Annotated in this window: 55 protein-coding genes; 26 read left to right on the forward strand and 29 right to left on the reverse strand. The window is 47.4% G+C overall.

All coding sequences use genetic code 11. The annotated features are described in order from the left end of the window. Positions 1-37: 37 nt before the first annotated feature. From BP71_RS35325 to kdsA, 3 genes are read right to left on the reverse strand one after another with little or no spacing between them, the layout of a single operon-like run. On the reverse strand, positions 38-496 hold the full coding sequence (locus tag BP71_RS35325; RefSeq protein ID WP_496386391.1) for a GyrI-like domain-containing protein: 459 nt from the start codon (positions 494-496) through the stop codon (positions 38-40). Between the two features lie 59 nt (positions 497-555). After that, positions 556-1,242 (reverse strand): phosphatase PAP2 family protein, encoded by a 687-nt coding sequence (locus BP71_RS35330; RefSeq protein WP_496386392.1) that lies wholly within the window; start codon positions 1,240-1,242, stop codon positions 556-558. After that, complete coding sequence (gene kdsA / locus BP71_RS35335) at positions 1,239-2,051, reverse strand: 3-deoxy-8-phosphooctulonate synthase (RefSeq protein ID WP_496386393.1); 813 nt, start codon at positions 2,049-2,051, stop codon at positions 1,239-1,241. Before kdsA ends, BP71_RS35330 begins: the two co-directional genes overlap by 4 nt. A gap of 233 nt (positions 2,052-2,284) precedes the next feature. On the opposite strand from kdsA, the gene BP71_RS35340 reads away from it, so the two are divergent. From BP71_RS35340 to BP71_RS35360, 5 genes are all read left to right on the forward strand, one after another. Continuing rightward, positions 2,285-2,521 (forward strand): acyl carrier protein, encoded by a 237-nt coding sequence (locus BP71_RS35340; protein WP_015813362.1) that lies wholly within the window; start codon positions 2,285-2,287, stop codon positions 2,519-2,521. A 43-nt stretch (positions 2,522-2,564) separates the two neighbouring features. Further along, entirely contained in the window at positions 2,565-3,818 is a 1,254-nt protein-coding gene (gene fabF / locus BP71_RS35345; protein WP_496386394.1) for a beta-ketoacyl-ACP synthase II, read from the forward strand. Between the two features lie 14 nt (positions 3,819-3,832). Next, positions 3,833-4,579, forward strand: a complete 747-nt coding sequence (rnc, locus tag BP71_RS35350; RefSeq protein WP_223406370.1) for a ribonuclease III — start codon at positions 3,833-3,835, stop codon at positions 4,577-4,579. Positions 4,580-4,817: 238 nt separating this feature from the next. Next, positions 4,818-5,249 (forward strand): Hsp20/alpha crystallin family protein, encoded by a 432-nt coding sequence (locus tag BP71_RS35355; RefSeq protein WP_496386395.1) that lies wholly within the window; start codon positions 4,818-4,820, stop codon positions 5,247-5,249. A gap of 203 nt (positions 5,250-5,452) precedes the next feature. Then, positions 5,453-6,982 (forward strand): Do family serine endopeptidase, encoded by a 1,530-nt coding sequence (locus BP71_RS35360; RefSeq protein ID WP_496386396.1) that lies wholly within the window; start codon positions 5,453-5,455, stop codon positions 6,980-6,982. Positions 6,983-7,053: 71 nt separating this feature from the next. Here the strand turns inward: BP71_RS35360 and BP71_RS35365 are convergent, their stop codons facing one another. Next, positions 7,054-8,778, reverse strand: coding sequence for a pseudouridine synthase (locus BP71_RS35365; RefSeq protein WP_496386397.1), 1,725 nt, complete (start codon positions 8,776-8,778; stop codon positions 7,054-7,056). A gap of 295 nt (positions 8,779-9,073) precedes the next feature. Here BP71_RS35365 and BP71_RS35370 point away from each other — a divergent pair, with 295 nt between their 5' ends. The 4 genes from BP71_RS35370 (at position 9,074) to BP71_RS35385 (ending at position 14,974) form a co-directional block, all read left to right on the forward strand. Further along, on the forward strand, positions 9,074-11,023 hold the full coding sequence (locus BP71_RS35370; protein WP_496386398.1) for an acetoacetate--CoA ligase: 1,950 nt from the start codon (positions 9,074-9,076) through the stop codon (positions 11,021-11,023). Positions 11,024-11,162: 139 nt separating this feature from the next. Further along, positions 11,163-12,866: a S41 family peptidase gene (locus tag BP71_RS35375; RefSeq protein WP_496386399.1), complete on the forward strand. Its 1,704-nt coding sequence runs from the start codon at positions 11,163-11,165 to the stop codon at positions 12,864-12,866. Between the two features lie 36 nt (positions 12,867-12,902). Beyond that, positions 12,903-13,655 carry an SDR family NAD(P)-dependent oxidoreductase gene (locus BP71_RS35380; protein ID WP_496386400.1) on the forward strand — a complete coding sequence of 251 codons (753 nt, stop codon included), beginning with the start codon at positions 12,903-12,905 and terminating at the stop codon, positions 13,653-13,655. Positions 13,656-13,762: 107 nt separating this feature from the next. Then, entirely contained in the window at positions 13,763-14,974 is a 1,212-nt protein-coding gene (locus tag BP71_RS35385; RefSeq protein WP_496386401.1) for an MFS transporter, read from the forward strand. Positions 14,975-14,991: 17 nt separating this feature from the next. Here the strand turns inward: BP71_RS35385 and BP71_RS35390 are convergent, their stop codons facing one another. The 3 genes from BP71_RS35390 to BP71_RS35400 are packed head-to-tail and all read right to left on the reverse strand — an operon-like array spanning position 14,992 to position 19,301. Then, positions 14,992-15,672, reverse strand: a complete 681-nt coding sequence (locus tag BP71_RS35390; RefSeq protein ID WP_496386402.1) for a peptidoglycan DD-metalloendopeptidase family protein — start codon at positions 15,670-15,672, stop codon at positions 14,992-14,994. A gap of 57 nt (positions 15,673-15,729) precedes the next feature. Continuing rightward, positions 15,730-18,309: a zinc-dependent metalloprotease gene (locus tag BP71_RS35395; RefSeq protein WP_496386403.1), complete on the reverse strand. Its 2,580-nt coding sequence runs from the start codon at positions 18,307-18,309 to the stop codon at positions 15,730-15,732. Between the two features lie 56 nt (positions 18,310-18,365). After that, complete coding sequence (locus tag BP71_RS35400; protein ID WP_496386404.1) at positions 18,366-19,301, reverse strand: Ppx/GppA phosphatase family protein; 936 nt, start codon at positions 19,299-19,301, stop codon at positions 18,366-18,368. A 157-nt stretch (positions 19,302-19,458) separates the two neighbouring features. Between BP71_RS35400 and rpsU the strand changes: the two genes are divergently transcribed. From rpsU to BP71_RS35415, 3 genes are all read left to right on the forward strand, one after another. After that, entirely contained in the window at positions 19,459-19,653 is a 195-nt protein-coding gene (gene rpsU, locus BP71_RS35405; protein ID WP_090154901.1) for a 30S ribosomal protein S21, read from the forward strand. 107 nt (positions 19,654-19,760) lie between these two features. Then, positions 19,761-20,633, forward strand: coding sequence for a tyrosine-type recombinase/integrase (locus tag BP71_RS35410; RefSeq protein ID WP_496386405.1), 873 nt, complete (start codon positions 19,761-19,763; stop codon positions 20,631-20,633). A gap of 66 nt (positions 20,634-20,699) precedes the next feature. Beyond that, entirely contained in the window at positions 20,700-23,282 is a 2,583-nt protein-coding gene (locus tag BP71_RS35415; RefSeq protein ID WP_496386406.1) for a phosphoenolpyruvate carboxylase, read from the forward strand. 55 nt (positions 23,283-23,337) lie between these two features. Here the strand turns inward: BP71_RS35415 and BP71_RS35420 are convergent, their stop codons facing one another. The 4 genes from BP71_RS35420 to BP71_RS35435 form a co-directional block, all read right to left on the reverse strand. Continuing rightward, positions 23,338-24,789 (reverse strand): lipopolysaccharide biosynthesis protein, encoded by a 1,452-nt coding sequence (locus BP71_RS35420; protein ID WP_496386407.1) that lies wholly within the window; start codon positions 24,787-24,789, stop codon positions 23,338-23,340. A gap of 18 nt (positions 24,790-24,807) precedes the next feature. Then, on the reverse strand, positions 24,808-25,341 hold the full coding sequence (locus BP71_RS35425; RefSeq protein WP_496386408.1) for a cupin domain-containing protein: 534 nt from the start codon (positions 25,339-25,341) through the stop codon (positions 24,808-24,810). A gap of 23 nt (positions 25,342-25,364) precedes the next feature. Further along, a complete protein-coding gene (locus tag BP71_RS35430; protein WP_496386409.1) occupies positions 25,365-26,273 on the reverse strand; it encodes a glycosyltransferase family 2 protein in 909 nt (302 codons plus the stop codon). A 768-nt stretch (positions 26,274-27,041) separates the two neighbouring features. After that, positions 27,042-27,215: a hypothetical protein gene (locus BP71_RS35435; RefSeq protein WP_496386410.1), complete on the reverse strand. Its 174-nt coding sequence runs from the start codon at positions 27,213-27,215 to the stop codon at positions 27,042-27,044. A gap of 293 nt (positions 27,216-27,508) precedes the next feature. Here BP71_RS35435 and BP71_RS35440 point away from each other — a divergent pair, with 293 nt between their 5' ends. From BP71_RS35440 to BP71_RS35450, 3 genes are all read left to right on the forward strand, one after another. Next, complete coding sequence (locus BP71_RS35440) at positions 27,509-27,943, forward strand: MarR family winged helix-turn-helix transcriptional regulator (RefSeq protein WP_496386411.1); 435 nt, start codon at positions 27,509-27,511, stop codon at positions 27,941-27,943. Positions 27,944-28,170: 227 nt separating this feature from the next. After that, a complete protein-coding gene (locus BP71_RS35445) occupies positions 28,171-28,902 on the forward strand; it encodes an SIMPL domain-containing protein (RefSeq protein ID WP_496386412.1) in 732 nt (243 codons plus the stop codon). 159 nt (positions 28,903-29,061) lie between these two features. Continuing rightward, the gene (locus tag BP71_RS35450) at positions 29,062-29,385 is read left to right on the forward strand and encodes a YtxH domain-containing protein (RefSeq protein WP_496386413.1); all 324 of its coding nucleotides are present in this window, start codon (positions 29,062-29,064) and stop codon (positions 29,383-29,385) included. 51 nt (positions 29,386-29,436) lie between these two features. Here BP71_RS35450 and nudK read toward each other — a convergent pair whose 3' ends face one another. Further along, complete coding sequence (nudK, locus tag BP71_RS35455; protein WP_496386414.1) at positions 29,437-30,024, reverse strand: GDP-mannose pyrophosphatase NudK; 588 nt, start codon at positions 30,022-30,024, stop codon at positions 29,437-29,439. Positions 30,025-30,167: 143 nt separating this feature from the next. Between nudK and BP71_RS35460 the strand changes: the two genes are divergently transcribed. Next, on the forward strand, positions 30,168-30,674 hold the full coding sequence (locus BP71_RS35460) for a cupin domain-containing protein (RefSeq protein ID WP_496386415.1): 507 nt from the start codon (positions 30,168-30,170) through the stop codon (positions 30,672-30,674). 16 nt (positions 30,675-30,690) lie between these two features. On the opposite strand, the gene ggt is transcribed toward BP71_RS35460, so the two are convergent. Further along, positions 30,691-32,457 carry a gamma-glutamyltransferase gene (gene ggt, locus BP71_RS35465; protein WP_496386416.1) on the reverse strand — a complete coding sequence of 589 codons (1,767 nt, stop codon included), beginning with the start codon at positions 32,455-32,457 and terminating at the stop codon, positions 30,691-30,693. A 128-nt stretch (positions 32,458-32,585) separates the two neighbouring features. Between ggt and BP71_RS35470 the strand changes: the two genes are divergently transcribed. Both BP71_RS35470 and BP71_RS35475 read left to right on the forward strand, forming a co-directional pair. Next, positions 32,586-33,827 carry an ABC transporter permease gene (locus tag BP71_RS35470; protein WP_496386446.1) on the forward strand — a complete coding sequence of 414 codons (1,242 nt, stop codon included), beginning with the start codon at positions 32,586-32,588 and terminating at the stop codon, positions 33,825-33,827. 63 nt (positions 33,828-33,890) lie between these two features. After that, a complete protein-coding gene (locus BP71_RS35475) occupies positions 33,891-34,331 on the forward strand; it encodes a DUF8785 domain-containing protein (RefSeq protein ID WP_496386417.1) in 441 nt (146 codons plus the stop codon). 12 nt (positions 34,332-34,343) lie between these two features. On the opposite strand, the gene BP71_RS35480 is transcribed toward BP71_RS35475, so the two are convergent. Both BP71_RS35480 and BP71_RS35485 read right to left on the reverse strand, forming a co-directional pair. Next, positions 34,344-34,676, reverse strand: coding sequence for a translation initiation factor (locus BP71_RS35480; protein WP_496386418.1), 333 nt, complete (start codon positions 34,674-34,676; stop codon positions 34,344-34,346). Positions 34,677-34,715: 39 nt separating this feature from the next. Then, the gene (locus BP71_RS35485; protein ID WP_496386419.1) at positions 34,716-35,591 is read right to left on the reverse strand and encodes a diacylglycerol/lipid kinase family protein; all 876 of its coding nucleotides are present in this window, start codon (positions 35,589-35,591) and stop codon (positions 34,716-34,718) included. Between the two features lie 226 nt (positions 35,592-35,817). Here BP71_RS35485 and BP71_RS35490 point away from each other — a divergent pair, with 226 nt between their 5' ends. Further along, the gene (locus BP71_RS35490; RefSeq protein WP_496386420.1) at positions 35,818-36,252 is read left to right on the forward strand and encodes a YybH family protein; all 435 of its coding nucleotides are present in this window, start codon (positions 35,818-35,820) and stop codon (positions 36,250-36,252) included. A 60-nt stretch (positions 36,253-36,312) separates the two neighbouring features. Here BP71_RS35490 and BP71_RS35495 read toward each other — a convergent pair whose 3' ends face one another. Next, positions 36,313-36,792, reverse strand: coding sequence for a lipocalin-like domain-containing protein (locus BP71_RS35495; RefSeq protein WP_496386421.1), 480 nt, complete (start codon positions 36,790-36,792; stop codon positions 36,313-36,315). Between the two features lie 98 nt (positions 36,793-36,890). Then, on the reverse strand, positions 36,891-37,883 hold the full coding sequence (meaB, locus tag BP71_RS35500) for a methylmalonyl Co-A mutase-associated GTPase MeaB (protein ID WP_496386422.1): 993 nt from the start codon (positions 37,881-37,883) through the stop codon (positions 36,891-36,893). Between the two features lie 132 nt (positions 37,884-38,015). Here meaB and BP71_RS35505 point away from each other — a divergent pair, with 132 nt between their 5' ends. Beyond that, positions 38,016-40,013 (forward strand): M1 family metallopeptidase, encoded by a 1,998-nt coding sequence (locus BP71_RS35505; RefSeq protein WP_496386423.1) that lies wholly within the window; start codon positions 38,016-38,018, stop codon positions 40,011-40,013. Between the two features lie 81 nt (positions 40,014-40,094). Here the strand turns inward: BP71_RS35505 and BP71_RS35510 are convergent, their stop codons facing one another. From BP71_RS35510 to yihA, 5 genes are all read right to left on the reverse strand, one after another. Continuing rightward, a complete protein-coding gene (locus BP71_RS35510; protein ID WP_496386424.1) occupies positions 40,095-41,039 on the reverse strand; it encodes a 3-oxoacyl-ACP synthase III family protein in 945 nt (314 codons plus the stop codon). A 141-nt stretch (positions 41,040-41,180) separates the two neighbouring features. Continuing rightward, positions 41,181-42,221 (reverse strand): glycosyltransferase, encoded by a 1,041-nt coding sequence (locus BP71_RS35515; RefSeq protein WP_496386425.1) that lies wholly within the window; start codon positions 42,219-42,221, stop codon positions 41,181-41,183. Positions 42,222-42,292: 71 nt separating this feature from the next. Next, entirely contained in the window at positions 42,293-42,952 is a 660-nt protein-coding gene (deoC, locus tag BP71_RS35520) for a deoxyribose-phosphate aldolase (RefSeq protein WP_496386426.1), read from the reverse strand. A 68-nt stretch (positions 42,953-43,020) separates the two neighbouring features. Then, on the reverse strand, positions 43,021-43,551 hold the full coding sequence (locus BP71_RS35525; protein WP_496386427.1) for a DUF5606 family protein: 531 nt from the start codon (positions 43,549-43,551) through the stop codon (positions 43,021-43,023). Positions 43,552-43,660: 109 nt separating this feature from the next. Continuing rightward, positions 43,661-44,269 carry a ribosome biogenesis GTP-binding protein YihA/YsxC gene (gene yihA, locus BP71_RS35530; RefSeq protein WP_496386428.1) on the reverse strand — a complete coding sequence of 203 codons (609 nt, stop codon included), beginning with the start codon at positions 44,267-44,269 and terminating at the stop codon, positions 43,661-43,663. 153 nt (positions 44,270-44,422) lie between these two features. Between yihA and BP71_RS35535 the strand changes: the two genes are divergently transcribed. After that, positions 44,423-44,887 carry a thioredoxin family protein gene (locus tag BP71_RS35535; RefSeq protein ID WP_496386429.1) on the forward strand — a complete coding sequence of 155 codons (465 nt, stop codon included), beginning with the start codon at positions 44,423-44,425 and terminating at the stop codon, positions 44,885-44,887. 72 nt (positions 44,888-44,959) lie between these two features. Here the strand turns inward: BP71_RS35535 and gmd are convergent, their stop codons facing one another. Then, the gene (gene gmd, locus BP71_RS35540; RefSeq protein ID WP_496386430.1) at positions 44,960-46,072 is read right to left on the reverse strand and encodes a GDP-mannose 4,6-dehydratase; all 1,113 of its coding nucleotides are present in this window, start codon (positions 46,070-46,072) and stop codon (positions 44,960-44,962) included. 72 nt (positions 46,073-46,144) lie between these two features. Next, entirely contained in the window at positions 46,145-46,771 is a 627-nt protein-coding gene (locus tag BP71_RS35545) for an SPOR domain-containing protein (protein ID WP_496386431.1), read from the reverse strand. Positions 46,772-46,825: 54 nt separating this feature from the next. On the opposite strand from BP71_RS35545, the gene murB reads away from it, so the two are divergent. The 3 genes from murB to BP71_RS35560 all read left to right on the forward strand — a co-directional run bounded on the left by murB (position 46,826) and on the right by BP71_RS35560 (position 51,200). Continuing rightward, on the forward strand, positions 46,826-47,842 hold the full coding sequence (murB, locus tag BP71_RS35550) for a UDP-N-acetylmuramate dehydrogenase (RefSeq protein WP_496386432.1): 1,017 nt from the start codon (positions 46,826-46,828) through the stop codon (positions 47,840-47,842). 6 nt (positions 47,843-47,848) lie between these two features. Then, on the forward strand, positions 47,849-49,081 hold the full coding sequence (locus tag BP71_RS35555; protein ID WP_496386433.1) for a hypothetical protein: 1,233 nt from the start codon (positions 47,849-47,851) through the stop codon (positions 49,079-49,081). 79 nt (positions 49,082-49,160) lie between these two features. Further along, complete coding sequence (locus BP71_RS35560; protein WP_496386434.1) at positions 49,161-51,200, forward strand: T9SS type A sorting domain-containing protein; 2,040 nt, start codon at positions 49,161-49,163, stop codon at positions 51,198-51,200. A 47-nt stretch (positions 51,201-51,247) separates the two neighbouring features. Here the strand turns inward: BP71_RS35560 and BP71_RS35565 are convergent, their stop codons facing one another. The 3 genes from BP71_RS35565 to BP71_RS35575 all read right to left on the reverse strand — a co-directional run bounded on the left by BP71_RS35565 (position 51,248) and on the right by BP71_RS35575 (position 53,711). After that, complete coding sequence (locus BP71_RS35565) at positions 51,248-51,958, reverse strand: glycosyltransferase family 2 protein (protein WP_496386435.1); 711 nt, start codon at positions 51,956-51,958, stop codon at positions 51,248-51,250. Between the two features lie 59 nt (positions 51,959-52,017). Next, positions 52,018-52,926, reverse strand: a complete 909-nt coding sequence (locus BP71_RS35570) for an ROK family protein (RefSeq protein ID WP_496386436.1) — start codon at positions 52,924-52,926, stop codon at positions 52,018-52,020. A gap of 74 nt (positions 52,927-53,000) precedes the next feature. Then, positions 53,001-53,711: an SDR family oxidoreductase gene (locus BP71_RS35575; RefSeq protein WP_496386437.1), complete on the reverse strand. Its 711-nt coding sequence runs from the start codon at positions 53,709-53,711 to the stop codon at positions 53,001-53,003. Between the two features lie 62 nt (positions 53,712-53,773). Here BP71_RS35575 and BP71_RS35580 point away from each other — a divergent pair, with 62 nt between their 5' ends. Beyond that, on the forward strand, positions 53,774-54,502 hold the full coding sequence (locus BP71_RS35580) for an MlaE family ABC transporter permease (protein ID WP_496386438.1): 729 nt from the start codon (positions 53,774-53,776) through the stop codon (positions 54,500-54,502). 42 nt (positions 54,503-54,544) lie between these two features. Beyond that, complete coding sequence (locus BP71_RS35585; protein ID WP_496386439.1) at positions 54,545-55,291, forward strand: ABC transporter ATP-binding protein; 747 nt, start codon at positions 54,545-54,547, stop codon at positions 55,289-55,291. A 4-nt stretch (positions 55,292-55,295) separates the two neighbouring features. Here BP71_RS35585 and BP71_RS35590 read toward each other — a convergent pair whose 3' ends face one another. Further along, entirely contained in the window at positions 55,296-56,804 is a 1,509-nt protein-coding gene (locus BP71_RS35590) for a lipopolysaccharide biosynthesis protein (protein WP_496386440.1), read from the reverse strand. A 108-nt stretch (positions 56,805-56,912) separates the two neighbouring features. After that, a complete protein-coding gene (locus BP71_RS35595; RefSeq protein ID WP_496386441.1) occupies positions 56,913-57,518 on the reverse strand; it encodes a TetR/AcrR family transcriptional regulator in 606 nt (201 codons plus the stop codon). Positions 57,519-57,671 lie beyond the last annotated feature (153 nt).

The raw sequence follows: 57,671 nt of genomic DNA on the forward strand, positions 1-57,671 counted from the left end.
GCGGTACTAATTAATGTGAAAGCTATCCGAAAGTAGCCTATTTTAAGATTCCGATCTGGACCTCGGTAATATTTCGCTCAGGGTTTTCGAAATCCATATTCAGATAAATCTCCCGGTTTTGCCCGGACATAGTCAGGTTTTGGGACATAATATCTCCGAAAAGAGTGCCATAGGTATTAATAAGGCCATTCCAATTCCCGTATAGCTGCCGGGTCACGCATTCGAACGTGTCGAGCTGTTTCATTTGATACGATGAATCGATCGCTTTCAGGGGGGGCGTAACGGGCAGGGCGATGGTTAGTGAAAATATCGTTTCCGGCCGGCCATCGGCCCCGTCGTATATCCAGTAAACGGGACCGGTAATTTCCAGATCATTGCGGATTGCGTCCTGGTACAGTTTGCGGGCCTCGACGCGGACGTATTGGAAGATTTCCTGAAATGAAGTCCGCGTTTCAAAATACAAAATATGAAAGGGCTGGATGGTTTTTTGTTGCATGGCTAACGATGTTTTTGCAAAAGACAAACCTGCTTGTGACAACCCTATGTCAGGAGGATTCAGTTTTTTTCTTTTTTATTCCTATGCTTCATATTCCGTACCGTTTTTTGCAGCCAGGGATAGCTGATGTACACAATTTTGGTGGCCCCAATACCTATACCGGCGCCCATGAGTACGTCCGCGAGCCAGTGATGGTTATTTAAAATTCGCAAGGTTCCTACGGCGGTAGCAGTGCCATAACCGCCTATGCTGTAAAAAACACTTCGCTGGCCGTATTCCTCATGAAGGATCGTAGCGTTGGTGAAAGCGGTGGTGCTGTGGCCGGAGGGGAATGAGTGATTATCTTCCCCATTAGGCCTTGGATAGCGTACAATGCGTTTCAGGCTTTGTGTAACGCCTTGTGCTATAATATTGGATAACAATGCGAGAATAACCTGATCGCCCAGGCTGTGTTTGCCTTTCACACCCGCTGAGGCAAGCCCGAGGCTCACGACACCGGGCGCGTAGGGGAGGTAGTCGTCCACGCGTGTGTGAAAGTTGGGGTACTTTGAAACAACATCTTCTTGCAAATGGCGGCTGATCCGGCCTTGTACGATGAGGCTGGCCAAACCGAGTGAAACCGGGGGGATCACATCGCCGGGCCGGACTTTCCAAAGCGTAGAATCAGGTTGAGCGAATGCAGGCGTTAGAAAGTTAAGGCAAAGGAAAAGGCATATCAGATATGCCTTTCGGATTTTCACGGTCATAATATCGCCTCTCTTACACGTATCAGTTTTTGTAAAAGACCTTCCAGTTGGTCGAGCGGGAGCATATTGGCTCCGTCGGATTTGGCTTCGGCCGGGTTAAAATGTGTTTCGATGAACAGGCCGTCCGCTCCCACGGCAATGGCCGCTTTGGCAATCGTTTCGATCAATTTCGGCTTACCGCCCGTTACGCCCGAAGTTTGATTGGGTTGTTGCAGCGAATGCGTGCAGTCCATCACCACCGGCACTCCAAATGCAGCCATTTCGGGTAGATTACGGTAGTCGACCACCAGGTCGCTGTATCCGAAACTGTTGCCGCGATCTGTCAGAATAACCTGGCATTCCGGATTGACCTCCTGAATTTTTTCGGCGGCGAACTTCATCGAAGCGCCGGAGAGGAACTGGCCTTTTTTCACATTTACGGCTTTGCCGGTGTGCGCGGCGGCAGCGAGAAGTTCGGTTTGACGGCAAAGAAATGCCGGGATTTGTAATACATCTACGTATTCCGCGGCGAATGCAGCTTCGTGTGATTCGTGGATATCGGTCACAGTAGGAATACCGAAAGTCTGGCTTACTTCCTGTAATATTCGCAATGCCTTTTCGTCACCAATGCCTGTAAATGAGTTTGCTTTGGTACGATTGGCCTTTCGGTACGAGCCTTTAAATATATAGGGAATGCGTAGGCGGTCGGTTACCGACACAATGTGTTCCGCGATTTTCAATGCCATATCCCTTCCTTCGATCGCGCAAGGGCCCGCCATCAGGAAAAAGGAAGGGGAGTCGGTATTTTTCAGTTTGGCTATGGATATCATGCTGAATGTGAATGTAAGTGGTCCTAAAAGTTTTGCGAATGTACGGTTATCCGCTATGTTCTCCCTGCCATGAAATGATTTCTTGAAATGCCAGGCCGTTAAAAGGCTGATTTCCTGCTTTTTTTTATTTTAAATAAGCAGGATACAATAAAATGACTGGTCTAAAAAAATTTTGAAAAAGTGAACTGAAATATCTTTCTTTGTGGCGATTTTAACCAAAAAGTGATTATAAAATGTCAGCAATTGCAGAAAGAGTTAAGCAAATTATCGTCGAAAAACTCGGCGTTGAAGAGTCGGAGGTTACACCGGAAGCAAACTTCCAGAACGACTTGGGAGCAGACTCTCTTGACACCGTGGAGTTGATTATGGAATTTGAAAAAGAATTCAATCTTTCTATCCCTGACGATCAGGCAGAGAACATTGGTACAGTAGGCCAAGCTGTTGCATATCTGGAAGAAAACGTGAAGTAATCCCGGTTTTTACCAGTATCATCTTCAATTCTGTCCCTATTTTATGAGTTTTAAGAGAGTTGTAATTACAGGAATGGGTGCATTGACGCCCATTGGCAACGATGTTCCTACCTTTTGGTCAAATTTAGTTGCAGGCGTAAGCGGCGCAGCTCCTATCACCCGGTTCGATGCTGAAAAGTTTCGTACCCGCTTTGCCTGTGAGGTAAAAGGCCTGGACATTCATAGTTACATTCCTCGGCAAGAAGCCCGTAAAATGGACCCGTTTGCACAATACGCCGTCATTGCTGCAGATGAAGCGATGAAGGACGCCGGCTTTGACGCAGATACGCTTGATCTCGACAAAGCCGGTGTAATTTGGGGTACCGGTATCGGTGGCCTCAAAACCTTCGAGGAAGAAGTGATGAACTTCTCTGAGAACGGCAAAACCCCCCGTTTCAACCCTTTCTTTATTCCGAAAATGATTGTCGACAGCGCCTCCGGTGTTTTGTCGATCCGTTACGGTTTCCGGGGGCCCAACTTTATCACCGTTTCGGCCTGCGCATCCGCGACCAACGCCCTGATCGACGCATTCAACTATATCAAACTCGGTATGATGAATGTGTGTATCTCGGGAGGCTCGGAGGCGGCAGTGACCATTGCCGGTGTGGGCGGGTTTAATGCATTAAAAGCATTATCGGAAAGAAACGATTCTCCCGAAACAGCATCCCGCCCTTATGATAAAGACCGTGACGGGTTTGTGCTGGGTGAGGGCGGTGCTGCCATTATCCTGGAAGAACTCGAACACGCGAAGGCGCGTGGGGCCAAAATTTACGCCGAAATGATCGGTGCAGGCATGTCGTCTGATGCCTACCATATCACTGCGCCGCATCCGGAAGGCTTGGGAGCATACATTGTGATGAAAAATGCAGTCGAAAATGCAGGCATTAAGGCTGAGGATATCGACTACATCAATACTCACGGAACTTCTACGCCAATCGGTGATCCCCAGGAGATCAAAGCGATTGAAAAATTCTTCGGCGAGCATGCATATGAACTGAGTATCAGTTCTACGAAATCGATGACGGGGCACTTGTTGGGAGGGGCTGGTGCGATCGAGGCTGCTGCCTGCATCATGGCGATCAGAGATCAGGTGATCCCGCCTACCATTAACCACTTTACCGATGATCCGGAAATAAATCCCCGGTTGAAGCTCACGTTCAATAAGGCTGAGAAACGTCAGGTGAACATTGCTTTGAGCAATACTTTCGGTTTCGGAGGTCACAATGCATCAGTCATTTTCAAAAAGTATGAAGACTGATTAACTCTCTACCATTGGCAAAGCGAATTCTTATACCGATACTTTCCCTTTTCAGGACCGGAAGTGCTGAGGATAAAAAATTTAAGGAGTCGATTGCGCATGTTATTGGCGACAAGCCTTCTAACCTGGGGGTCTATCAGTTAGCTTTCCGCCACACTTCTGCGTCCAGGGAAACCGCCATCAAAGGTTTCAGGGAGTCAAATGAACGCCTGGAATACCTGGGCGACGCGGTACTTGGGATGGTAGTTGCCGAATTCCTTTTTACCAAGTATCCCTATAAAGACGAAGGTTTCCTGACCGAAATCCGTTCCCGGATCGTAAACAGGGAGTCTTTGAACCAGATTTCCCGTAAACTGGGCCTCGATCGTCTCATTGAATATGACGGGAACCGCAGGGGAATGTCGCCGAGATCATCCATGTACGGCGACGCGCTGGAGGCATTTGTAGGTGCTATCTACCTGGACAAGGGTTTTCGCTTTACTCGGACCTTCATCATCAGTAAACTTATCACGCATTATGATCTGGACAGTATTATCCAGAACAATGTGAACTTCAAAAGTCTCATCATCGAATGGGCGCAGCGCGAAGGCAAGGAAATCCGCTTCGAAATTCTCGAAGAGCGGGGTACACGCCATCACCGCGAATTCATCTCTCAAATACTCGTCAACGACGAGCCTTTCGCAACTGGCAACGGCTTCACCAAAAAGAAAGCTGAGCAATCCGCATCGGAGCAGGCCTGTGCTATTCTTGAATTGAAGTAATCGGAATTTAAGGAAAACAGTTGCGCATTGGCTTGTCAATGCGCTTGTTGTTGTTTTGGTGTTTTCCGGAACAAAATTCAGTCATTTTGTCATAAGTCACTAGCGTAATTCGTAAATATCAGCCATTTTGTCTGATATTTTTATTTTTTTCGAGCTCGGAATGGAAGTTGTTATTTAAACCGGCATAACCGCGAGGTTAGAAAAGCTGAAAACTAAAAAACAATAAAACCTTATAACAATGAGCACATTAGTCAAAACACAATTCGCAGGTCCATCTTATTTGAACGGATTTTTTGGTAAGGATCTATTCCACGAGTTTAACACTCCTGCATTCGCAGGCACTGTACCAGCTGTGAATGTGATTGAGAGTAAAGAAGGATTCCGTATTGAAGTTGCGGCTCCGGGTCTTCAAAAATCTGATTTCAAACTGAACCTCGAAAAGAATCAGCTGACTATTTCGGCTGAAAAAGAGCAGAAGGAAGAAGAGCAAAATGAGAAGTATACCAGGAAAGAATTCAAATACACATCTTTCCAAAGGACCTTCACATTGCCTAACACCGTGGACGGCGACAAAATCGAAGCCAACTATGCCGACGGCATTCTGAGTATCGCATTGCCCAAACGCGAGGAGGCAAAAGAAAAGCCAGCACGCCTGATTGACATCGCTTAATCGGCTGGAATGTAAGAATGGCGTTATTTGCAAGAATAACGCCATTTTTTATGAGTCTGCATTTAATTCATCCGGCAGGATATTTTAGTAAATTCCCAAATAAGATATCTTTGTTAAAAGATGTTAAAGGATTCTGCGATGGGAATAATTTGTTGTTCGATTTACGTTATTTGTTAGTTAAAATATAACCCCAACATATATTTATGAAAACAAATTGGAGAGGTTTGGTGTTGGTTGGGTTGATTTCGAGTGCGTCGACCCTGGCTGGCCTTAAACTCATAAGTTCTGATAATGATAGAGATGTAATTTTTAAAGAAGCCCCTTCCGAGTCCATTGCCCGTTTCACATCGGCAGGAGCTCCGGCAGGTGCCCCCGGAGATTTCGTTTACGCTGCGGAAGCAACTACTCCTACGGTCGTCCATATCAAATCCACCGTCACGCGTCAGCAGTCGCGGGGTCAACAGATTCCTGATATATTCAGGGACTTTTTCGGGGATGATTTTGGTGGCGGTTCCCGTGGTCCGCAGCAATCAGAGGCAACAGGTTCGGGTGTGATCATTTCAAATGATGGCTACATTGTTACCAATAATCACGTCGTGGAAGGTGCTCAGGAGCTGGAAGTTACTTTGCACAACAAGAGTAAATTCAGAGCAAAGGTGATCGGTACCGATCCTTCTACGGATATCGCAGTGATCAAGGTTGAAGCAAAAGACCTTCCCGCTGTTACGCTGGGTAATTCGGATGCGGTGAAAGTAGGGGAATGGGTGGTTGCAGTTGGTAATCCCTTTAATCTGGAATCAACAGTTACAGCAGGTATCGTCAGTGCGAAGGGTCGTGGGTTAGGAATCATCGGGCAGTCGAGCCGTCGTAATAATATGACCCCGACTTCTGCCACAGCAGGTGATTCTCCTTTGGAATCGTTCATTCAAACCGACGCAGTTGTCAATCCCGGCAATAGCGGCGGTGCGTTGGTGAATCTGAAAGGCGAATTGATCGGTATCAATACAGCAATCGCCAGCCCTACAGGTAGTTTCGCAGGGTATGCATTTGCGGTTCCTTCCAGCATTGTAAAAAAAGTATCCAGTGATCTGATCAAGTTTGGTAACGTACAACGCGGCTATCTTGGAATTTCACTCGACGATCTGGACAGCAGAAAAGCAGAAGAGTACGGCGTGAAAGTCAATGACGGAGTATATGTCCGCGACTTCACCGAAAATAGCGCTGCAAAAGCGGGAGGAGTTAGTAAGGGCGACGTGATCGTAAAAGTGGATGGCGTGAATATCCATTCTGTTCCCGAACTGCAACAGTCGATCGGTTTGCATAAGCCTGGTGATAAAGTTAACCTGACCGTTAACCGTGAAGGAAAAGAAAAAGACTTGACGATCACCTTGCGTAACCGCACCGGTGGCTCAGAAATCATCAAACGTGATGAAACTGCCGCTATTATGAATGCTTTGGGTGCTCAGTTCGGAAACCTGAACGATCAGGAGAAGCAAAGATTGTCGCGTTACAAGATTGACGGCGGTGTTAAAGTTTTGTCGATCGAAGGTGGAAAATTCGCACGGTCGCAGGTGGAGGAAGGGTTTATCATAACCAAGGTGAATGGCAAAGCGGTTAAAACTGTGAAGGATTTCGAAGCGGCCATTGCAGGAAAGGAGGAATCGATGGTTCAGTTTGAAGGACTTTATCCCGACGCACCATACGATATCTACTCGTTCGGCTTCCGTTTGTAAAACAGAACAGAAACGAATAAAGAAAGGGCTGCGATTTTTCGCAGCCCTTTCTTTGTTTTTATGAAGTTCGCTTAAAGCAGGAATTTCAGTTTGATAACTTCTTTTTCCGTCAGAAAGCGCCATTTGCCGCGGGGCAGGTCTTTTTTGTTCAAACCTGCAAATACGGTACGGTCGAGTTTCTGAACTTCGTAACCCATGTGCTCGAACATCCTTCTCACGATGCGGTTGCGTCCGCTGTGGATTTCTAATCCTACTACCTGCGCATCGGGGGTGACAATACCTACTTCATCCGGGCGAATAAAACCATCTTCCAGTTCCACGCCGTGTTGCAGGGCTTCGAAATCCTCCGTTGTGATTGGTTTATCCAATTCGGCCTGGTAGATCTTCTTAATGCCACTTGAAGGGTGCGTCAGCTTTTCTGCCAATTCGCCATCGTTGGTCAGTAGTAACAAGCCGGTCGTGTTGCGATCCAGGCGTCCTACGGGGTATACGCGTTCCGAGCAGGCTCCCTGGATCAGATCGAGCACGGTTTTCCGCTCTTCCGGATCATCTGTAGTAGTAATGTAATCCTTGGGTTTGTTGATCAGGATATACACCATCTTTTCCGGATTGAGGGCTTTTTTACCGTATTTCACCACATCCGTGGGCATGACCTTATAGCCCATTTCGGTAATGATCTTGCCATTAACAGAAATCTGGCCGGAAGATATCAGCTCGTCGGCTTCCCGGCGCGAGCAGATGCCTGCGTTCGCAATATATCGGTTAAGCCTGATCTCGCCGTTTTCCTTCTCTTCTTTGCGCCGGGAAGTCTTCTTGTTTTCGTAATGATCCAGATTGTACCGCGGAGCCGTTTCGTAGCGACCTACACGTCTGTCCAGTCCACTGCGGTCCTCTGTGATGTCTTCCTGGAACCTTGAACGATATGGTTTTTCGCTACGATCGTCTCTGTCCTCTTTTTTTTTAAATGATGACCTGTCTCCCTCGTTACGGTCGAATGGACGGGCAGGGCGCTCACCTCTCGGTTTGAATTCCCGCTGGCTATGGTCTCTATCAGACCGTGGTTGGGACTCGCGCTGACTGCTATCTCTATCAGACCGGGGTCTGAATTCGCGGTCGTTATTATCTCTTTCGGGCCTGGGTTTAAACTCACGTTCGTTATCGCCTCTTTCAGACCGGGGTTTAAACTCGCGTTCGTTGTTACCTCTGTCTGACCTAGGCTTGAATTCGCGTTCCCCATTATCTCTTTCGGGCCTTGGTCTGAACTCACGCTCGTCATTATCTCTGTCAAACCGGGGTTTGAACTCCCGGTTGCGGTCGCCTCCTTCGGACCGGGGTCTTTCAGAGCGGTCACCAAAAGGTTTTCTGTCGCCTGGGCGGGAATCGTTACGAGGCCTCGACGGACGGAAACTACGCTCCGAGTCGGATTTACCAAATTCTTTTTTGAAACGGGGCTCGGATGAATCGCCCTCACGACGGAATGGATTCCGATTGTCACCCTTGTCGGAGCCGTATTTCTTGAAATCCGGTTTGTCGAAACGCGGTTTATCGAAGCGTGGCTTGTCGAAGCCCGGGCGATCTTCCCTTGGCTTTTCATGACCGAAGCTCGGACGTGCTTTTTGTCCTTTGTTATCGGCAGACCCGGAAAACTTCAGACTGGATTTTTTAATGCTTGGTTTGCTGAACCGGCTCTCAGTTTCCGGTTTTGTGCGTTTGAAGAAGCCGCCTCCGGCACTTTTGGAGCCTCCGGCTGATGGGCGTGAGCTGTTGCCGCCCCTTGTGTTATTTCTGTTTCTCATCAGGAATGCAGTATCACTACTGGATTTATTTCCTCTTACAAATTTACCTTGTAACCGATTAGTGCTGTTGTTCGCAAAAAATGGTTTGAATTGCCACTAAAACGGGTTAGCCAACGTATCTGATGGTCAGAGTACTATTGTTATAAAAAAATTAGCCTGCAAAGATACGGGAATTTATTGAGTAAATATTTTTGAATGTGTTTATGTCAAAAATGATATGAAAACGTTTATAAGTACTATCAGAGAAGGGGTGTGTGGTGACACCCTTTCGCTAAACCTTCTTGAATGAATAATTATGTCAGCTGAGGCGCAGGCTCAACCCTTGTGGAAGCCAGGGAGAACCTTATTGGAGCAGTCCAATCTGAAAAGGTATATGGACTGGCTTTTTGTAAAAAAAGGGCTTTATTTCCGCTCTTATCATGATCTGTGGGAATGGTCGGTCACGGACCTGGAAGATTTCTGGGAAAGTCTCTGGCATTACTTCAATATCAAATCCCATGATTTATATCTGGAAGTACTCCAAAAGCCAATTAGCGGATTGATAGGGACCCGCTGGTTTACCCGCTCCAAACTGAACTATGCGGAGCACATTTTCAGAAACAAAACGAAAGACCGTCCCGCGATTTTATTTCAATCCGAAAGGGCAGAACTGTCAGAAATTTCATGGGATCAGCTGGAAAGTAATGTGGCTGCGGTGTCGACATGGCTCAGGCAACGTGGTGTGAAGCCGGGCGACAGAGTGGCGGCGGTTCTGCCCAATATACCGGAAGCGGTAGTAGCTTTTCTCGCAACGAACGCCGTGGGGGCGGTCTGGTCATCCTGTTCCCCGGATTTTGGAAAGCCAGCCATTACAGAACGCTTCTCGCAAATAGAGCCAAAGGTCCTTTTTACAGTGGATGGGTATGCCTATAGCGGCAAAACTTATGATATCACCTCCTTTGCAGGCGAGCTTTCCGCATCGCTGCCTTCTGTGAACGATACTGTTCTGATCCAGAACATCTTTTCAGAAACACGGCCGGAACGCTTCACATCATGGGACGATATCCTGCACGTGGAGCATTTCGGAGTGGATTTTGAACCGGTTCCTTTCAACCACCCGATCTGGATCCTGTATTCTTCGGGTACGACAGCCAAGCCTAAGGCCATAACGCACGGTGCCGGTGGCTGCTTACTGGAACATATGAAAGCCCTGGCGCTCCACCAGAATGTCAAGCCCGGTGACCGGTATTTTTGGTATTCCACGACTGGTTGGATGATGTGGAACTACGCGCTGGGATCCATGTTATGCGGTGCAACACTGGTTATTTACGACGGAGCGCCGGCCTTCCCATCCTCTCAGGTACTCTGGACACTGGCCGAACGCGCCAGGATCACACATTTCGGTAGTGGCGCTGCCTACTTTATAGCGTCCATGAAAAGCGGGGTGAGCATCACCTCGGAGCGGCTCAATCATCTGGAAACAATCGGATCTACCGGCTCGCCTTTGCCGCCGGAAGCATTTGAATGGATTTATAAACAGGTCAAAAAAGATGTCTGGCTGATTTCCCTGAGCGGTGGCACAGACGTATGCAGCGCATTCGTAGGCGGATGTCCGTTGTTACCGGTTTACGCGGGAGAAATTCAATGCAGGATGCTGGGGGCCAGAATAGAAGCATTTGATGAAGACGGAAAACCGGTTTTGAACGAATTGGGAGAAATGGTCATTACACAACCCATGCCGTCCATGCCCATTTATTTCTGGGGCGACGATCACGACGAGAAATACCTGTCGAGCTATTTCGAAATGTACCCGAATGTGTGGCGCCATGGAGACTGGATCAGAATTACTGACCGAAAGTCGGTGATTATTCAGGGGCGTTCCGATGCCACACTGAACCGTGGTGGGGTGCGGATCGGTACTGCGGAAATCTACCGGGCTGTGGAGAGTATTCCGGAAATCAAAGATAGTCTTGCGGTTTACCTAGAAAAATCAAACGGAGAAGGTACGATTTCTCTTTTCGTAGTGCTGGCAAAGGATAAGCAGTTGACGGAAGACCTCAAACAGCAGATTCGGGATACATTGCGGACGCAGTACAGTCCTCGCCATGTCCCCGACACCATAGAGCAGGTAGGAGATATTCCGTACACGATCAACGGCAAGAAAATGGAAGCACCGATGAAGCGGATATTAATGGGACAGGATCCTGCAAAATGTATCAATATCGATACCATGCGCAATCCGGAATCGCTGAAAGCTTTTATCTGACCCAAACGACATTATGAATGGCCGGGTTTGATCGCCGAGGGACCGCAGTACTTGCATTCCGCAACCAAAATTGTTTAATTCACGTTAGCGAAAATATACCTCAGGCAACGCACATTCCATACTCCTAATTTGAACAGGTATGAACTCAGAAAACCCCCAGACCCCTATACAGAATTCAAGATCCGTAGTGCGCCTGCCTATTATTATTGCGATCACGCTGGCGGCGGGTGTTCTGCTGGGAAGCACCTTTTTCAGTGGTGGACGGAAGCTCTCGGATGTCGCAAAAGGATATGGCAAATTCCGGGAGGTGCTGATGCTTGTGGAAAACAACTATGTGGACTCGGTCAATACCGATGAACTGGTGGATTTTTCAATCTCCAAAATGCTGGAAAAACTCGATCCGCATACTGCGTACTTCAATGCGGAAGAGGCTACGGCGGCTCGGTCGCAGCTGGAATCTGGCTTCGATGGGATTGGCGTCGAGTTCAATATTTATAATGATACGGTTTACGTAGTTACGCCGCTGAGTGGAGGGCCTTCGGAGGCAGCCGGTATTCAGAGCGGTGACCGTATTATCTCTGTCAATAAAGAGAATCTTTCGGGCCCTGGGGTTACCAATGCGCAGGTTTATAAACTTCTAAGAGGTAAAAGAGGTACAAAAGTCGATTTGGCTATTGAGCGGGTGGGATTGAAGGACAAGATGAATTTCGCAGTAGTTCGTGACCGTATTCCGACCTATTCGGTGGACGCCGCCTACATGGTCGACCAGGAAATCGGGTATATCAAAGTAAGTCGTTTTTCCGAAACTACCTTTGACGAGTTTAAATCAGCATTGAAAACATTGAAAGCGGGCGGGCTTAAAAACCTGATCCTTGACTTACGCGGCAACCCCGGAGGCTACATGGAGCGAGCCACCAGTATGGCCGACGAATTCATTTCAGGAGATAAATTGCTGGTCTATACCGAAGGGAAAGACAGCCGTTTCGACCGTAAGACACGTTCTCACGTCGACGGCCTTTTTGAGCAGGGACCGCTGATCGTCCTGGTGGACGAAGGCAGCGCTTCCGCTTCCGAAATCCTTGCAGGTGCATTGCAGGATCACGACCGGGCACTAGTGGTAGGCAGAAGATCCTACGGAAAGGGTTTGGTACAAATGCCGATCAAACTGTCGGATGGCTCCGAGTTACGCTTAACGATTTCGAGATATTACACACCAAGCGGCCGGAGCATTCAGAAACCTTACGAAATGGGTAAGGGCGAAGATTACAGCCAGGACCTTAGCCATCGCTATGAAAGCGGAGAGCTGTTCAATGCGGATAGTATCAAGTTTGATAAGAGCAAGGTGTACAAGACGGACGGCGGTCGTATTGTGTATGGCGGCGGCGGCATCACACCTGATATCTTTGTTGCCAAAGACACATTGATGAACAGTAAGTACTTGTTTGAGCTATATTCGAAGAACATTATCCGTGAATATGCATTGCGGTATGCAAACGAGAACCAGAAAAAGCTGGAAAAACAGCCTTTCAGCGAGTTTCTGAAGTCTTTCCAAATATCTGATGCCATGTTGGCCGAGCTGGTCAAAGACGCGTCGAAATCGGGAATAAAGCCCAATGAAAAGGAATTGAACCTTTCGAAATCAATCATTACTTCACAAACCAAAGCCATCATTGGCCGTTATGTATGGGGAAGGAAGCAGAAGAGCGGTCTGAATAATGAGGTCTTCCAGGTGCTTAACCCGACCGATAATGTCTACCAGCAGGCGGTACAACTTTTTAGCCAGGCAGCACAGCTGGAGAAAGGTAAATTCAGCAGCTTGAACATTCCCAAAGAAAGAAAATAGTATCACTCCACAATTCAGTAACGAATCCATATCTCAATGTCCCGTATTGCATTTATTACCGGAGCTACGTCCGGTATAGGAAAGGCCACGGCAGAAGCGTTTGCCGGAGCCGGAATAGACCTCATTTTGTGTGGCCGCCGCAAAGATCGGCTTGATGAGGTGGCCGCGGAGCTTTCTGCCCGTGTGAAAGTAACGACGTTGATTTTTGATGTCCGTAACAACGGAGAGGTGTCCGCCATGGTAAATTCTCTCCCGGATGAGTGGAAAAATATCGATATCCTGGTCAACAATGCAGGCAATGCGCACGGCCTGGGGACCCTGGATCAGGGTGATACGGAAGATTGGGACGCGATGATCGACGGCAATGTAAAAGGGCTTCTTTATGTTTCCAAAGCCATTATCCCATTGCTTCTGGAACGTGGCAAGGGCCATATTGTCAACATCAGTTCCATTGCCGGTAAACAGACTTATGCAAATGGAGCCGTTTATTGTGCCTCCAAAGCGGCGGTTGAGGTTATCAGCGAAGGAATGCGACTCGAACTGACACAACACGGTGTGAAAGTTACCAACGTGGCTCCCGGAGCTGTCGAAACCGAGTTTTCACTTGTAAGGTTCAAGGGAGATGAGGACAGAGCGGACAAGGTGTATCAAGGTTTTGAGCCGCTGCAAGCCGGTGATATAGCTGATGCAATCCTGTATGCAGTTAATGCGCCTGGCCGCGTTACGATTGCCGATATTACGATCCTCGCCGGAGCACAATCCGCCGCAACTACCATTCATCGAAAATAGAATTTTATTTGGCTTTTTATCCTCATCCGGAGTGGAATTGATACCTTTGTCATTCTTTTTTGACTTCTAACTTCCACTTTATGGAAGTCAGAAGTAATCGAATGTTTATGAAAAGTGTCAACCAAAGTTCCGCTACCACGGTTTCTTCCTCTGAAACTGTATTTCCCATTCTGCTGGCCCTGAGCTTCTCGCATTTGCTGAACGATACGATGCAGTCCCTTATCCCATCCATTTACCCGATGGTGAAAGAGTCGTTCCAGCTCAATTTTTCTCAGATCGGCCTGATTACATTCACATTTCAGGTGAGCGCATCGGTTTTTCAACCACTGGTAGGTTCATTCACCGACAAACGGCCACAGCCTTACGCATTGGCGGTCGGCATGTGTTTTACATTACTGGGGCTGATCTCACTTTCGCTGGCCGACAGTTTCAACATCGTGTTGTTGTCCGTGGGGTTGATCGGAATAGGGTCCGCCGTTTTTCATCCGGAAGCTTCCCGTGTTGCACGCATGGCGTCTGGGGGTAAGCATGGGATGGCGCAGTCCCTCTTTCAGGTGGGTGGTAATGCAGGTAGCTCGCTGGGGCCTTTGCTCGCGGCACTGATTCTGTTGCCTTATGGTCGTTTTCAGGTGATCTGGTTTTCTCTGGTGGCGCTCCTCGCCATTGTCATTCTTTCATGGGTAGGCGGTTGGTACAAACAAAACCTGGGTGGCGTCGTAAAAAAAGCTTCCGGGGCAGTGAGACAGGAGCGGCATATTTCTAAAAGCAAGGTAGTGGTATCGATCGCGATTCTGTTGCTCCTGATTTTCTCGAAGTACATTTATATGGCCAGTATTTCGAGCTATTTCACTTTTTATCTGATCCATAAATTCGGAGTGTCTATCCAGAGTTCACAGATCTATTTGTTTGCTTTCCTTTTTGCCGTGGCGGCTGGCACCTTCGTGGGCGGGCCGGTAGGGGACAGAATCGGCCGGAAGTATGTGATCTGGATTTCGATCCTGGGTGCAGCGCCGTTCGCATTGCTACTGCCTTACGTCGATTTGTTTTGGACGGGTGTACTGAGCTGTATTATTGGATTGATCCTTTCTTCTGCGTTCTCGGCGATACTCGTATATGCACAGGAGCTGATTCCCGGAAAGGTCGGGATGATCGCGGGCCTATTCTTCGGATTTGCATTTGGCATTGCCGGTATCGGTTCGGCTATCCTGGGAACACTTGCCGATAAAACCAGCATCGAATACGTGTTCTGGATCTGTTCTTTCCTGCCGTTGATCGGTTTGTTGACGGGATTTTTGCCTAATTTGGAAAAACGGTCTTAGTATACAAATGAGTACGCTTACAGATTGCTGTTAATCCTCAAAATTAAATCAGGATCAGGACACAGTGCCAGGTAGTAATTCCGGTCCTGAACGCTGCTGACACCAGGAAAATCGCCCAGATAATCGCCTATTTCGCTGATGATCTGAAAATGGAGATGTGGCGGCCAATCGCCATTTTCCGGGTAAGGTCCGACGGAAGCAAAGCGTTCGCCTCCCTTGATAGGCTTGCCAGTGTAAAGGTTCTCGAGAGAGCCAAGCGATAAATGCCCGTAAAGGGTGAAAAACGAAACTCCGGACAGTTCATGGGAGAGGATAATCGTAGGCCCGTAATCACCGTAGTGATCGTTGAATGCGAAGCTATGCACGGTACCGTCGAGCGGTGAGTACAATGGCTCTCCGGCATCAGTCCAGATGTCGACTCCCAGGTGGATGCTTCTGGGTTTTTCTGAATGTTGGGTGAAATGCTTCCTATGCCTGTAAATGACCCGGTCTTCTCCATATCCACCAATTCCGTTGAATGTATTTCCGGCCAGCAGCTCATTGAAAACGTAGTCGGAGAAAATGCTTGTTTCTGAAAGGTCGCGAGCCATTAGATCTTCATTGCCTGCTGTAAAATCAAGCTTTTTGTACGGTTTGTTGTTCCGGATAATCTCGTGGAATGTCGGGTACCGGCGAAGAATTTGAATCAACTCGGACATATGAATTTGTCTTAAGCAAACCTGGCAAGCCACTACGACTTGCCAGATTCAGAAACATTATTTCGGATCCAGGGCCTGTTTAATGCGCTGTGATACGTCTTGCAAATGGTAACGTGTGTTTTTGTCCGTGCTTCTGGCTGCTGCACTAGCCAGGGTGCTTTTCAAACTTTCCAAATGTGCTCTTGCTACGGACGGCAGGTCGGTCTTTTCAAGTTCTACGCTCCTCGACGAAAATCCATAGGTAATACCAACCGGAATGGACAGGACGTTGGCTCTTCCCGGTTTCAAAAGCGAGATCAGTTTTTCAGCATATACTTTTTGAAGATTTCTGCGATAAAGATCGATTGGCTTGCCAGCTTTGGCTTCTGACCAGATTCCCGTTTCAAGATCCGTGAACAGGTCGTCCAATGTATAGTTTTTAGCGGAGAGACCGGTTTCCATCAATCTTACTGCCCGGTCACCGGCGAAAAGGGAGGTTAATGCAAACTCCTGCAGTGCCTTAATCGCCTCTACTCCGGTTTCAGGTTTGACCTTATTGAGAATATTCTGGTCGAGCAGCCACGTTGGGGTTTTGAACAGCTGGTTGTTCAAAAACTCGACGGCCTCCTTTTGCGTAGCTTTGGGTACTGTTGCAAAAGTCGGCCCCTCCATGTCGTAGGTCGTCGGCGTATCGTAAATTCCTCCCACATTTTTGATGACATGGCCCAGGTAGCGGCGGTATTGGGTCACTACATTGCCATAGATCTCATCCAGCTCTTTATAGCTCTCGCCATCTTCCTTGCTCCATTCGATCAGATTCGGAGTAATACGTTTCAGGTTTTTGATACCATATTCGGACGCTTTCATGGCATTGTCACCCAGGTCTTCGGTCTGGTAACGTGGGTCGTATGGGCTGATTTCCGTACCAAAATGTAGTCGTGAATCTTTGTAAGCAGTTTTCGTCATGTTGTTTAGCATTACTTTCTCAGCATCGGTATCCTTGGCATCTGAGAAATTGCTGTAACCCCACTGAATAGCCCATTTATCATAGTCGCCAATTCTCGGGAACAGGTTGGTTACGCCGTCTTCCGGCTGTGCCACATAGTTGAACCGCGCGTAGTCCATAATAGACGAGGTGTGTCCGTGTTCTTCCACCCATGCTTTGTCACGTAGCTTTTCAACCGGTGTAGCGGAGCTGGCACCCATGTTATGGCGGAGGCCCAGTGTGTGCCCGATCTCGTGAGATGATACAAAGCGAACCAGCTGACCCATCAGTTCATCGTCAAATTTTTTGCCGCGTGCTTTGGGGTCGACGGCACCGGCCTGGATAATGTACCAGTTGCGGAGTAACCGCATTACATTGTGATACCAGCCAATGTGGCTTTCCAGGATTTCACCGCTGCGGGGGTCGTGTACATTCGGTCCGTACGCGTTCTGAATGTCGGCTGCAAAGTACCGGATCACGGAATAACGCGCATCTTCCAGGCTCATTGTTGTGTCTTTCTCCGGCCAGTATTCTCCCCGGATTGCATTCTTCCACCCCGCTTTTTCAAAGGCGACCTGCCAGTCGTCCACACCTGCTTTCAGGTATTTGCGCCATTTTTCCGGAGTGGCAGGATCAATGTAATAGACGATAGGTTTCTTGGGTTCTATCAGCTCTCCATTTTTCTGCCTGCGGGCATCTTCCGCATTCTTCGGCTCCAGGCGCCATCTAACTGCGAAAACTTCGGTGTCGGAGCGCTGTGATTCTTCACTGAAAGTAGCATACTGATTGGCAAAAAAGCCCACACGGCTATCAAAAATCCGCTTTCTCATGGGAGATTTCGGAAGGAGGATCAGTGATGTGTTCATTTCAAAAGTCACTACGCCTGCGTCGAGGCCGGATGGCAGATATTGCCCGACAGATGGTACGGGCGTGGGTGTAAGCAACTGTGGCGTGACGGCGAAAGTTTTCACCGACCGGATTTCCGTATTGATGGGAAAGCTGCTGATTTTTTCGATAAAAGAGGCTTCTTTCTTAAATGCAGCCAGTTTGAGGAGCTGTTTGCTGATTGAGCTGAGGGAGAATACCTGGTTATCGGAGTTGAAGAACTCGGTCACGTCTATCACCGAGGATTTAGCCCCGAGATCTTTTTTCAAAGCCTTAATGTCAAAAACGCCGATGATGGGATCGGAGTTGGAGTTTTTCACAGCCTGGAATATCGGCTTGGTGCTGTCCGGACTGGTAACGACAATCGTGACCGACCGGAGCAGCAAGTTATTATCCATGCCTTTTTCCCAGCGGATCATCTGGCGGTTCACCTCCTCACCTCCGAAAATCCCGCCACCCGCCGCGGTTTTGGAATAGCGGGTAACAGCCATAATGTCCCGATTTAATAGCGAATCGGGTATTTCGAAGTACCATTTGTCGTCCAGCTTATGGACAGAAATCATTCCCTGCTGGCTTATGGCGCTGGTGTCGATCAGGTCTTTAAAGGCTTTTGGCCCTTTTTTTTTGTCTTCTTTTAGTTTGTCTTTGACAGCGGTGGCAACGGCATCCACGGCTTTGTCAATCTTAACGTCTTCCTGCTTGTCTTTCTTTTTCTTTCGTTGGGCTTGGGCATCGTTTACGTAAAGTAGCGCCAGCACCGAGAGGAGAAGGTAGCGTATTAATCGCATAGAGTTGGTTTGGTTTTGGAAAAAGTATATTTTAACTAAAAGAGGGTCCATGAGGTTTACCGGGCCATTAGTTCAGCAAGTACACCTTCCTTGAGCGCATATTTGGAAACCTGCATGGCGCGGATTCCGTAAGTTTTTAGTATATAATCAATGAGGCAAACGGCCACGACGATCATATCCACGCGTAATTCGATCATCCCGGGAATGAGTAAACGCTCGTCATGGTTTGCAGAAAGGATCAGGGCATATGCCCGGTAAAATTCTTCAAGAGGAATGTTAAAGTCGGTTTGGGAAGCGGGCGGCCAGTTGTTCGTACGGTAATGGAAATCGATGTCGACGAGGGTGTCGAACGTTCCTGAAGACCCTACCAGCTTCATGGGCGCATACTGATGAACGGCGTTTGCCAGTGGAATCAGATTTTCTTCGAAGTGGTTGTAAAGGCTCTTGCGGTCGGCCTGGGAAAGAGGGTCATTGCGCATGAACTTTTCCATGAGCCGTTGCCCACCGATTTCGAAGCTCTGCTTCCAGAATATTTGCGAACGGTTGCCAATGATAAATTCGACGCTGCCACCGCCGATGTCCATAATCAGGGAAGGTTGATCGCCGATATCGGCTCCATGCCTTACGCCATAATAAATGTACTCCGCCTCCCGGTTGCCGTCGATTACTGTGACGGTAATGTTGGTTTTATGGAGAATCTCTGAGCAGAATTCATGTTTATTGTCTGCATTACGGATGGCGCTGGTACCAAATGCGAATGTATTATCCGGTAAAACTTCAAAGGAATCGAGTTTTTCCCGGAAATAGGTGAGTACGTTCAATGCGCGGTCGAGCGCTTCCGGGGTGATAATCCGCCTGTTGATACCCCCCATACCAATACGCGCGGGCCGGCTTTCGTGGAAAACGGTCTTGAAGCGGCCGCTGTTTTGTTCCGCGATAAGCAGGTGAAAAGTGTTCGTGCCTAAATCAATTATTCCCAGTCTCGAACTCATATCGGGCTGTTTCAGTTGTTAATGACTTTCTTCTCAATGCAATGAATACAAAAATAACCGAATTTTAACGACTTATTTCTTGATTTTCTGTTGGATATAGTTTTTCTTTGCAGTCCGATTTCAGAAACCAATTCAAAGAACATTACAATTCGCAAGCATGCTTATTATTAACATCAAAGACAACGAATCGATTGACCGCGCTCTTAAGCGTTACAAGAAGAAATTTGAAAGAACTGGTACAATGCGCCAGCTTCGTGCCCGTACAGCTTTCGAAAAGCCATCTGTAAAGCGTCGTTTCGAAGTTTTGCGTGCAGTTTACAAAGAGAAAACGTACGGTCATTTAGAAGACTAGTTCCTGACGGAATGGTTCTCTGAAAGGCTTCTATAGGATTATTGTATCCATATCATACGGAAAAGAGCTGTCTTGAATAAGACGGCTCTTTTCCGTATGTTAGGACTATGATAACTCCGTTTCTGGAATTCCTGCAATTCGAAAAGCGCTCCAGTGAGCATACGATCAAATCATATCGCACTGATCTCGAACAGTTTCAGAAATATCTCCTATACCAATATGAATGTGCCGAGCCCGAAGCTGCCCGGTCTCCTATGCTACGCTCATGGATTGTGAGCCTGATGGAAGAAGGGCTCAATCCATCTTCGATTAACAGAAAAATAGCCTCCCTCCGGACATATTATAGCTTTTTAAGGAAGAAAAAACACATTCAAAGCGATCCTACCAAAATTCTTGCGGCACTGAAAACACGAAAGAAGCTTCCTGCATTTGTCGAAGAAAAATCGATGGAGCTTTTGTTTACGGAAGTGGGGTTCTCTGAAGATTTTGAGGGGCTCCGGGATAGGGTCATTATGGAGCTGCTTTACGGTAGTGGGATTCGGCTTGCAGAGCTTGTCGGTCTGGAGTTGAAGGACCTCAACCTGCCTGCGAGGACGATCCGGGTGTTTGGAAAGCGTGCCAAGGAACGGATTGTTCCGGTTTCAACGTCACTGGCGGAACTGCTGGCAAAGTATATCGGACTGAGAGCGCCTGCTGAGCCCACGGATGTACTTCTTTTAACCGACTCGCTCAAAGAAATTTACCCTGTGTTTGTCCAAAGGAAGGTGAAACAATATCTTTCCGCGGTGACGACACTGTCACAGAAAAGCCCGCACGTGCTGCGTCACACTTACGCTACGCATTTACTCAACCGCGGCGCAGATCTGAATGCGATCAAGGAACTGCTGGGCCATGCCAACCTGGCGGCCACGCAGATTTACACACACAACTCCATTGAAAAGCTTAAAAAAACGCATCAACAAGCGCATCCCAAAGCCTGAAACCCATTTTTTAAGAGTATATTTGCCTTCAGTGCAAATTTCAAAATATAATTTCGTCACTCCATTATGAATAATAGTTTCCAGGACGCTGTTGTAACGAAGTATAATATTTTCAATAGCCTGTTTTTGAGCTTGCCCTACCGCGGTATTTTTCAGACAGGCTCGTTGCTTCCGATTCTGACCCAGCAGAGTGAGATGGGATTTCAGGAAGGGAAGTCACCTAAAGAGATCATTGAGCACTTTTTTTCAGAGCTGCTGGAAACGGCTACCCCCAAAGAGCGTGCAGACCTCCTTTTTGCCTTTATCCAGTACATTGAGAGGCAGGTGGTTCTTTTCGATTCGGTGGAGGACGCTGCATTTGATCAGACCCACGACCTGACCGGGAAAGGCTCGGTGACCTATCTGACCGACAGGTTGGACAACGATGAACTTAAAAAGAAGCTGCTCGCAAAACTGGAAGATTTCAGTGTTCGCATTGTGCTTACAGCACATCCGACGCAGTTTTACTCCGGCAAGGTTCTTGGCATTATCAATGACCTGGAAGACGCGATCAAGGAAAATGATTTTGCGGAAGTCAATCAGCTTTTGCTGCAATTAGGAAAAACGGCTTTTATTAATCACGAGAAGCCGACCCCGTTCGACGAGGCCGTCAGCCTGTGCTGGTTCCTGGAAAACGTTTATTATGATGCAATACCTTCGATTCTCGAGAAACTGATCAACGGTTTGGGGATGAGCGTTCACGACTGGCCGTATCCCAATGTGTTCCGTCTGGGTTTCTGGCCGGGTGGAGACAGGGATGGTAACCCGTTCGTAAATCCTGAAATTACACTGAAAGTGGCTGGGCGCCTGAGGGAAACGCTTCTGCGTGGTTATTACCGTGACCTGCGCACATTGAAGCGCCGCCTGACTTTCAAAGGAGTGGAGGATGCGATCACACTGGCGGAAAGAAAAATGAACAGCACGATTTTCGGGCCATTTGAAGAGGGCTATGAAAATGCACAGGAGCTGATCGACGAATTCCTGAAAGCACGTGAAGTGTTGGTGAACAAGCATCAGGGACTTTTTGTCGAGCTGCTCGATAATTTTATTCTGAAACTGAATCTGTTCGGATTTTTCTTCGCAAGCCTGGATGTCCGTCAGGATAGCCGCAAACATGGCAAAGCATGGGAGGACATTCTCAAAAGGCTGGAAAAGAAAATTCCTTTATTGAAATACAGCGACTATGAGAGCTGGGATGAAGCGAAAAAGATAGACATGCTGCTTTCTCTGAACATTCCATTGCGGGATGAGGATTATGAGGATCCGCTCACCAAGGATATTCTCGGTTCGATCCGGGCTATTAAAACCATCCAGGAGAAGAATGGTGAAAAAGGAGCGCATCGTTATGTGATTAGCAATAATACGTCAGCATTGAATGTGATGCAGGTGGTAGCGCTGGCCAAGAATCTGATTTCGGATGAAGACGGTAAGCTTGCCCTGGACGTCGTACCGTTGTTCGAGACAGTGGATGACCTGGCAAATGCGCCTGATATCATGCGCTCGCTCTACGAAAATGAATTCTATCGCAACCACTTAAACAACCGGGAAAATCACCAGACGATCATGGTAGGCTTTTCTGATGGAACCAAAGACGGTGGGTACTTACGCGCCAACTGGTCTATATACCGGGCGAAGGAAGAACTAACGAAGGTTTCGCGTGAGTTTGGTATCAAAGTGACTTTCTTCGATGGGCGCGGCGGACCTCCCGCGCGTGGAGGCGGTAACAACCACAACTTCTACTCTTCACTGGGCAGGGATATCGAGGATAAGGAAATCCAGTTGACGGTACAAGGGCAGACGATCAGCTCGAATTATGGTACGGTAACGACGGCGATGTACAATCTTGAAAGATTATTTACCGCTGGTTTGGAAAATCATCTCTTCAGAGGCGACAGGGAAGACGAGTTAAACGACGATGACAAAAACCTGATCGAGGAAATGGCGGAATTCGCCTATAACTCTTATCTGGATCTGAAAAACCATCCGAAGTTTGTGAAGTACCTGGATAAAAAGACGCCGTTGCGTTTCTACGGACAAACCAATATTGGAAGTCGTCCTACCAAACGCGGGAACGATGACGAGGGCTTGAAATTCGAGGATTTGCGTGCGATCCCATTCGTAGGCTCCTGGGCTCAGATGAAGCAGAATGTCCCCGGGTTCTATGGGTTTGGAACCGCAATCCGGCATCTGGTCGAGCAGAATAAGTTAGATGATATCAAGAAACTATACCAGAAGTCACTCTTCTTCCGCACATTGATCGAAAACTCGATGCAATCGCTTTCGAAGGCATTTTTTCCTGCTACCAAATACCTGCGTGACGAGGAAGATTACCGCGAATTCTGGGATAAGATGTACGATGAATTCCTGCTGACGCGCGAACTGCTTTTGGATGTATCAAACCAGAAAGAGCTCCTCGACAGCAATAATGTTACGAAGGTTTCGATTAAAACCCGTGAACGGATCGTGCTGCCGCTGATTACGATTCAGCAATACGCATTGCAGATGCTCGCAGGTGATCCGAAGAATCTACCCGTTGATGTTGAAACATATAATCAGCTTATTATCAGGGCTATGTTTGGAATTATCAATGCAGCGAGAAATTCGGCGTAATAATAAAAATAGAACAAAAGGACAGGTACCGGTTATTTTTTAGCCGGTACCTGTCTTATTTTTGGCTAAACCGTTTCGCGGAGAGAACTTCCGGGTGAAACTTCTTCATGAGCAACCAGTAGGAGGTGGCTCCTATCACCAGAGAAAAACCAAGTTCGAATGGGTTCGACAAATGTCCGGTCGAAAAAAAGCGGAATATCAATATAAGACACGCCATAACAACACTAAAACTACCGTTTCTGACGATCAGCTCCATGAGCGCGGAATGGGATATTGCGATGATTTTTCCGACAAAATGGTTGTAGATAAAGAATCCAATGAAACTGGTTACGACAATGCTTACTGCGACGCCATGTAATCCATAGTTTAGAACAAGTGCCATCAGAATGCCCAATGCGGCGGTCATCCGGGTGATGAAGATGATTTTCAAATATGATTTTGTACGACCGATAGCCTGGTAAATGGCACCCGGAAATACACACACCTCGAATAATGAAGCAATTCCGAGGATGCGGAGGATTGGAACCGCCGTGATCCATTTGATGCCCATAATAACCGGTACAGCCAGATCGCAGACCGCCGCAAAACCTATAATCACGGGGAAGCCGATGAGCGTCGCAAGCGAAACCGCCTTCATGTAGTAACCAGCCATCGCATCGCGATCATTCTGGATTTTAGAGAGCGCAGCGAAGATCACCTGGGAGATCCGGCCTTTGATGTTGGAAACTGGCCATAAATAGAGATTGTAGGCGAGACTATAAATCCCCAACGTGGCAGTGCCCATCCATTTCCCAATGAGTATGTCATCAATTTTCCTTCCGAAGAGTAATAAAAACTGCGATAGTGACTGCGGTATCCCATAGCGCAGGAGTTCTTTTACCTCCTTCATGGACGGCCGGAATTTGAATTTCGGCCATGCATAGACACAAAACACTACAGTCCGGATACTCTGCAAAAGCAGCAGCCTCATTCCTAATGCGACCCACCCGTACCCTTTAAACGCGATGTACACTGCCACGGCTCCCGAGATAGCAATGCTGAGAAACGAGGCGATCGCGATCTTGTCGAATGCGAGACGTCTCTGCAGCTCGGCAAGCGGAAATGCTTCGAGCGCCTGAAATGGGATAGACAATGTCAGCAACAAGAATACGTCTTTGAGCTGTGGCTTGTCATAAAACGAAGCAAGAAAGGAGGATGAAAGCGCAATCGCGCCCATCATCAGAATGGCGAGAGAGCCTGTGACAAGGAATGCTGCTGAATAAAACTGGTCGGAAAGCACCTGGCGCTGGGTCAGCGCGGAGGAAGTACTTAACGAACCCAACGTTTCGATCAGCCCCATCAGCGCCATTGCCGCTGCAAGTAAACCGAACTCCTCAGGGCCCAGCAACCGGCTCAACAATAATGTAAAGCCGATATTGCTTAGTTGCCCGCCAAAAGAAATGATCAGATTCCACTTAATGCCGGAAAAAACGGAGTTTTCGAAATTATCTGGGTCGTTGTTTTCCAATGGAATCGGTTAGTCTTATTAGGAAAATGTATATGGAATCTCTTTCGAATCCAGCGGTATCCGCCAGTGATCGGGATCGTCGTATTGGTAAGCTTTGTCGACGATATTCAACAACGCAGCATGCTCGTTGGTGAAGTTCTGAACGCCGTGCCATACCCGTGGAGGAACAATGATCAGCATAGGCCGAAATGCACCGCACCTGAATTCGTTGATTTGTCCAAAAGTGGGGGACTCCTGCCGGGCGTCATATAAAACGACTTTGATCAGACCGGTATTTACAAAGATCCGGTCGGTAGTGATCTCGTGCGCATGCCACGCGGAAATGCCTCCCGGCAGGAGCGAAACCTGGAATATCTGATCTACGGTCAGGTTATCAAGCTCCCAGTCCTGGCGGTAAATTTCGGTAAGGAACCCATTGTTCTTGACCACATTCTTGACTTCCTTCACTTTGACACCATCGATCAGGTTAAGATTCGAGGGGTTCCATTGAGCAGTGATACTTTTAGGGTCCTTGACAGCGCCGTCAATTTCCCATTTAGAGGGTTGTAACATTGTTTTTGTGATTGATATAGAAGCTAATTGAGTCCCCTTTTTTTACGATAGGCCGCTATCAGGCCGCCTTTCCCATAAGCTCTTCTCAAATTGAATTCAATCGTGTTGAATCCCAATTTGATAAATACGGCTTTGATCCTCTTGGTGAAAAACCGCCAGTAATATGTTCGTTCATCGTAATAATTTTCTTCGAAACAGCGATATAAATGCTTGATCACTAATTGCTCCCTGAAATGAGGGTTGTCGCGTAGCTGTTCGGAATAATATTGGCTGTCATGGGACAGCCGATCCTTGTAAGCGTTTTTACGCGAGCTGGAAGGCAGGGCGATAACTGTAAAGTTTTTGGTCGCCTCGATGCGTTTACCCGCTTCGTGTACACGTTTGAGCCAGTCGTGTGAAGGAGCAAGATAGAGTTCTCTCGCGGACCGCCAGTAGCCCACATCTTTGATGAGCTCGCGTTTGAAAAGCCAGTTGCTGGCCGGAACGAACGTATAGGACGGGTGATAGCCATATTTTTGCGATAGTACCCCGCTCAGGTAAAAATCGTGCTGTTCCAAATGATGGTCAATGAAGCCACCTGCGAGAACCAGATCGGCCTGCGACGACTCCAAGACCGAGAGTGAATACTCGAGGTGGTCAGGAAACCACAAATCGTCGTGATTTAAAAAAGCGATAAAGTCGCCTGTGGATTGCTTCAAACCGACATTATTCGGTCCTGATTGCTCGCCAAAATTTTCTTTGAGGTTAATAAATCTTACTCTCGGATCGCTAAACCCATTGACGACGGCCTCCGTATCATCGGTACAGCAATCTCCCACAACAATCAGCTCCCAGTCCTTGAATGTCTGATTTAGTACAGACTGAATACTATAAACGAGGATATTGCTACGATTGTAAGTCGCTGTAATGATAGAGATAACAGGGCCGCTCATGAATGGGAAAGCAGCAGGTTATAGTATCTTACTCATCGGTATTATTCGCCGTCACTAATCCCCCGGAGAGGGCTAAAGCAATCGAAATATAATACGTGTAAGGGCAGGGTATAGATCTGGTTTTTGTTTTCCGGTTACGTTTTCATTCTCCCCTCCCTTTATACTTCATAATCTTCGTATAAAACCGACCATTCCGAAAACGTAAAGTATCCGGTAGTGCGTCGGATGAGCGGGGCTTCCGGGCTACCAGCGTAAGCTGAAAGCTTCCCTTTATTTCCTTAGTCTTAGCGTTGTAACTGTCGATTTGAAGGTAGTTATCCTCCGAGTCCGAGACATAGTAACTATCCCCGCCAACGTCGCCGTAGCTAAGCATTGTGTATAAAGCGACCTGAGGTTCACGGCTGGACTGGCAACAAGCAAAAGGGTTAGACGACACAAGTTTATGTCGGCCTGTTGGTGGAAAAAATGGAATTTTTTGAAATAACAATTGCTGATGATCGTAGCCTTCGGACGTATGCAGTATGGAAGTTAGGCCCTTGTGGTTCATCGGCGTAAGTAATTGTTCCGTGCGTAACCTGGTAGGCGTTTTTATAAGTCTTGCTCCAATCACTTCCATTCATGTCGGCTGTCAGGAAACCCCAGTTTGGAAGGCGTGGAAGCGGCCCGACAGTATCGAATTTGTAACAACCGTTTGATAATGCGACAATGCCGAGCTTTATGCAAATAATTAGCAGACGTTTCATTTGTTAACGGGCTATTTTGTGATGATTACTCGACAAGTCTCCACTCCCCGATTCGTCGAATGAGGTAGGTGCCAGCAGGGAGGTTTTTGCTTTTCATCCTAACCGAATACCGGCCTTTGGGACTAAATGTCCGATTGTCTTTCAGCATTTCAATGACCTTTCCGGATTGATCGAGGATATCCAGGCGGGTACGGCACATAGAACTGTTTGGATGAAACTGTAAAGTAGTTTTTGCATAGCGCATACATTAAAAGTAGTTGTTGATGTAATATTTCGATTGGAATTTTGCACTATTTCTGCATCTCAACAAGAGCGCTGGGTGCGCTCGATCTGATAAATGATCGTGAGGTTCTTTGCAATGTTCGAACGGTTGGGGATAGTTATCAGGAGATTCCCAAACTTTTCTTCACAATTATTAGTAGACGAATTGTTGGCAACGCTTATATCTGTTAGTACTCAATTCTTTGCGAACTTCTACCCCACTTTCATATTATGACACATCAGTCGGATCATCGTGCCTATTTTTTTAAGATAGATACGACTATCAAAAAGATTCGTAATGCCTTACAAAAGCAGTTGACCGAAGCGGGTTTTGATCTGACGGTAGACCAATGGGTGCTTATAGACCATATTTTCAGGAAGCAGGGCATCAGTCAGAATGAACTGGCCGAAATGACATTCAAAGATCCTCCGACCGTAACAAGGATCATCGATTTGCTGGAAAAGAAAGGGTTGGTAGAGCGCGGGCCTGCTGCAGGCGATCGCCGGAAATTCAATCTGTTTCTGACTAAAAACGGAGAGGTGATCTATAATGAGGCATTTCCCATTGTGGCCGAAATACGCCGGAAAGGCTGGGGGAGCCTGAGCGACTCCGATTACCAGCATTTTGTGCGGATCATGGATTCTATTTACCAGAATTTTACCTGAACTGACAAAATTTTATCATTTTCTCAAGTGGAAGAGCGACAGCCGTTTAAGTCGCTCTTCCACTTTTCTTTTGGCCAGTTAACCGCTGGTATGTTCAGAAATAGTATCGCCTCATTAAACCTTTTGGTACGTTTTTGTATCTAAAATTTACATGGGCCGCCCAATCAGCTTTGACGGAAGGGACCTGTGGATGTTAATTTCAATTCATTTTATCCATTTATGAAGCCATGAAAAAGATTTTTTTGCTCGGCGCTCTTCTTACTTCATTTCTTTTGACACCCGCTTTTTCACAAGCCAAATATGAGCAGCAGATTCAGGTTCCGAATATAGAAGTGGCTGGTTTTGCGGAAATGGAGGTTGTACCCGACGAGATTTACTTTAACATTTCACTCCGGGAATATTTCCAGGACGAGAAAAACCAAAAGGACAAGGTAATTATCAGCACATTGGAAAAGCAGCTGATCAAGGCTATTACTGATGCCGGACTCCCGAAAGACGCATTGTCCATTAGCGGCGTGGGAGGTTATCAGAACTATGTAGATAAAAAGAAGAAGCCGGCTACTTTTCTGGAAGCCAAGCAATATGAGCTGAAAGTAAGCAGCGCCGAGAAGTTGGACGGTATTCTGTCCAAAGTGGAGAGCAGAGGCGTTCAGTACGCGAACGTTTCCCGCGTAGACCATTCCAAAAAAGAGGAATTCAAAAAGCAAGTTAAGATCGACGCGCTGAAAGCAGCTAAAACGAAGGCGGAGTACCTGGTTGCTGCTCTGGACCAGAAGCTGGGCAAGGTATTGGAAATTAAAGAACTGGACGAAAACTTGTATTTCCCCCAGCCTATGTTTGCCAAAGCGAATGTGCGTGCATTTGCTGCGGAAACTGCCGATACGGTTCAGGATAGCGATGTTCAATATCAGAAGATTAAAATAAGCTACCGTATGCAGGCAGCATTCGAAATCAAATAGTCGCTTTGTCATCGACGGTTCGCATTTGTGCCCGGTGTATCATACGCCGGGCACAGTTTTTTCTGGTTAGTTTGTCCGTATTTGTGGGAGGCTTCTTTTGTTACGATCGTTAGTTTCCTTAAATTTAATTATCAATCTCAAACTAAGTAGCTGGAAATCATGAGCATTAACGCAAAACATTTGGCCACATTCATTCTGGGGGCCGCTGCCGGAGTAGCAGCACACAAATACCTTCAGACCGAAGAGGGAGAAAAGCTTCTGGAAGACTTGAAAACGAAGGCGAATAACCTGAAATCCGAAGCCGAAGGGGCCATTGATAAAGCTCCTGAGTATTTCGAAGAACTTAAGACAAAAGGAGCCGAGACATTGAAAAGCAATTTTCCCGATGCGGAGGCATTCTTCAAAGACCTTTTCGAGAAGTTTACAGGAAAAGCCCCGACAACGGAACCAGAAGTTACGCCAACCCCCGATCCCATTTCATAGCGTCATCATAAGAGGTCGAAGGCCTAAGTTTTACCGGGCTCTTCGACCTTTTTATTTTGTTAGCAACGCATTAAGCTGAGCATATTGGATGAGCATGATCGTTTTGGCATCGTTGATTTCGCCATTGCCGACCATGTCAATGGCTTGCTGAAATGGAATTTCCATGACCTCGATGTTTTCCTGCTCAGTTTCACACCCCCCGCCGTCGCTAACCTTCATATCATCGGAGTATTCAGCGACAAAGAAATACAAAATTTCGGTCACAGAACCTGGCGACATATAAGCCTCAAATATTTTCCGGACCGATTTTACCTGATAACCGGTCTCTTCTTCAGTTTCCCTTTTTATACATTCCTCGGGATTGTCCCTGTCGAGTAAGCCCGCACATGCCTCGATCATAATGCCGGTGTCATTGCCATTGGTATAGGTAGGCAGCCGGAATTGCCGGGTAAGGACGACAGTCTGTTTGTCAATGTTGTAAAGCAGGATCGTTGCACCATTGCCACGATCGTAAGCTTCCCGGCTTTGACGCTCCCAGGAGCCGTCGATGCGCTGGTAGTCAAACGTGTATTTACGCAGTGTATACCAATTGTCTGACAGAACCTCTTCTGTTTCGATTTTAACCCGGCTATTTTTCATTGACTAATTATGATTAGAAATGATTATTAATGATCAAATTTAAGCAAATGTTTTCTGACGGCAAAAAAGAATGAGCGATTGGTGAATGTTTGAGGATGCGAGTTACTTTGCGGTACCGTAGAAATCACAGACCGTTCCTGATTATGAAACCCGCATCTTATTGGATTGAGAAATACCAGCTCCTGCCGCATCCCGAGGGCGGCTACTACGCTGAAACTTACCGCGCCTCGGAACAAATACCCAAAGTGGCATTACCGGCTCGTTATCATGGCGATAGAGCGTATTCAACAGGTATATATTTTTTACTCGAATCACATCATTTCTCTGCATTTCACCGGATTCAATCAGACGAGATGTGGCATTTTTATGCAGGGGAGGCGCTGGATGTCTTTGTGATCGATCCTGTGACGGGCGAACTGAAAACGATCAAACTGGGTAACGATCCGGATAAAGGGGAAACGTTCCAGGCAATGGTACCTGCCGGTGCGTGGTTTGGATCAAGGCCGGCGGCGGGAAGTTCTTACTCGCTGGTGGGTTGCACGGTCGCGCCGGGATTTGATTTTGAAGATTTTGAAATGGCGCAGCGTGACATTTTATCCCCGCAATATCCGCAGCATGCCGGACTGATAGAAGCACTTACAAGGGTGTGATCAGCCCGGCAAGGTATTAATAGCCTGTGCTGGTATCGTCGCCGCGTGGGTCTGAGCCGCCTTCCAGGGAGCCATCGGGCAACACGAGAATGCAATCCATGCGACCGATCGAATTCCGTTGCTGTTCGATGACGTAACCTTTGTCCTGCAATTTTTTGATGGCGTCTGCCGAAAATGCATTGGCCTCGAATGTCGTTTTGTCGGGAAGCCATTGATGATGGAATTTCAATGCATTTACGGCCTGTTGCATGGTCATCCCGTGTTCCAGCACGTTCAGAATGGTCTGGTATACCGATGTAATAATTGTTGAACCTCCCGGCGTACCCACTACCATCAGCAGTTTTCCATTTTTTTCGATAATGGTAGGCGTCATGGAAGAAAGCATGCGTTTGCCGGGGGCAATTGCATTTGCCTTGTTTCCGATCAGTCCGTACATATTCGGTGCTCCGGCTTTCACGCTGAAATCATCCATCTCATTGTTCATGAAAAAGCCTCCTCCCTTAATAATCACACGGCTTCCGTAGCCACCATTCAAAGTGGTTGTGACTGATACCGCGTTACCTTCTTTGTCCACAACCGAGAAATGGGTTGTTTCGAGGCTTTCGTAGCCCGGTAACACACCGCCGCTGATGCTTTTACTGTCGGTGGCTTTGTTCCAGTTGAAATCGCTCCATCGTTTTTGCAGGTAATCTTTGCTGATAAGCTTATCAACAGGCACCTTGACAAAATCAGGGTCGCCCAGGAATTTTGCGCGGTCGGCATATACCCGCCGTTCCGCCTCGATCATAACCTGAATCGTGGAATCGCTATGCCATCCCCATTTGCGTAGCGGATGCTGCTCGGTCAGCCGCATGAGTTGCAGCAGAGCTACTCCACCGCTCGACGGCGGAGCCATCGTAATGATCTTATACTCCTTGTATCCTTCGGTGATTGTCTCACGCCATTGCGCGTGATAGTCCGCGAGATCCTTTTTGCTGATAATTCCCTCGCTATTCCGGTTGATATCCTTAACCAGGCGTTTAGCCACTTTTCCTGAGTAAAAGCCTTCTCGTCCCTTTTTTTGAATGCGGCTGAGCACTTTCGCGAGATCTTTCTGTATCAGCAAATCCCCGGCAGTCCATTCTTTGCCCGATGGGTTCAGAAAGTATAAGGTACCCGGATTCAATTCCTGAATATCTTTTTTCACCGCATTCAGGCTGCGAGCTTCTCTTTCGGTGAGTATTACACCGTTTTTGGCAAGTTCTATGGCGGGCTCCAGTACCTTTTTCCATGTCAGTTTGCCATATTTCGCATGAGCCTGGACCATGCCGTCCACCGAGCCCGGCACTCCGGATGCGAGGCGTCCCAGGATACTGGCATTGGGAATGACATTCCCGTCTTTGTCCAGATACATATCGGCGTGACCTTTTCCCGGGGCCTTCTCCCGAAAATCGATGCTGTAACTTTTACCGTCGCTGGTTCTCAGTACCAGAAAACCGCCTCCGCCGATGTTGCCTGCGGAAGGGTGCACAACCGCTAATGCAAATTGTACGGCCACTGCTGCATCCACTGCATTACCGCCTGCTTTCAAAATTTCGACCCCTACTCTGGATGCTTCCGGATGGGCAGATGCGACCATGCCATTTTGGGTTATGACACCCTGGCGTTCGCTGTAAAATGGTTTTTGATTAGGATCGTCGGATAAAAACTGATAGAAACCGGTTGACTCCTGAACGGGTTTCTGAGCAAGGGAAATGCCGGACAACATGCCGGTAAACAGCATTAGCGTATAGCGTAAATTCATATAGGAGTGTTAAGGTTAATGTTGTAATTTATCAAATCCAACCGTTTTTCTTACCTTTTATACCAATTTATTTCAACGGCTGCGGGTCAACCGTTAACTTTTGATTTCTAACTGTCTGCAAGTTCATGATGAAGTTTTTACGACAAGTATTGGAGAGTTTCCGGTTTGCCTGGGGCGCATTGAAATCGAACATTACCCGCACTATTTTATCGCTTCTGGGCGTCACTGTCGGCATCTTTGCCATCGTAGCGGTATTCACGATCGTCGACTCCCTGGAACGCAGCATACGCGATAGCCTCAGCTTCATTGGCGACAAAGTAATATATGTGCAAAAATGGCCCTGGGGATTCGGAGGTGAATATCAATGGTGGAAGTATTTTCAATGGCCGGAGCCGACTTACGCCGAATACAAATATCTGTATGAAAACCTGGAAAGTGCCAGTGCCGTTGCGGTGATGGATTTCAGAGGAAGTACTACGTTGAAAAACGGCTCCAACAGCATCAGCGCTCAGATTCAGGGCGTTTCTTATGAATATAACCTCATATCCGACATCCCTATTCAGACGGGCAGGTATTTTATCCCGATGGAAACCAATAACGCCCGGAACGTGGCAGTGGTAGGTGCGGATATCGCCGAGGCGTTGTTTCCCGGACAAGACCCGGTGGGAAAAGCATTCAAACTTTCGGGCAATAAGTTCACAATCGTGGGTGTTCAGGTGAAAAAGGGAGAGAGTCTTGTCGATTTTGGCGGTAGTCCTGACAAAAACTGCATTATTCCGTTTTCATCATTTTCCAAGTTGTTCCAGTCGGGGCGGAGAAGTGCGGATATCGTAGTAAAGGGCTTCCCGAATGACGAGGGTATGAAAGAAGTGGAAGCGGAGATCGTGGGGCTAATGCGTACCAAGCGGGGTATTAAGCCGCGCGACGGCAATAATTTTTCACTGAACAGGCCTGAGGCTGCCGCCGATGCGATTTCAGGACTTTTTGCCGTCCTTACACTTGCCGGTTGGGTCATCGGGAGCTTTTCGATCCTGGTAGGCGGTTTTGGCATTGCAAATATCATGTTTGTATCGGTGAAGGAACGGACCAATTTGATAGGTATTCAGAAATCACTGGGAGCAAAGAACTATTCGATTCTTTTTCAATTCCTGTTTGAGGCAGTAATGCTGAGCCTTGTTGGAGGATTGGTAGGCATATTTTTAGTATATCTGATCTCATTCGTCAAGCTGGGGTCGCTCGAGATCCTGCTGACGCCGGGTAACATACTGCTGGGCCTCGGGGTATCCAGCATCATCGGCGTGCTGTCGGGCATTATTCCGGCTATGCTGGCGGCCCGCATGGATCCGGTGATCGCAATCCGGTCGAAATAATAACTAGGAAAAATCAAACTGTTTTGCGAAGTTCGCTTCAATCACTAACACTAAATCACTATTATGCGTAAATGGGTCATTTTCGCCGTTTTTTTGGCAATTGTCTTTGGAATTCTGTATTACCTCACCTTCGGATATTATAGTGAAGGAAAAAGGGGAGGATATGTGACACGTCTCAGCAACAGGGGTTATTTGTTCAAAACCTATGAAGGAGAGTTACGTATGGGAGGGATGTTTGAAGGAGACGGGACCATGAACTCCTCACAGTGGGTGTTTTCCGTAAGCGGAAAGAACAAAGACGCTATTTCTAAACTGGAAGAAGCAATAAAAAACGGGCACCGGGTTTCATTGACCTACGAAGAAAAGTTCTTCCAACTGCCCTGGAACGGCGATACCAAATTTTTTGTGACCAATGTAGAGGTGTTGGAAAGCGGTCGCATTGCACCTGCACAACCGCCCGTATTACCGGCGCCCACGGAGATCGATACAACCAAAACATTATAATGCAAGCCGGAGTTACCCTCCGGCTTTTTTTGCTTTATAGCTTTTCCCGGTCAGCCAGGTGATCACTTTGTCCCGGTGATCGCCCTGGATTTGGATTTCGCCGTCTTTAACGGTCCCACCGCTTCCGCATAGGGCCTTTAGCTGTTTGCCGAGTGTTTCCAGGTCACCCGAACTTCCGATAAAACCCTTAATAACCGTAATAACCTTGCCGCCGCCTTTTCTGTCAAGCCACACCCGCAGATCCTGCTGCTGGGGCGCCAATGTTTCCGGTTCGTCTTCCTGGTCGTTGTATTCAAAATCAGGATTGGTGGAAAAAACAATTCCTGAGCGGTTCTTTTTAGACATAGTTTCAGATGTTATGAGCGTCTAATGCGGCGCGTTCCTTCAAATGATCACATTTAAACTCCTGGGTTTGATGATTACTTCTATCCGGGTCGTGTCCAGCTGCATAGGTTCGCCGTCATAATGGATCATCGGCGGCGTTTCGGTTTCTACAACTGCCCGGGTCGCTCTTTCGTAATCAATGAATGTGGATTGCTTCAATTGTTTTGTGAAGAGGCCGTAAGCCAGGGTAGTGCCATACCATTTCGGGAAAGGCTTAATGGTACAAATATCGAGCAGGCCATCCTGAAGGCTTGCCTGCGGAGCCACCCAGGCATTGTTCCCAAACTGGCCTGCATTCGCAAACGACAATGAAAATGCCCGGGTATCGACTCCATTGAGTTTGAATAGCTGGGGTTTATACGACCAATAAGCGCGAAAAGAGACATTGATATAAGTTGCAAGTCCCCGTGCCTTCTGCTGGCTGAACAAGTGTCCTACATATGCGTCAAAACCCATTCCGGCGGTACAAAAAAATGGGATGCCATTCAGTTCGGCACTGTCGATGGTAGCGGCTTTCCCTTCGAAAAGTCTTTTCAATGCGGCGTCGAGGGTTAAAGGGAGGCCGAGGTGTCGGGCGAGGCCGTTTCCTGAACCCAATGGCAGTATACCCAGCGGAATATCGCTTCCCACGAGCGGCTTGCCGATTTCATTGACCGTCCCGTCCCCGCCCACAGCCACAATTGTCTTCCATTTTTCGGAATGCATATGCTTGGTGACCAGTTCCGTGGCGTGTGCCGGCTCTTCGGTAAACAGGACCTGGGCGGCTCCGGCATATTTTTTTGCTACGGAATGGATCTTTTCCCGTACAGCGGTACCGTTTTTCCCGATAGATGTTCCCGAGTTGGGATTCAGTATGAATAAGTAGGGGTGGGTCACGGGTCAGGCAAAGAATAGGAATAAAATAAGCAGGAAAACGATAATGAACAGGTAGTAAAGCCCGTCCACAAACGGATATTTCTGACGGTCTATTTTCTTGAAAATACTGTTTAACATGCTCATACTTGCTGGATCGGTGATATTTCAGTAACCGGCTATTTCTGCTGCGCCGATCTTTCCGTTATATTTAGAATCGTGAAACGCATTACAAAAATCCATAAAAAATATGAAAAACTGGCTCTTTACCCTTATTCTCATGGGCATTGTCCAAACAGCCATGGCGCAGTCGTCCAGGGACAAGCAGAAAATACTGGCTATTCTCAACCGGCAGGTTGCGGATTGGAACAAGGGAGATGTTGCGTCGTTCATGGACGGATACTGGAACTCCGATTCGCTGATGTTTGTGGGTAAAACCGGCATTACATATGGCTACAAACCGACTTATGAGGGATATCTGAAGCGTTACCCCGACCGGGCGACTATGGGTACATTGAAATTTACATTCCTCAATTTTTCGTTTCCGGGTCCCGGCGTTGCGTTTGTAGTGGGGAAATTTCACTTGACAAGACCTGAAAAAGGAGATTTGGAAGGGCATTATACGCTGCTATGGCGAAAAATAAAAGGTCAATGGGTGATCGTTTGCGATCACACAAGCAGCTGAAAAAGAAAACGAGCCGGAGTTTGGAAGCCCGGCTCGTTTTCTTTTGATACAAACAGTTGCTTATACTCTTTTGAATGCCAGAACGGCGTTGACAGCAGGTTTAGTAGTGTCCGTATTGGTATTGACGACCACTTTCAATTCTGTGGAGGTCTGCGTGAATTTAAAAGATTGATTGGTGGTACCTCTGGACAGTGTGAGTTGATCACCCTCCACCTTCCACTTAGCCTGGGAAATCGGAACGATCGGGTCAATTGTCGAGACGGCAGAGGCACAATCGGCGGCGCTAATGGAATTGTCGGATTTGAAAGTCAGTTTCAGATCCAGGTAGCAGGGGGCAAGGGTTTTAATAAAATCCAATGCGGGAATCGATGTTCCGGCTGTTTCTGGTGTAATGCCCGTCAACTGCCAGGTACCTACAATGGGATTATCATCGGGAGTTTGCGGATCGGGATCCTTATCGTCCTTGCAAGCAACCATTATCGAAAGGACTAATAGAAGTGTAAGAAGAGAGCTTTTGCCGAAAGCGTAGGCATGTTTCATAAGTTCAGGAGAAAAGTTGAGATCAATAGAGTTGGTAATACGGTAGATTTAACGTTCAAACTTAGGTTAAAAATGCTTTTACCAGAAATTTTTATGACTTAGCGGGAAATTTTAAGGAAAAGGTCTATCAAATGCCCTGCTGCTTCCTCCGGCAATCTCCTTCCGTCCCTGATTTCCTGTTCAGTCCCGGTGATGCGTTTTCTGACAATTTCGCTGGAATAGAACCGGTCTTCCAAAGCTTGCCGGATGTAGTCGTGCAACCAGTCGATCTGCTGTGACCGACGGTTTTTTTCGAAGTAACCGTTGGCCGTTGTATGAAGGTAATATGCCTGGATAATGTCCCAAACTGTATTCATCCCTTTGGATTCCAGCGCAGAACAGGTTACCACCTCGACTGGCACACCGGAATCGCTCTCCGGAAAGTGATGTAAGGCCTGCCGGTATTCCGCCATGGCATTGGCAGCTGCCATTTCATTTCCACTGTCCGCTTTATTGATAGCAACACCGTCGACCACTTCCATAATCCCTTTTTTGATGCCCTGAAGCTCGTCTCCGGCGCCTGCGAGCATGAGCAGCAGGAAAAAGTCGGTCATTCCTTTGACCAGCGTTTCGGATTGGCCTACACCAACGGTTTCGACAAGGATAATCTCGTGGCCGGCGGCTTCACAAAGCAATATCGCCTCGCGTGTATGCCGGGCTACTCCGCCTAGGGACAAGCTTGTCGCGGAAGGGCGTATGTACGCCAGCGGATTTCTGGAAAGTTGCTCCATCCGGGTTTTATCTCCAAGAATGCTGCCACCGGACCGTTTGCTGGTAGGATCAATGGCCAGCACCGCTACTCGCTTGCCTAACGAGGTGAGATATCCTCCGAATGATTCTATAAAAGTGCTTTTACCAACCCCGGGCACCCCGGTAATGCCTATTCTGAGCGACTTTCCGGTGCTATCCAGCACATTTTTAAGGATTTCTGTCGCCAGCGTACGGTCTTCTGGCAGACTGCTTTCCGTCACGGTGATGGCGCGGCTGAGCGTCACCCTGTCACCGGCCAGAATGCCCTTTACATAGGTTTCAACGGACAGACGCTGGCGCATAGGTGTTCTTAAAAGACTATTGGAAATGAAAGAAGCTGTGACCGGCAAAATTGAAACTTTTTGTCTTAAAAAAAGCGAAAAGGTGTATATTGCTCGTTTACAACCCAATATTTTCAATTTTTAATTATTATAATGAAAATTTCGATATTTCGTCTGGGCCTCATTGCTATGGGTAGCCTGGGCTTCTTCAACAACACTATCGCACAGGAGGCGGAGAAGGGGAAATATGATGCGCATGTCCTTTTTCACCCCCTCTTCAATTTCCAGCCCGGAAACGAATACAGGAGCGGGAGCGGTGCACCGGGCGCCAAATACTGGCAAAACCGGGCAGATTACAAGATTAATGTCGCGCTCGAAGAGGATAAAGGCATTGTGAGTGGAGAGGTAGAGCTTACCTACAAGAACAACAGTCCCGAAAACCTCGAATTCATCTGGCTGCAACTTGATCAGAATGCGTTCAGCGACAAATCGCGAGGCGGCAAAACAACCCCGGTTTCCGGCGGCCGCTTTGGCAATACCGGTTTTGAAGGCGGTGACTCAATCAAAGCGGTCACTATTCTGCAAGGCAAGGACAAATTTGTAGATGCAGAATACAAGATCACCGATACACGGATGCAGATCAGGCTTAAAACACCTGTAAAGAGCAATGGTGACATAATCAAAATCAAAATTGCCTATTCCTTCAAAATTCCGGAATATGGCTCCGATCGTATGGGTACGCTCGAAACCAAAAATGGGATTGTTTATGAAATGGCTCAATGGTATCCGAGAGTGGCTGTGTTTGATGATATAGAAGGCTGGAATTTACTGCCTTACCTGGGCGCAGGAGAGTTTTACCTCGAATATGGTGATTTTGAGTATAATGTAACCGTGCCTTGGGATCACATCGTGGTGGGATCTGGTGAATTGTTGAACCCGAACGACGTACTGACAGCCGAACAGAGGAAAAGGCTTGCAGATGCAGCGAAAAGCGACCAAACGGTGATGATCCGTAGTGCTGAAGAAGTAACCAATCCTTCTACCAGGCCCAAGCAATCAGGTACTCTGACCTGGCGGTTCCGTTGCATTCAGGCACGCGATATAGCTTGGGCTACGTCGAAAGCGTTTGTCTGGGATGCGGCACGTATGAACTTGCCCAAAGGAAAAACAGCGCTGGCGCAGTCGGTGTATCCGGCAGAGGACGGTGGGCTGGACGGATGGGGACGTTCGACAGAATATGTAAAGGGCTGCATCGAGTTCTATTCCAATTATGTGCATGAATTTACTTATCCCGTTGCTACCAATGTAGCGGGTATCGTAGGTGGCATGGAATATCCGGGTATCGTTTTTTGCAGCAGCAAAAGCCGGAAGGAAGATTTGTGGGGAGTAACGGATCATGAGTTCGGCCATAACTGGTTCCCCATGATCGTGGGTAATAACGAGCGTAAATATGCATGGATGGACGAAGGATTCAATACTTTCATCAACTTCCTTTCCGGAGACAACTTCAATAACGGGGAATATAAAACCACGCAGATGAACGATATGCATCGCCTGGCCCCCATGATCTTCCGTCCCAAAGCAGATCCCATCATGACTATCCCCGATGTAGTTCAGGCGGTGAACCTGGGCTGGGAGGCCTACTATAAGCCTGCGCTGGGTTTGAAAATGCTGCGCGAGCAGATCCTGGGTAAAGATCGCTTCGATTATGCATTTCACCTCTACGTACAGCGATGGGCATTCAAACACCCTACTCCGTACGATTTCTTCCGTACTATGGAAGACGCAGCCGGCGAGGACCTGGGATGGTTCTGGAAAGGATGGTTCTTTGAGAATTACAAGCTGGATCAAGCTGTGAAGGAGGTTAGCTATGTGGAGCAAAACCCGCAGAAGGGGTCCTATATCACAATTGAAAACCTGGATCAGCTGGCTATGCCGGTGAAAGTGGATATTGAAGAAGTATCGGGTAAGAAAACGCGGGTAGAGTTGCCGGTGGAGATCTGGCAGAGAGGAGGCAGCTGGACGTTCAAGGCGGCTACCCAGCAACCTGTTCGCTCTGTGATCATCGACCCGGAGCATAGTCTTCCCGATATCAATCCCGAAAACAATATCTGGAAACCGGCCATGTACAGTGAGCCGGAAGTCAACTAAGAGTCGAGGCGTACTTGTCTACCAAAAAGGCCTTCTATCGAGCGATAGAAGGCCTTTTTGGTGATACCCTGGGTTTGGTTGCTAGACCGTTACAAGCATGGCACCATAAGAATAGCCGCCACCGAATACGGTAATCACGATATTTTCTCCTTTTTTGAATTTTTCCTTGTTTTCAGAAAGGGCAATGGCGCACCCTGCACAGCCTGTGTTACCCAGGTACTGAATGTTTGATATCAGTTTTTCCGCGGGTATACCCAGCGTATTGATCACATTGAGGCTGATCCGGTGGTTGGCCTGATGCGGAATGAGGTAATCGAGGTCATCGATCGTCAGGCCGCATTCCTGCAAAACCTGCTGGCTGACTTTGGGCATGTAAACACAGGCATTCTGGAAAACGTCGCGACCGAAAGGCATTACCACGCCGCGATGATTGGGCCGTAATACTACGGCTTCCACTGCTTTGCCGCTGGTTGCAGCACCGCCTGTGATCAGCTTTTTGATTTTCATGTCCGTTTCGGTCTGCCGTTCTTTCGAAATCAGCATAGCCGAAGCACCGTCGCCCCATAAATGGCCCGAAACCGTGTCCATTTCGTTATAATAAGCTGTGTTGTGATCTGAAACAACGACCAGGGCTTTGGAAGCTTTGCCCATTGCAAAGTACCCTTCCACAATTTCAATGGCATTCAGCAATGAGGAACAAGCCGATGAGATACTGACGACGGGGATGTCCGGGATCTGAAGCTGGTGCTGTACCGCGTGGGCCAACGTTACAATGGTGTCGTAAGGTGTATAAGTAGCGCCTACGATCAGATCTATTTCATTTTTGCTGTAAGGGATGTCTTGAAGCAGGGATTCCACTGCCTTCATGGCCATGGTGGAGGTATTTTCTTCGGCTGATGCTTTACGTCTTTCGGATATTCCTGTTCTTTCTACGATCCACTCGTTTGATAGATTGTTGATGTTTGTAAAATATTCATTACCAATAACTTCGCTTGGCAGATAATGACTAACCGTATTAATATACATGATTGAGAAGTTGACTTCGCAAGCTACAATTCTTTTTAATTCCGAAAGTTAAATATTTCGTAGAAATCGTAGCACTCAATATTTGAACAATTCAATAATAAATTTATAAAATGATAATACTGGCGCCTTTTGCATCCGCTTTCAGGCGCTTAGAAGTTGAGTGTAATAAGACAGTAACGCCGTTTCCTCTGATATCCAGTTGTAACGTCGTTCAGCTGCGATGCGGCCTTTTTCTCCCATTACAGTCCCTTGAGCATTGTTTTCGATGCACCAGACCAGCTTTTCGCATAGAGCTTCCGCATCGTATGGTGAAATACAAAACCCGCAATGCGAATGTTCCACTATTTCTTTATAAAGAGGAAAATCGGAAGTGATGACGGGGAGCCCGAGCGCCATGTATTCGAACAGTTTGGTCGGGTAGGATTCAGGGTAATCGGCAACCGGTTTAAGCAACGCTATTGCTGCCAATGTGCGCCCTGCTGTGCGAAAGGCGAATTGCTGATCGGCGTAACCGTAAAAGGTCAGGTTTTCCGACACATCGCCATAACAGGGAAGCTTAGCCAATTCATTCGGATTTAGCCGGAGAGGACCGAACAAATGCATATGAAAGGCCGGAAAGGCTTTTTTCAATCGAGCGAGGGCAACCAACAATGTATCCAGACATCGCTCGGTGGAGATGACACCCAGGTAAAAGAATTCAGGATTATCCGATGCTTTTGGCTCCTGGGCGATGGCATCCACAAAGGGTATCGAGACATAGTTCCGAACAAGTGCAAAGGGCCAGGTTAGGTTTTGGTATTCTGGTAGATAGCCGGCATCCGTGAAAATGAAATGGAACCGGCGGCGCGCTGCCTGATCAAAAAAAGCAAACAAGCGTTTGTATACCGGGCTATTGTTATAATGCTTGATGGCGAATTTTTTATAAAGATTTTCCTGCACTTCATAGATGACCCGAGCACCAAGCCATTCAAACAGAAAGGCAAGCGGAAGCAGCTCAGGTACGAATATGTGAACAATGTGAGGCCTGAGACCGATGCATTTTATCAATACGGCCGGATGCGTAATGAGCAACCGCCATAAAAGCCGGTCGAAATGCGGAAGAGAGATCATGCAGACGTCCTTTACTACGCCAGATTTTCCGGTGTTTGGTAAAGCACATATCACCTCATAATGCTTTTGCAATGCCGGTGCTATTTTATGCATAATCCGCGGATCAGTGGAGGGATGTACCGTGCTCAGCAATAACACGCGTTTCATGCGCCGGTTACAATAGCTACGCCCGAAGAAGTTCCGATCCGCTCTGCACCTGCCTCGATCATAGCAATGGCCTCTGCCTGTGTTTTGATACCTCCCGATGCCTTGATTTTGATATCAGGAGGAAGAATAGCCCTCATTTTACGGACAATCTCGGCATCGGCACCACCTGTGGCAAAACCGGTGGAAGTCTTTACAAAGTCAGCTTTCGCTTCCGCACAAATCTCACAAGCCGTGTACAGCTCGAAGGAGTCCAGATAGGCTGTCTCGATAATGACTTTCATCAACGCATTACGCTCGTGCGCCATTGCGCCAAGTTGCGTCAGTTCCTCCCTGACACTCAGGTAAGCCATAGACTTAAACAGCGCCATGTTTATCATGACATCCAGTTCTGTGGCGCCGTTCTCCAGTGCATCTTTTGCTTCGGCAAGTTTGGTTGAAGTCGTGGAATAACCCAATGGAAAACCGATTACGGTCGCGACCTCGATTTTGATAGGGCAAAATTCCAGCATTTCCATCACATAAGGCACATACACTGGCGCTATGCACACAGCCTTGAACTGGTGGACCCACGCCTCCTCGCATATTTTGCGGATATCCGTTTCGCGGGCTACCGCACTGAGCAGCGTATGGTCGATGTAGGAGGACAGCTTCTCCATTAGTGGTTGTTTTTGAAAAGTAAAAACCCTGCCGGAAAGACAGGGTTCTATATTTGAGTCAGCTCTGACTAAGCTTTGCTTTTTTCTTTTTTAGCCGCTTTCTTCACGGGTTCTTCGGTTACTTCTTCTGCCTGTGCAGCCGCCGGCTCAGTGGTCACCTCGGTTTCTCCGGCAACGAATGCTTCGGGAAGATATTTTGCGAGGAGGTTGTACCAGGTGATGATCTTTTTAATGTCTGAAACATACACCTTTGTGCGGTCAAAATCAGGAAGGACCTTCGCCAGGAACTCGATCAGCTCTTTGTCTGAGGAGGTTTTGACAGATAGCGCCACTTCTTCACCATGGATCTCACGAACTTTAAGGAACACGTCCGACAGGGCAACGGATTCTTCCGGGCCATCTGTAAAGATCGAAACGTCTTTCAGCACTGAAACACGGGCAGTAGGGCCGATCAGCGTTTTTTCAGATTTCTCGTCCAGGCTTTCCACGATCACACCTGCACGGCTCGGCTTAAGAATGCGGAACAATCCCGGCTTACCGGATACGTTGGCAACTTCTTTCAACAAATCCATTCCTGTTGACTCTACTTTTTCACTCATCCTTTCTTACTATTGGTTATATCTTAAATGATGTTAATATTGGATGCGGCAATGAAATTCAATTTTTGCGCAAAATAACGGAAAGATTGCCCGGGAAACAACCAATATCCTATTCAGACTTCACAAACGACTGATTATAAGTTTCTATTGTCAGCAGAACAGGGTCGCGGCCCTCATTTTTTTCCGCAGACGTCACGAACATTGGAGGAATTTCCTCCCAAAGCTCGCTCAGCTTTTGCTGATAAGCCTGTACCTGATTCGCAACCTGCCAGGGTTTGAGCTTGTCGGCTTTTGTAAAAATGATATGGAACGGAATGCCAGCCTCACCGAGCGCCGCCATGAAGTCGAGATCGACGGCCAAAGCACTGTGCCGTACATCTACGAGCACGAATGTACAAAGCAGGTTCTCTCGGTGGTACAGATAATCATGGATCATTTTTTCCCATTTTTCACGTTCTACTTTACTGACTTTTGCATAACCATATCCAGGTAGATCGACCAGATACCATGTGTTATCGATCAGATAATGATTGATAAGCTGGGTCTTGCCGGGTTGCTGAGAAGTTTTGGCCAATGCTTTCTTGCCGGTAAGCATGTTGATAAGGGACGACTTACCTACATTCGATCTTCCGATAAACGCATATTCTGGAAGGACAGGCTCGGGACATTTCTGGTAGTCCGAATTGCTCATCACATATCTGGCTTCCTGAACTTTCATTGTTTTCTGGTGTTAATGAAGTTGCGAAGTTACCTTTTTTACCGTTCAATCTAGCAAAGGACGTTGGTGTGAACACTGACCATAATTGTGTAAAATAAAACAATGGCGTATTTTCGTTAATGGAATGTTGAAATCATAAATCATATTAGAAAAATGAAAGAATTACGGAAGCTCGGTTTATTGATGATGGCGTGGATGCTGGCTATTTCTGTTACGATGGCCGGGGAAGGTGATAAAAAGGCAGCGAAAACTGCGGAGAAGGGAATTCAGTTTACGGAGGCATCCTGGGCAGCCATCCTGAAGAAAGCGAAACAGGAGAACAAAATTATTTTTTTTGATGCTTACACAACCTGGTGCGGACCTTGTAAGTTGCTGCAAAAGAACGTTTTTACACGCGAAGATGTGGCCAAGGTTTTCAACGAGAATTTTATCAACGTGAAATTTGACATGGAAAGCGGTGAAGGCCCGGCGCTGGTTAAAAAATATCCGATCGAAGGGTATCCGACGTTATTCTTTATTAATAGCAAAGGCAAAGTGGTGAAGCAGCTTCTGGGTTATCAACAACCTCAGGATCTGATCAAGGCTGCCAAATCGGTACAGAAAACACCAGCGATTTAATATATTATCATTCCAAAAGAAAGCCCTCGCAGAACTGCTCTGCGAGGGCTTTCTCATATATCAGGTAAATTCTTACTCGTAGTAGTTCGGTACGCGATGTCCGCTGCTTTCAAGCAGGCGATCTTTCCGGAACAATAGCACATCGGCGGCTACCATGTCGTTCACAAGCGCTTTCAAGTCGTATTTAGGTTTCCAGCCCAGCTTGGTCATCGATTTGGTAGGGTCGCCAATCAGTAGCTCTACTTCTGTCGGGCGGAAATAGCGTGGATCAACAGCCACAACCTCTTTGCCTATCTGGATTTGGAAATCCGGGTTATTGCATTTAGTCACTTTCGCGATTTCATTTACACCTTCACCGCTGAATGCTACTTCAATGCCTACTTCTGCAAATGCCATTCTTACGAATTCGCGGATGCGGGTGGTAACGCCTGTCGCGATCACGAAATCTTCGGGCTTTTCCTGCTGAAGAATGAGCCACATGGCTTCCACGAAGTCTTTGGCATGGCCCCAGTCGCGTTGCGCGTCGAGATTCCCCAGGTATACTTTGTCCTGCAGACCCAATGCGATGCGGGCTACGGCGCGGGTTATTTTGCGCGTCACGAAGGTTTCTCCTCGTAGCGGTGATTCGTGGTTGAAGAGGATACCGTTTACTGCAAACATGTTATATGCCTCCCGGTAATTAACGGTAATCCAGTACCCGTATAGTTTCGCCACCGCATAAGGGGAGCGCGGGTAGAACGGGGTGTTTTCCGACTGCGGTACTTCCTGTACCAATCCGTACAGTTCGGAGGTGGAAGCCTGGTAGATTTTGGTTTTTTGGGTAAGACCCAGCAACCGAACCGCTTCAAGAATACGCAAAGTACCGATTCCGTCAACATTGGCGGTATACTCAGGCTCTTCAAAGCTGACTTGGACGTGAGACATCGCTCCGAGGTTGTATATCTCGTCGGGTTGTACTTCCTGGATAATACGGATGATATTCGTAGAGTCACTCAGGTCACCGTAATGCAGGTGAAAGCGTACGTTTTTCTCGTGAGGATCTTCATAGATATGGTCGATCCGCTGTGTGTTAAACAACGAGCTGCGGCGTTTGATACCGTGTACTTCATATCCCTTGCTCAACAGGAGCTCTGCCAAATAGGAGCCATCCTGGCCGGTGATCCCTGTGATTAGCGCTTTCTTCATTCTATTTTAGTATGTATATGTGGATAATGTTTATCCGGGTTAATAAGTAATGTACAAAATTTCGGCGTTGTCCTAATTATGGTCGGCAGCCGGGTTAACCAGCAGGCTCCTTTTGATATCTACCCTGTCGGCGAGAATTACCGCAGATGAATATTGCTCCCGGATCAGGTCCAGATATTGTTCTGCGTCGCTACGGTACATAAAATCCCCGACCTTGACACGGTAAGTGGGTTGAGAGTAAGAAACGTAGGGATTAAGATCAGGAAAAGACTGGTATATATAGGACTTTGCTCCGTCGGCTTCCTGCCTCACATTTCCTACATAGATCTGTATCCTGAAACCGTTGATATAGCGGATGGACTTGTTCTGCTTCGCGAGCGTATCCAGAACGGCGTCAAGTTTTTTGTTGATATACAGTGGTTTATCTACATCGGACTTCGGCGTACTGTTGTTTTTTACAGGAATTGATGTTTCAGCCTTGCTCACAACCGCCGGTTCCACGTATTCATAGCGGGGACGAACGGTGGAGAGATCTTCCCTGTATTCTGAGCCGGAAGAACTTACAACCGATTTTTTGCTACAACCCGAAATCATGATGATGCCAAGATGCAGAGCCCATAAAAGTTTCTTTTTCAGCGTCATATCCTGAATCGTTGCTACCGAGCCTACAAACTTAATCAAAAATGGACGAATCACCATACCGCTTAATTTTGAATGTAATACCTAACTTTACCCGGTTTATCTCCGATTTCAATGCAAGTACAATCCAACGTTTCCCTTCGTCACCTCAATACTTTCGGGCTTGATGCGGATGCCAGGTTCTTTGCCAATGTGCAATCAGTACAAGAACTAACCTCAATTTTGCTGGATCCCGCGTGGAAGGATACACCCAAATTTATCCTCGGTGGCGGCAGTAACATTTTGCTGACCCGGGACATCGAAGCCCTGGTCATTCATCCTGACATCCGGGGTGTTGAAAACGTGTTTGAAAATGAAGAAATTGTATCCCTCAAGGTAGGTGCCGGTGAGGTTTGGCATGAATTCGTCATGTATTGTGTCGGACGGGGATACGGTGGGATTGAAAACCTGTCGCTGATCCCGGGGACGGTGGGGGCCGCGCCCATGCAAAATATCGGTGCTTATGGCGTTGAGATCAGGAATGTGATCGAATCGGTGGAGGCGGTCCGGATCGATGATGGAGAGCGGAAGGTCTTTTCAAATGCAGAATGCGAGTTTGGGTACCGGGAGAGTATATTCAAGCGGGGGTTAAAGAATCAGTTTGTGATTACCGGAGCCACATTCACACTAAGCAAAAAACCTGTCTTACATATGGGATACGGGGATGTCCAGAAGGTTTTGCAGGAAATGAATGCTACAGACCCTACGATACGGGATGTCAGTGAGGCCATTATCAGGATCCGGCAGAGCAAGCTGCCCGACCCCGCCGAGATCGGTAATGCCGGAAGCTTTTTCAAAAATCCGGAAGTACCGGTTACTCAGTTTGACAAATTGCGGGAAACATTTCCCGAAGTGCCGGGTTATGTCGTCGATGCCGAAACCGTGAAGATACCCGCGGGCTGGCTGATTGAAAAGGCCGGCTGGAAAGGTTATCGTGAAGGCGAGATCGGCGTGCACGCGCGTCAGGCGCTCGTGCTGGTCAATTATGGCGGAGGCAGCGGGGCTCAAATCAAGGAATTATCAGAAAAAATACAGCAATCCGTGGCGGACAAGTTCGGCGTCCGCCTCAGCGCAGAAGTCAATTTTATATAGGATCTCATGCACCGCAAAAAGTTATACACATCATTAGCCCTGTTCGTTTTATTCGTCATTGTTTTCTTCCTGAAGGACCATTTTACCGTCGGGCTCTACCAGGATGAACATCATTACCTGCCCACAGCAATTTTGTTCAGTACCGAACCCATTCCTTCCCTGAACCTGCTGCAAACCTACAATGAGTTGAATACCCCTATCCCATTCATACTGGGAGGATGGGTGCTTCGTATTTTTGGGGAAGACATTCAGCGTCTTCGCCTGCTCACCGCTTTCACGAGTTTTGCATTGCTGATGCTGTTCGTGTGGTACAGCCCCGGGCGCACGAAACGTTTCTGGATTTGTCTGGGAGGGCTGCTGATCTTTCCCAACTATTACCTTTGCAGCGTTTACTACTACACCGACATTTTCGCCATGTTTTTCACACTGGCGGGCGTAATTGCTTATCTGCGTAAATGGCATTGGGTGGGTTTCATATCACTTGCGGCGGCGGTTTGTTGCCGGCAATATATGCTTGCTTTTCCAGCGGCTATTGTTGCCTATGAGCTATTCAAAAATGTGAAATGGAGCACCGATCCGGCTGTTTTGCTAAAAAGTGTCTTTAAGGACGCGTCCTGGATTTGGTATGCATTTGCCGTTTTAGCCATTGTGCCATGGGTGCTTATTTGGCACGGGCCTGCACCGGCTTCGGTCATGGCCGAGCAACATTACGATTCGGATAAGCTGGTGCAATACAATTTTGGTTATCTGATGTACGCCTCTGCGGTGGTAGCTGTGTACTATATTATTCCCGAAATGCTGGTTACCCGGCGTTTTTCGCATTTCATGGAATATCCGCGGAAGCACCCGGTCATGTTCATTGGCTTTTTGATAGTGATAGCGGCCATTGTTTCTTTATTTCCTGCGAAACAGGCGTATAATCCTTACTTTACCTGGCCTTACCTGGGCTATGTCGATGAGCTTTTGATGAAAATAGGCATAAGTGGTTTGCTGAAACAGCTGGTGTTCGGAGCCCTGATGCTCGTCACACTCGTCCGTTTTGTACCACCGAGGTTCAGCCTGGCGACCTGGGTTTTTCTGCTGAATATCCTGCTGCTCGGGAAAGCGCAACTGTCGTGGGATAAATATTCTCTACCGATGATCATGGTTTTATGGTTCCTGGCGCTGTATGACGAACATTGGTTGCCGTCGGCAAAGGGTACCGAAAACGAACGGGAAGTGTTGAATGTAAAATATTAAAGATATATTTATACCATTCGTTTACTCGTGTGCATGACGCGGGTTTCAACCAGCTATCAGAAAACAGCTTTTTAATGAAATGAACTTTACACACAGGAAATTTTTACTGCTTCTTCTTCTCATGCTGGGTTATGCCGGCAGTTCCCACGCACAGCGCATCTACTCCGTCGTCTTCGATAACCTGCCCAGAGACATGCAGCTTTACGCAAGAGGTGACGATAATATGGCCGATGTACCTATTTCTGGTTTTATCGAGCTTGCCGGGTGGGACCATATGTCGGTAGTTGTTTTCAGGAATAACGAGCGTATTGGTTATCAGAGATCCGCCATCAATTATGGAGGCAAGACGACGGGAACGTTCAGCATGACAGCCAGAATCAAGGCGGAAATGGCGGATTACTCCTTTGAAGTTTATGCCTGCCATGAAACGGATTCGGTTCAGATGGTAAGACGCAACGAAGTGGTAGCAGGGGATTTTTATGTAATTAGCGGGCAGTCGAATGCAGCTGCAACGATTTTTGGCGGCTGGTCGAGCAAATACGCCCGTACCATCGCCCGGACGCCCGACGGGGATCCCTCTATATTGCCCGGCGATACGCTGTGGACAGTTGCGGCCTGGTCATGGACATATGTGGGTGCATGGGGTCTCGAAATGCAGCGGTCGATACTGGAAAAAGACAGCATTCCTACCTGTGTGATCAACGGCTCGCTTCCAGGCAAAAAGCTCAGCGAATTTCTTATCAGAGATGCGAAGAACCCCACCAGCTTCTCGCTTTACGGTGGATTGCTAAAAAGAGTCCGAGTGGCGAAACCCAAGCGAATCCGCGCATTTATCTGGATGCACGGGGAACAGGAGGTTTTTGAAAACATAGGAAATTACGCGCAGGAATATGATCAGCTCTATAACTTCTGGAAACAGGATTATCCCGAAGTAGACCAATTCGTCGTGGTGCAATCGAACCTGATCATTTTACGGAATGACACACCCAATCCCGTCGGAGGTGTTACCCGTGATTTTTTGCGGAGGACCAAATATTTATATCCCAAAACAGACCATTTTGCTGCGATCGGGACACCCGGCTACGACGGGGTGCATTATGAAAGATCAGGCTTTGAGGAGTTTGGTCGCCGTATGTACCGCTTTTTTGCACCAAACATCTATAAATCGAAAGATTCGGACAATGTGAGGACACCGGATATTAAGAAGGCATTCTATACCAACGCGGAAAAAAAAGAGATCACACTGATATTCGACGAAGGACAGGTTTTAAAATGGCCGGCCGATTCGACCGTAAAGGGGCAGGATGGCAAGCCGCTGGTATTGAGCCTGAAGAACTTTTTCTTCCTCAATGGCGATGAGAAAAAGGCAGCCTTTTCGGCTGGGAAAGCGGAAGGCAACCAGGTAACACTGACGCTGAAAGAGCCTTCCAGCGCCACGACGATCAGTTACCTGCCGTCGTTTTATCCCGACAATCTACCGCTGATCGAGCCATTTTCATTCAATATTGCGATTTACACAGGACCTTATCTGCTCAACAAAAGAGGGCTGGGGGCATTCTCCTTCGATAAGGTGGGTATTGGCGTGTTGCTGCCTAATGTAGAGCTATCGGCTAATAGGACATTCAATTCAGTGATTCTGTCGTGGAAAGCGGTCGAAGGTGCTACGGGTTATGTTCTTGAAAAGAAAACAGCCGACACCGTTTCTTATGTATTATTAAAGAACCTGGATTCGAAGACTTTGATGTTTGAGGACAAGGATATTGAAATAAATGCTACTTACACGTACCGCATTCAGGCTGTTAGCGACATTTCACAATCTGCCTATGCAACTACGCGAGTAGACCTGACGCCTATTCTGGGGGTGGAGCATAATGGAAGGGACCTTACCTGGCAAATATATCCCAATCCCGTCGACGATGTGCTGAAAGTAGGGTTCAAAAATGCAGAATCGGGAGTGATCCAGGTTTTCAACGCCGCCGGGCAGTCTCGTGTCCGTTCGGAATATAAGTCTGTTAAAGACTGGGAGTTGAATATTTCGAAATGGCCTGCGGGTGCCTATTTGTTAAAGGTCGAGCAGAAAAATGGGTTTTCAGCGGCACAGAAATTCATCAAGCGATGAATTTAGCAAGAAGAAAGAGAGAGGATTGTTGGCTGGCAGGGCAAAATCTAACTTCCTAGACCATAGCGTACAATGCAGTACAGCGCCCGAAAACCATCTTTCCAGTTGATTTTCTTCCCTTCTTCGTAGGTGCGGCCATAGTAAGAAACCCCGACCTCATAAATGCGGATCTTCGGCACTTTGGAGATCTTGGCAGTCACTTCAGGTTCGAAACCGAAGCGATTTTCGACCAGTTTGATATTTTTGAGCAGGTCGGCGCGGAATAACTTGTAACATGTTTCCATATCCGTCAGGTTGAGGTTGGTAAACATGTTGCTGAGGAACGTCAGGAATTTGTTCCCGATGGTGTGCCAGAAAAAAAGGATGCGGTGTGGTCTTCCGCCCATGAAGCGGGAGCCATACACCACATCCGCATATCCTTCGATAACCGGTTTTAGCAAAATATTGAATTCCTGAGGATCGTATTCGAGGTCCGCGTCCTGTACGATAATATAGTCGCCGGTAGCCCGACGAATGCCCGTATGCAGGGCGGCTCCTTTCCCCTGGTTGTATTCGTGCCGGAAATAGCTGACTTCCAGCGATGGATTCTCTTCAATAAATTTTTTTGCGACTGCCTCAGTATTGTCGGCAGAACAATCATTGACAATTACGATCTCCTTTTGAAAATTACCTATCAATTCAACGGATTTGAGCTTGTCCAGTACTTTCCGGATTGTCTTTTCTTCGTTGTAAGCAGGAACGATAATCGATAACTTCATTAGGGAAAATTAAAAGTAAGACTGTTTAAGCGTGAATCTTTGTTGTTCGGGGCTGATATTTATTCAAAACACAATGAAGCTGCTCCAAGAAGCCCTGCGTCATTGGCGAGGGTTGCGCGTTTGATGGTAACAGTTTTAAGATAGTACGGCGTCAGCCAATACTTGAACCGATCATTAATCGCGGGCAAAATAAACTCAAATGAAGCAGAAATACCACCACCGATCAAAATTGTTGTGATATCGAGTATCCGGATCATCGAAACCAGTCCCTCGCCCAACAGGTAACCCATCTCGTGAAATACCTCTTTTGCCAGTTCATCTCCGGCAGATGCCGCCGCTACAAGCCCGGTGGTAGAGATTGTTCCGTCCGCAGGTAGCTGCGTTGTGCCGGTGTAAGCGGCACGCATGGTGTTCGCCATATCGAGCAATTCTTTCTTACCGATGTTGCGTTCCAGTACCTTTCCGTTTTTAGAAGGAACATGGCCCGGCTCCATTGCATTACCGCCGCCGCCTTTAAATACTTTTTTATCGATAATGGCTGCTCCGCCGATACCTGTGCCCAGCGTTACAAATATATAGTCTTCCGGAAGTTTGTCTTCGCCGAAGTAATATTCACCCAGCGCAGCTGCGTTCGCATCGTTTTCCAGGTAAAAATCGTGTGTCGGAAAACGGGCTTTCAAATCAGGAACAATGGTAATTCCGTCTATTTCGGGGATTGCCGTGATTTCGATCAACGTGGTTCTGTCGCGGGTAATGAGTCCCGGAACGCCGATCCCTACTTTTTTGACTTCGGGATATTCAACAAGCTGGAGTGCTATTGCATCACCTAATCTTTCTATAAAATGCCCAGAAGTGCGCCAGCTGGCGGTATCATGACTGTAAAAATTTGAGATTCTTCCATCCGTAGCGTCAACGATCCCCATTTTTACGTTCGTACCGCCCACGTCTATACCGAGGTATTGTTCCATGAAATGAAAATATGGGTTTAATAAATAATTTTAAAAATGCGGCAATTTAGTAAAATTGCTTTATTGTTCACTCATCAATCCAAATCTCCCAGTTGCGGGCGGATCAAAATTTCTTCTACAACCGCCCTGGAAGACAACGAGTATACCGACCAAATTGATTCGGCTACGTCCTTCGAATCTATGAACCGCTCCTCGGGCAGGTCGGTCCCCTTCCAGCTGTCCGTATATGTGGCTCCCGGTAGAATAGCGGTCACCCGCACATTGAATGGTTTCATCTCTTCCCGGAGCACCTTGGTCATGCCATATAATGCAAATTTGGAAATGCAGTATGAGCCTCCGTTCGGATATGCAATGATGCTGGCTGTGGAGCAAATAGTGAATATATGCCCTTTTCTTTGCTCCATCATTCCGGGAACTATCCCGCGGGTAAGGTGATAGGCGCTGTAAAGATTTGTTTCCATTGTTTTTTCCAGCGTGCCCTCCGTTTCGTTGTGGACTTGTCCGGGAATGAATACGCCGGTATTGTTGATAAGTACCTCTGGTAACCGGCTATCGTTGTGGATAAACGCGATAAATGCATCGACCTCCGCTCTGACAGAGAGATCGGCCGTTAAATAAGATAGTCTGGATTGAGGAAAAAGTTCGCTGCATGTTTGTTGCAGCCCGATGAGGTCGCTCTCGTTTCTTGCGCAGGTAATTACGTCGAAGCCTTGTGCTAAAAATTTCTCTATGGCTGCCCTTCCGATTCCTTTTGTGCCACCGGTTACAACCGCTAATGGATTCATTTTTCTGATTACTTCTTTTTTTGCCTAATTTTCCCGAAAATATTGAATACAATTAAGATATCATGTCGGTAATCGGTAAATACTTCATTTTTTTAGGTACGTTATTCGGGAAAGGAGAGAAATTATCGGTCTACTGGCGGCGATTTATGGAGGAATGTGTAGGGATCGGTGTCAGTTCGATATTCATTGTCGCGATTGTTTCCACATTCATCGGCGCAGTATCCTGCATTCAGACAGCCTATAACCTCGTCAGCCCTATTATTCCGATTTCCACAGTAGCCCTGATCGTCCGGGACATGGAAATCCTGGAATTGGCACCAACCATTACCTGTATCGTGCTTGCCGGAAAGGTCGGCTCGAATATTGCCAGCGAACTCGGAACGATGCGCATTACGGAGCAAATCGATGCGCTGGAAGTAATGGGGATTAATTCTGCGTCGTATCTGGTGCTACCGAAAGTGGTGGCTGCCATGCTGACATTCCCGATGCTCGTTATTTTTTCCGCGTTTTTGGGTATCCTCGGCGGCTATCTGGCCGGTACGCTGACAGGCGTTATCACCGAACGCGACTACTTGTACGGGATCCGTGACTCATTTGTACCGTACAATATCTTCTTCATGTGCGTAAAGCCGTTTGTTTTTGGCTTCCTGATAGCTTCAATATCTTCGTTTAAGGGATTTTTTACAGAAGGCGGAGCGTTGGAAGTGGGTAAGTCCAGCACGCAGGCGGTTACCAACAGCTGTATCTCCATTCTGATTGCCGATTATCTGCTCGCTCAGCTACTCCTGTAAGCATTCAGAAGGTCCTTGATTCGTTTTCAACCCGACCAACAAATGATTGAAATCAACAATATTGCCAAAGCATTCAACGGTAAGGAAGTTTTAAAAGGAATATCAGCCCAATTTCAAAAAGGAGAAACTAACCTGATTATAGGCGGAAGCGGTACAGGTAAAAGTGTGTTGCTGAAGTGCATGATCGGACTGGTAACGCCGGATCAGGGTAATGTGCTTTATAATGGTCGCGATTTTTATAACTGTGACAAGGAAACCAGGCAGTCGATCCGCCGTGAAATGGGAGTACTTTTTCAGGGTGGCGCATTGTTCGATTCCAAAACGGTCGAGGAAAATGTGCGTTTCCCCCTGGATATGCTGACGGAACAAACCGCGGAAGAGAAGCGGGAGCGTGTAGCATTTTGCCTTCAGCGTGTGGGTTTGGAGGCTGCTGCCAAGCGGATGCCTTCGGAGATCAGTGGTGGGATGAAGAAGCGGGTAGGAATTGCACGTGCTATTGTGATGAATCCCATGTACCTCTTCTGCGACGAGCCCAATTCCGGACTCGACCCGCTTACTTCCGTAAAGATCGATGAGTTGATCCGTGAAATCACGGAGGAATACCAGATTACCACCATTATCATCACCCACGATATGAATTCTGTGATGGAGATCGGGCAGAACATCATGTTTCTTTACCAGGGCAGCAAGCTTTGGGAAGGGGTCAATTCGGAGATCATCAAAACGACCGTCCCGGAACTGAAAGAATTCCTCTTCTCCAACAAGCTTTTAAGGGAAATGGAGCCGTAGCAGATCATTTCTCTCTCCTGCGCAATGCGGGAATGTTCTTGCGCTCCAAAAGGAACACTACGATCAGACAAGCGGCAAATACGCCCATATGTACCGGTACGGAAATCCACAGGTCAGAAATTTTGATCAGGGACGAGCCGTAAATGAGTAAAGCGCCTCCTCCTATGTAACCCAGAGCAGATAATACGTCATAGGGCACCGGATAAAATTTTTGTCCGAAATAATAACAAAGTGAGAGCATGGTAAGCCCTGACAATGCAAACGAAATCGCAAAACCCAGGTAGCCGATATGAGGTACCAGTAGAAAGCTCGTCGCGATGGTAATGCCGGCCCCGGTCAGGGTCAGCCATGTCCCGAATTGTGTTTTATCGGTCAGTTTGAACCAGGTGGCCAGGTTGTAGTACACGCCCAGAAAAAGATATCCGGCCAATAGCCAGGGTACTACGCCAAGTCCTTCATGATAAATTTTCTGTTTAAGGAACAATTCAGCAAAAAGGTCGAGGTTCAGGCAGATTCCTACCCACATCAGCACGCAGATGATGACGAAATATTTAGTCACTTTGGCAAAAACCGCAGGTGCATTTTTATCTTCCCCCTTTGAAAAGAAAAAAGGTTCTGCGGCATATTTGAATGCCTGGATTGCCAGGTTCATGAAGATCGAGAGCTTGTAACATTGGACATAGATACCAATGGCTGTTTTGGTACTCCTGCCCGGATAGAAGTTCTCTGGAAGCAGGAATTGTATAAACGCCCTGTCGAAAAGCATGTTGACCACACCGCCTATGTTCATGACCATGATAGGGAATGCATACACCCAGACGGGTTTGAAGATCGTGGTGTTGAAAACGAACCGGAATTCGGCAAACTCCTTACGCAACATCCAGAAGAATGTCAGGTTGGCAACGAGGTTGGCCAGGACAATGTAATCCGGTGCGTGTAATGGGTCATAAAAGAGATCTATGGCTGGTTTCAGGAAAGTCAGATACTTGCCTGCCACGATATCCCTGCACACAAGAAGGAAGAAAAGGTTCAGGAAAATATTGATCAGAATATTTACGACCCGGATGGTGACGAATTTCTTTCCTTTTCCTTCCAGGCGCAGCTTAGCGAATGGGATGGAGACAATCCCGTCGATAGCCATGATTATGGCAAACATCCTGACGATCGAGGTGCTTTCGGGATATTTGATGAGTACGGCGGTAGCTTGCGCAAATGTGAACATCAGTGTGGAGCAGGTAAGGCTCACCAGGATCACCGCGCTTAATATGAGATTGTAATATTGATTCCGGTCCTTTTCCTCGCGTGCAAAGCGGAAGAATGCCGTTTCCATACCGAAGGTATAGAGAACCAAAGCCAGTCCTGCATAGGCGAAGAGCTGACCTTGCGCGGCGATTTGTTCGGGTTCAAAAAGGTCGGTGTGCAAGGCGACCAGCAGGTAATTCAGAAATCGGCCAAGCATCGTACTGATGCCGTAAGTGGCGGTTTCACTGGCCAGTTTTTTTAAGACACTCATTCATGCAGGATTTTGAACCGCAAATATAGGTCATCGCGCACTGCATATGCCAATAAAAGAAAGGGGCCCTTCCCATCGAAACGGGAAGGGCCTGCGGATTTTTTATTTTTAACCTCGTACGTCCGAGATAATACTGTTGATCACATGTTCGATGCGTTTCCAGCCTTCGTCGGATTGGAGATCTACATCCAGCATTTTGTCACGATAATCAGAGGAGATGGTCATAAAATAAATACCTGCGGAAATGAATGCGACAAGTGCGCTGGTGTCATTGTAATAGGGCAGGTCACCTATTTTGCTCAGAATCCGCGTGGCGATCTGATTGCGGGCATCTGACAGCATTGACTTTCCGGTACCGATTTCCCAGCGAAGCAGGTCACGGGTGGCCTTGCGTTCGCGCAGATCATTGGTGAAAGTGTGCATGAGGGATGTGAGCGCCTTGGCCCGTTCGTCGGGTGAGAGCTCGGGAATGTTGTCAATATAATCCGTGCTGAGGGTGGATGTGTATTCACCTGACTTGACGTATTGCTCCATCAGGCCATCAACACTTTCAAAGTACCTGTAAATCAGTACTTTGTTTACGCCGGCGGTTCGGGCAATAAGATTGACCCCAACCTTCTCTGTACCATGTTGTTCGATTACTTCGCCGACCGCCTTGAGTATTTTACTCTTCGTGCGCTCGCGATCACGCTTTTTTACTTTGTCAATTTTCATATGGGTGCTGTTTAGGTTAAAACATAGTAAATGTAACATTTCATATCCAAATTTTATAGAAGAAAAATGATATAAGTAACCAATTTTTTAGATTAGTTGCCTTAATGTAACCGTTCGTGCCCAAAAGGTTTGAAAACCTATTGAATGGCGGAA

The organism is Dyadobacter ginsengisoli DSM 21015 (assembly GCF_059568735.1).

Bases quoted from the DNA above. Each gene is read 5' to 3' on its own strand.
- BP71_RS35325 (WP_496386391.1), bottom strand. From the start codon at position 496: ATGCAACAAAAAACCATCCAGCCCTTTCATATTTTGTATTTTGAAACG.
- BP71_RS35330 (WP_496386392.1), bottom strand. From the start codon at position 1,242: ATGACCGTGAAAATCCGAAAGGCATATCTGATATGCCTTTTCCTTTGC.
- kdsA (WP_496386393.1), bottom strand. From the start codon at position 2,051: ATGATATCCATAGCCAAACTGAAAAATACCGACTCCCCTTCCTTTTTC.
- BP71_RS35340 (WP_015813362.1), top strand. From the start codon at position 2,285: ATGTCAGCAATTGCAGAAAGAGTTAAGCAAATTATCGTCGAAAAACTC.
- fabF (WP_496386394.1), top strand. From the start codon at position 2,565: ATGAGTTTTAAGAGAGTTGTAATTACAGGAATGGGTGCATTGACGCCC.
- BP71_RS35355 (WP_496386395.1), top strand. From the start codon at position 4,818: ATGAGCACATTAGTCAAAACACAATTCGCAGGTCCATCTTATTTGAAC.
- BP71_RS35360 (WP_496386396.1), top strand. From the start codon at position 5,453: ATGAAAACAAATTGGAGAGGTTTGGTGTTGGTTGGGTTGATTTCGAGT.
- BP71_RS35365 (WP_496386397.1), bottom strand. From the start codon at position 8,778: ATGAGAAACAGAAATAACACAAGGGGCGGCAACAGCTCACGCCCATCA.
- BP71_RS35370 (WP_496386398.1), top strand. From the start codon at position 9,074: ATGTCAGCTGAGGCGCAGGCTCAACCCTTGTGGAAGCCAGGGAGAACC.
- BP71_RS35375 (WP_496386399.1), top strand. From the start codon at position 11,163: ATGAACTCAGAAAACCCCCAGACCCCTATACAGAATTCAAGATCCGTA.
- BP71_RS35380 (WP_496386400.1), top strand. From the start codon at position 12,903: ATGTCCCGTATTGCATTTATTACCGGAGCTACGTCCGGTATAGGAAAG.
- BP71_RS35385 (WP_496386401.1), top strand. From the start codon at position 13,763: ATGAAAAGTGTCAACCAAAGTTCCGCTACCACGGTTTCTTCCTCTGAA.
- BP71_RS35390 (WP_496386402.1), bottom strand. From the start codon at position 15,672: ATGTCCGAGTTGATTCAAATTCTTCGCCGGTACCCGACATTCCACGAG.
- BP71_RS35395 (WP_496386403.1), bottom strand. From the start codon at position 18,309: ATGCGATTAATACGCTACCTTCTCCTCTCGGTGCTGGCGCTACTTTAC.
- BP71_RS35400 (WP_496386404.1), bottom strand. From the start codon at position 19,301: ATGAGTTCGAGACTGGGAATAATTGATTTAGGCACGAACACTTTTCAC.
- rpsU (WP_090154901.1), top strand. From the start codon at position 19,459: ATGCTTATTATTAACATCAAAGACAACGAATCGATTGACCGCGCTCTT.
- BP71_RS35410 (WP_496386405.1), top strand. From the start codon at position 19,761: ATGATAACTCCGTTTCTGGAATTCCTGCAATTCGAAAAGCGCTCCAGT.
- BP71_RS35415 (WP_496386406.1), top strand. From the start codon at position 20,700: ATGAATAATAGTTTCCAGGACGCTGTTGTAACGAAGTATAATATTTTC.
- BP71_RS35425 (WP_496386408.1), bottom strand. From the start codon at position 25,341: ATGTTACAACCCTCTAAATGGGAAATTGACGGCGCTGTCAAGGACCCT.
- BP71_RS35430 (WP_496386409.1), bottom strand. From the start codon at position 26,273: ATGAGCGGCCCTGTTATCTCTATCATTACAGCGACTTACAATCGTAGC.
- BP71_RS35435 (WP_496386410.1), bottom strand. From the start codon at position 27,215: ATGTGCCGTACCCGCCTGGATATCCTCGATCAATCCGGAAAGGTCATT.
- BP71_RS35440 (WP_496386411.1), top strand. From the start codon at position 27,509: ATGACACATCAGTCGGATCATCGTGCCTATTTTTTTAAGATAGATACG.
- BP71_RS35445 (WP_496386412.1), top strand. From the start codon at position 28,171: ATGAAAAAGATTTTTTTGCTCGGCGCTCTTCTTACTTCATTTCTTTTG.
- BP71_RS35450 (WP_496386413.1), top strand. From the start codon at position 29,062: ATGAGCATTAACGCAAAACATTTGGCCACATTCATTCTGGGGGCCGCT.
- nudK (WP_496386414.1), bottom strand. From the start codon at position 30,024: ATGAAAAATAGCCGGGTTAAAATCGAAACAGAAGAGGTTCTGTCAGAC.
- BP71_RS35460 (WP_496386415.1), top strand. From the start codon at position 30,168: ATGAAACCCGCATCTTATTGGATTGAGAAATACCAGCTCCTGCCGCAT.
- ggt (WP_496386416.1), bottom strand. From the start codon at position 32,457: ATGAATTTACGCTATACGCTAATGCTGTTTACCGGCATGTTGTCCGGC.
- BP71_RS35470 (WP_496386446.1), top strand. From the start codon at position 32,586: ATGAAGTTTTTACGACAAGTATTGGAGAGTTTCCGGTTTGCCTGGGGC.
- BP71_RS35475 (WP_496386417.1), top strand. From the start codon at position 33,891: ATGCGTAAATGGGTCATTTTCGCCGTTTTTTTGGCAATTGTCTTTGGA.
- BP71_RS35480 (WP_496386418.1), bottom strand. From the start codon at position 34,676: ATGTCTAAAAAGAACCGCTCAGGAATTGTTTTTTCCACCAATCCTGAT.
- BP71_RS35490 (WP_496386420.1), top strand. From the start codon at position 35,818: ATGAAAAACTGGCTCTTTACCCTTATTCTCATGGGCATTGTCCAAACA.
- BP71_RS35495 (WP_496386421.1), bottom strand. From the start codon at position 36,792: ATGAAACATGCCTACGCTTTCGGCAAAAGCTCTCTTCTTACACTTCTA.
- meaB (WP_496386422.1), bottom strand. From the start codon at position 37,883: ATGCGCCAGCGTCTGTCCGTTGAAACCTATGTAAAGGGCATTCTGGCC.
- BP71_RS35505 (WP_496386423.1), top strand. From the start codon at position 38,016: ATGAAAATTTCGATATTTCGTCTGGGCCTCATTGCTATGGGTAGCCTG.
- BP71_RS35510 (WP_496386424.1), bottom strand. From the start codon at position 41,039: ATGTATATTAATACGGTTAGTCATTATCTGCCAAGCGAAGTTATTGGT.
- deoC (WP_496386426.1), bottom strand. From the start codon at position 42,952: ATGGAGAAGCTGTCCTCCTACATCGACCATACGCTGCTCAGTGCGGTA.
- BP71_RS35525 (WP_496386427.1), bottom strand. From the start codon at position 43,551: ATGAGTGAAAAAGTAGAGTCAACAGGAATGGATTTGTTGAAAGAAGTT.
- yihA (WP_496386428.1), bottom strand. From the start codon at position 44,269: ATGAAAGTTCAGGAAGCCAGATATGTGATGAGCAATTCGGACTACCAG.
- BP71_RS35535 (WP_496386429.1), top strand. From the start codon at position 44,423: ATGAAAGAATTACGGAAGCTCGGTTTATTGATGATGGCGTGGATGCTG.
- gmd (WP_496386430.1), bottom strand. From the start codon at position 46,072: ATGAAGAAAGCGCTAATCACAGGGATCACCGGCCAGGATGGCTCCTAT.
- BP71_RS35545 (WP_496386431.1), bottom strand. From the start codon at position 46,771: ATGGTGATTCGTCCATTTTTGATTAAGTTTGTAGGCTCGGTAGCAACG.
- murB (WP_496386432.1), top strand. From the start codon at position 46,826: ATGCAAGTACAATCCAACGTTTCCCTTCGTCACCTCAATACTTTCGGG.
- BP71_RS35555 (WP_496386433.1), top strand. From the start codon at position 47,849: ATGCACCGCAAAAAGTTATACACATCATTAGCCCTGTTCGTTTTATTC.
- BP71_RS35560 (WP_496386434.1), top strand. From the start codon at position 49,161: ATGAACTTTACACACAGGAAATTTTTACTGCTTCTTCTTCTCATGCTG.
- BP71_RS35565 (WP_496386435.1), bottom strand. From the start codon at position 51,958: ATGAAGTTATCGATTATCGTTCCTGCTTACAACGAAGAAAAGACAATC.
- BP71_RS35570 (WP_496386436.1), bottom strand. From the start codon at position 52,926: ATGGAACAATACCTCGGTATAGACGTGGGCGGTACGAACGTAAAAATG.
- BP71_RS35575 (WP_496386437.1), bottom strand. From the start codon at position 53,711: ATGAATCCATTAGCGGTTGTAACCGGTGGCACAAAAGGAATCGGAAGG.
- BP71_RS35580 (WP_496386438.1), top strand. From the start codon at position 53,774: ATGTCGGTAATCGGTAAATACTTCATTTTTTTAGGTACGTTATTCGGG.
- BP71_RS35585 (WP_496386439.1), top strand. From the start codon at position 54,545: ATGATTGAAATCAACAATATTGCCAAAGCATTCAACGGTAAGGAAGTT.
- BP71_RS35590 (WP_496386440.1), bottom strand. From the start codon at position 56,804: ATGAGTGTCTTAAAAAAACTGGCCAGTGAAACCGCCACTTACGGCATC.
- BP71_RS35595 (WP_496386441.1), bottom strand. From the start codon at position 57,518: ATGAAAATTGACAAAGTAAAAAAGCGTGATCGCGAGCGCACGAAGAGT.